At 43.0% G+C, this 53773-nt stretch carries 46 protein-coding genes, 1 tRNA gene and 2 pseudogenes; 17 read left to right on the top strand and 32 right to left on the bottom strand.

Annotated features, from left to right (window positions below; all coding sequences use genetic code 11):
- Positions 1-192 precede the first annotated feature (192 nt).
- Positions 193-645, bottom strand: a complete 453-nt coding sequence (locus tag V7K30_RS26520) for a globin domain-containing protein (RefSeq protein WP_335004422.1) — start codon at positions 643-645, stop codon at positions 193-195.
- A gap of 206 nt (positions 646-851) precedes the next feature.
- On the opposite strand from V7K30_RS26520, the gene V7K30_RS26515 reads away from it, so the two are divergent.
- The 3 genes from V7K30_RS26515 (at position 852) to miaB (ending at position 4534) form a co-directional block, all read left to right on the top strand.
- The gene (locus tag V7K30_RS26515; RefSeq protein WP_335004420.1) at positions 852-2351 is read left to right on the top strand and encodes a carotenoid oxygenase family protein; all 1500 of its coding nucleotides are present in this window, start codon (positions 852-854) and stop codon (positions 2349-2351) included.
- A gap of 119 nt (positions 2352-2470) precedes the next feature.
- The gene (locus tag V7K30_RS26510; protein ID WP_335004419.1) at positions 2471-3052 is read left to right on the top strand and encodes a Uma2 family endonuclease; all 582 of its coding nucleotides are present in this window, start codon (positions 2471-2473) and stop codon (positions 3050-3052) included.
- A gap of 117 nt (positions 3053-3169) precedes the next feature.
- Positions 3170-4534, top strand: coding sequence for a tRNA (N6-isopentenyl adenosine(37)-C2)-methylthiotransferase MiaB (miaB, locus tag V7K30_RS26505; protein WP_335004417.1), 1365 nt, complete (start codon positions 3170-3172; stop codon positions 4532-4534).
- 123 nt (positions 4535-4657) lie between these two features.
- Here the strand turns inward: miaB and V7K30_RS26500 are convergent, their stop codons facing one another.
- The 4 genes from V7K30_RS26500 to V7K30_RS26485 form a co-directional block, all read right to left on the bottom strand.
- Positions 4658-8434 (bottom strand): TonB-dependent receptor, encoded by a 3777-nt coding sequence (locus V7K30_RS26500; protein WP_335004415.1) that lies wholly within the window; start codon positions 8432-8434, stop codon positions 4658-4660.
- Positions 8431-9972, bottom strand: a complete 1542-nt coding sequence (locus V7K30_RS26495) for a hypothetical protein (protein ID WP_335004413.1) — start codon at positions 9970-9972, stop codon at positions 8431-8433. The genes V7K30_RS26500 and V7K30_RS26495 overlap by 4 nt, the downstream gene beginning before the upstream one ends.
- A 235-nt stretch (positions 9973-10207) precedes the next feature.
- Positions 10208-10771 carry a hypothetical protein gene (locus tag V7K30_RS26490; protein ID WP_335004411.1) on the bottom strand — a complete coding sequence of 188 codons (564 nt, stop codon included), beginning with the start codon at positions 10769-10771 and terminating at the stop codon, positions 10208-10210.
- A 162-nt stretch (positions 10772-10933) separates the two neighbouring features.
- Positions 10934-13474 carry a beta strand repeat-containing protein gene (locus V7K30_RS26485; RefSeq protein ID WP_335004409.1) on the bottom strand — a complete coding sequence of 847 codons (2541 nt, stop codon included), beginning with the start codon at positions 13472-13474 and terminating at the stop codon, positions 10934-10936.
- Positions 13475-14303: 829 nt separating this feature from the next.
- Between V7K30_RS26485 and thrC (V7K30_RS26480) the strand changes: the two genes are divergently transcribed.
- Positions 14304-15608 carry a threonine synthase gene (gene thrC, locus V7K30_RS26480; protein WP_335004407.1) on the top strand — a complete coding sequence of 435 codons (1305 nt, stop codon included), beginning with the start codon at positions 14304-14306 and terminating at the stop codon, positions 15606-15608.
- An 89-nt stretch (positions 15609-15697) separates the two neighbouring features.
- Positions 15698-15973, top strand: coding sequence for a ubiquitin-like small modifier protein 1 (locus tag V7K30_RS26475; protein ID WP_335004405.1), 276 nt, complete (start codon positions 15698-15700; stop codon positions 15971-15973).
- Positions 15974-16219: 246 nt separating this feature from the next.
- Here the strand turns inward: V7K30_RS26475 and V7K30_RS26470 are convergent, their stop codons facing one another.
- The 5 genes from V7K30_RS26470 to thrC (V7K30_RS26450) form a co-directional block, all read right to left on the bottom strand.
- Positions 16220-16573, bottom strand: coding sequence for a hypothetical protein (locus tag V7K30_RS26470; RefSeq protein ID WP_335004431.1), 354 nt, complete (start codon positions 16571-16573; stop codon positions 16220-16222).
- 38 nt (positions 16574-16611) lie between these two features.
- Complete coding sequence (locus tag V7K30_RS26465) at positions 16612-16860, bottom strand: hypothetical protein (RefSeq protein WP_335004403.1); 249 nt, start codon at positions 16858-16860, stop codon at positions 16612-16614.
- A 181-nt stretch (positions 16861-17041) separates the two neighbouring features.
- Positions 17042-17112: transfer RNA gene (locus tag V7K30_RS26460), tRNA-Cys, on the bottom strand.
- Positions 17113-17317: 205 nt separating this feature from the next.
- Positions 17318-17908: a chromophore lyase CpcT/CpeT gene (locus V7K30_RS26455; RefSeq protein ID WP_335004401.1), complete on the bottom strand. Its 591-nt coding sequence runs from the start codon at positions 17906-17908 to the stop codon at positions 17318-17320.
- A 119-nt stretch (positions 17909-18027) separates the two neighbouring features.
- The gene (gene thrC / locus V7K30_RS26450) at positions 18028-19119 is read right to left on the bottom strand and encodes a threonine synthase (RefSeq protein WP_335004400.1); all 1092 of its coding nucleotides are present in this window, start codon (positions 19117-19119) and stop codon (positions 18028-18030) included.
- A gap of 916 nt (positions 19120-20035) precedes the next feature.
- Between thrC (V7K30_RS26450) and V7K30_RS26445 the strand changes: the two genes are divergently transcribed.
- Positions 20036-20227: a hypothetical protein gene (locus tag V7K30_RS26445; protein ID WP_335004398.1), complete on the top strand. Its 192-nt coding sequence runs from the start codon at positions 20036-20038 to the stop codon at positions 20225-20227.
- A gap of 79 nt (positions 20228-20306) precedes the next feature.
- Here V7K30_RS26445 and V7K30_RS26440 read toward each other — a convergent pair whose 3' ends face one another.
- The gene (locus V7K30_RS26440; RefSeq protein ID WP_335004396.1) at positions 20307-22682 is read right to left on the bottom strand and encodes a hypothetical protein; all 2376 of its coding nucleotides are present in this window, start codon (positions 22680-22682) and stop codon (positions 20307-20309) included.
- Positions 22683-22952: 270 nt separating this feature from the next.
- Between V7K30_RS26440 and V7K30_RS26435 the strand changes: the two genes are divergently transcribed.
- The 3 genes and pseudogenes from V7K30_RS26435 to V7K30_RS26425 all read left to right on the top strand — a co-directional run.
- Positions 22953-24641, top strand: a complete 1689-nt coding sequence (locus tag V7K30_RS26435) for an iron uptake porin (protein WP_335004429.1) — start codon at positions 22953-22955, stop codon at positions 24639-24641.
- A gap of 72 nt (positions 24642-24713) precedes the next feature.
- Positions 24714-24980, top strand: a complete 267-nt coding sequence (locus tag V7K30_RS26430) for a hypothetical protein (RefSeq protein ID WP_335004394.1) — start codon at positions 24714-24716, stop codon at positions 24978-24980.
- 58 nt (positions 24981-25038) lie between these two features.
- Positions 25039-25158, top strand: a pseudogene (locus tag V7K30_RS26425) (IS701 family transposase); the annotation flags it as partial.
- A gap of 378 nt (positions 25159-25536) precedes the next feature.
- Here V7K30_RS26425 and V7K30_RS26420 read toward each other — a convergent pair.
- Together V7K30_RS26420 and V7K30_RS26415 are read right to left on the bottom strand one after the other, a co-directional pair.
- Positions 25537-25662 (bottom strand): hypothetical protein, encoded by a 126-nt coding sequence (locus V7K30_RS26420; RefSeq protein ID WP_335004392.1) that lies wholly within the window; start codon positions 25660-25662, stop codon positions 25537-25539.
- Positions 25663-25761: 99 nt separating this feature from the next.
- Positions 25762-26127 carry a hypothetical protein gene (locus tag V7K30_RS26415; RefSeq protein WP_335004390.1) on the bottom strand — a complete coding sequence of 122 codons (366 nt, stop codon included), beginning with the start codon at positions 26125-26127 and terminating at the stop codon, positions 25762-25764.
- Between the two features lie 545 nt (positions 26128-26672).
- Between V7K30_RS26415 and V7K30_RS26410 the strand changes: the two genes are divergently transcribed.
- The 7 genes from V7K30_RS26410 (at position 26673) to V7K30_RS26380 (ending at position 34983) form a co-directional block, all read left to right on the top strand.
- Positions 26673-27806 carry a substrate-binding domain-containing protein gene (locus V7K30_RS26410; RefSeq protein WP_335004388.1) on the top strand — a complete coding sequence of 378 codons (1134 nt, stop codon included), beginning with the start codon at positions 26673-26675 and terminating at the stop codon, positions 27804-27806.
- A gap of 623 nt (positions 27807-28429) precedes the next feature.
- Positions 28430-29398, top strand: a complete 969-nt coding sequence (gene nifH, locus V7K30_RS26405) for a nitrogenase iron protein (protein ID WP_335004386.1) — start codon at positions 28430-28432, stop codon at positions 29396-29398.
- Between the two features lie 383 nt (positions 29399-29781).
- Positions 29782-31185: a nitrogenase iron-molybdenum cofactor biosynthesis protein NifE gene (gene nifE / locus V7K30_RS26400; protein WP_335004384.1), complete on the top strand. Its 1404-nt coding sequence runs from the start codon at positions 29782-29784 to the stop codon at positions 31183-31185.
- Positions 31185-32495 carry a nitrogenase iron-molybdenum cofactor biosynthesis protein NifN gene (gene nifN, locus V7K30_RS26395; RefSeq protein WP_335004382.1) on the top strand — a complete coding sequence of 437 codons (1311 nt, stop codon included), beginning with the start codon at positions 31185-31187 and terminating at the stop codon, positions 32493-32495. Before nifE ends, nifN begins: the two co-directional genes overlap by 1 nt.
- A gap of 192 nt (positions 32496-32687) precedes the next feature.
- Entirely contained in the window at positions 32688-33602 is a 915-nt protein-coding gene (locus V7K30_RS26390) for a type I restriction endonuclease (protein WP_335004380.1), read from the top strand.
- A 560-nt stretch (positions 33603-34162) separates the two neighbouring features.
- Positions 34163-34372: a TOBE domain-containing protein gene (locus V7K30_RS26385; protein WP_335004378.1), complete on the top strand. Its 210-nt coding sequence runs from the start codon at positions 34163-34165 to the stop codon at positions 34370-34372.
- A gap of 440 nt (positions 34373-34812) precedes the next feature.
- Positions 34813-34983, top strand: coding sequence for a hypothetical protein (locus V7K30_RS26380; protein ID WP_335004432.1), 171 nt, complete (start codon positions 34813-34815; stop codon positions 34981-34983).
- Positions 34984-35153: 170 nt separating this feature from the next.
- Here the strand turns inward: V7K30_RS26380 and V7K30_RS26375 are convergent, their stop codons facing one another.
- Both V7K30_RS26375 and V7K30_RS26370 read right to left on the bottom strand, forming a co-directional pair.
- Positions 35154-36236, bottom strand: coding sequence for an energy-coupling factor ABC transporter ATP-binding protein (locus V7K30_RS26375; protein WP_335004376.1), 1083 nt, complete (start codon positions 36234-36236; stop codon positions 35154-35156).
- Positions 36233-36931 (bottom strand): ABC transporter permease, encoded by a 699-nt coding sequence (locus V7K30_RS26370; protein WP_335004375.1) that lies wholly within the window; start codon positions 36929-36931, stop codon positions 36233-36235. Before V7K30_RS26370 ends, V7K30_RS26375 begins: the two co-directional genes overlap by 4 nt.
- On the opposite strand from V7K30_RS26370, the gene V7K30_RS26365 reads away from it, so the two are divergent.
- Positions 36918-37094, top strand: a complete 177-nt coding sequence (locus V7K30_RS26365) for a hypothetical protein (protein WP_335004373.1) — start codon at positions 36918-36920, stop codon at positions 37092-37094. The two genes, V7K30_RS26370 and V7K30_RS26365, sit on opposite strands and share 14 nt — an antisense overlap.
- On the opposite strand, the gene V7K30_RS26360 is transcribed toward V7K30_RS26365, so the two are convergent.
- The 17 genes and pseudogenes from V7K30_RS26360 to nifH (V7K30_RS26280) form a co-directional block, all read right to left on the bottom strand.
- Positions 37091-37969: a substrate-binding domain-containing protein gene (locus tag V7K30_RS26360; protein ID WP_335004371.1), complete on the bottom strand. Its 879-nt coding sequence runs from the start codon at positions 37967-37969 to the stop codon at positions 37091-37093. The genes V7K30_RS26365 and V7K30_RS26360 overlap by 4 nt on opposite strands.
- Before the next feature lie 48 nt (positions 37970-38017).
- Positions 38018-38164, bottom strand: a complete 147-nt coding sequence (locus tag V7K30_RS26355) for a hypothetical protein (RefSeq protein WP_335004369.1) — start codon at positions 38162-38164, stop codon at positions 38018-38020.
- A gap of 828 nt (positions 38165-38992) precedes the next feature.
- Positions 38993-39595 carry a cytochrome c oxidase subunit 3 gene (locus V7K30_RS26350; protein ID WP_335004367.1) on the bottom strand — a complete coding sequence of 201 codons (603 nt, stop codon included), beginning with the start codon at positions 39593-39595 and terminating at the stop codon, positions 38993-38995.
- Positions 39596-39701: 106 nt separating this feature from the next.
- A complete protein-coding gene (ctaD, locus tag V7K30_RS26345; RefSeq protein WP_335004365.1) occupies positions 39702-41390 on the bottom strand; it encodes a cytochrome c oxidase subunit I in 1689 nt (562 codons plus the stop codon).
- A gap of 14 nt (positions 41391-41404) precedes the next feature.
- Positions 41405-42313 (bottom strand): cytochrome c oxidase subunit II, encoded by a 909-nt coding sequence (locus tag V7K30_RS26340; protein ID WP_335004363.1) that lies wholly within the window; start codon positions 42311-42313, stop codon positions 41405-41407.
- A 46-nt stretch (positions 42314-42359) separates the two neighbouring features.
- Positions 42360-42977 (bottom strand): DUF2231 domain-containing protein, encoded by a 618-nt coding sequence (locus tag V7K30_RS26335; protein WP_335004361.1) that lies wholly within the window; start codon positions 42975-42977, stop codon positions 42360-42362.
- Positions 42974-43474, bottom strand: a complete 501-nt coding sequence (locus tag V7K30_RS26330; protein WP_335004427.1) for a DUF2231 domain-containing protein — start codon at positions 43472-43474, stop codon at positions 42974-42976. Before V7K30_RS26330 ends, V7K30_RS26335 begins: the two co-directional genes overlap by 4 nt.
- 615 nt (positions 43475-44089) lie before the next feature.
- Complete coding sequence (locus tag V7K30_RS26325) at positions 44090-44590, bottom strand: phosphate-starvation-inducible PsiE family protein (RefSeq protein ID WP_335004426.1); 501 nt, start codon at positions 44588-44590, stop codon at positions 44090-44092.
- Between the two features lie 160 nt (positions 44591-44750).
- Positions 44751-44981 carry a hypothetical protein gene (locus V7K30_RS26320; protein WP_334941305.1) on the bottom strand — a complete coding sequence of 77 codons (231 nt, stop codon included), beginning with the start codon at positions 44979-44981 and terminating at the stop codon, positions 44751-44753.
- A gap of 433 nt (positions 44982-45414) precedes the next feature.
- Complete coding sequence (locus V7K30_RS26315; protein ID WP_335004359.1) at positions 45415-46236, bottom strand: NADPH-dependent oxidoreductase; 822 nt, start codon at positions 46234-46236, stop codon at positions 45415-45417.
- A 368-nt stretch (positions 46237-46604) separates the two neighbouring features.
- Positions 46605-47285, bottom strand: coding sequence for a 2OG-Fe(II) oxygenase (locus V7K30_RS26310; RefSeq protein ID WP_335004358.1), 681 nt, complete (start codon positions 47283-47285; stop codon positions 46605-46607).
- 115 nt (positions 47286-47400) lie between these two features.
- Positions 47401-47559, bottom strand: a complete 159-nt coding sequence (locus tag V7K30_RS26305) for a hypothetical protein (protein WP_335004356.1) — start codon at positions 47557-47559, stop codon at positions 47401-47403.
- A gap of 234 nt (positions 47560-47793) precedes the next feature.
- Positions 47794-47922, bottom strand: a pseudogene (locus V7K30_RS26300) (CopG family transcriptional regulator); the annotation flags it as partial.
- A 215-nt stretch (positions 47923-48137) separates the two neighbouring features.
- Complete coding sequence (nifV, locus tag V7K30_RS26295) at positions 48138-49256, bottom strand: homocitrate synthase (protein ID WP_335004424.1); 1119 nt, start codon at positions 49254-49256, stop codon at positions 48138-48140.
- A gap of 192 nt (positions 49257-49448) precedes the next feature.
- Positions 49449-50813 (bottom strand): substrate-binding domain-containing protein, encoded by a 1365-nt coding sequence (locus V7K30_RS26290; RefSeq protein WP_335004354.1) that lies wholly within the window; start codon positions 50811-50813, stop codon positions 49449-49451.
- Between the two features lie 334 nt (positions 50814-51147).
- Complete coding sequence (locus V7K30_RS26285) at positions 51148-51534, bottom strand: hypothetical protein (RefSeq protein WP_335004352.1); 387 nt, start codon at positions 51532-51534, stop codon at positions 51148-51150.
- 152 nt (positions 51535-51686) lie between these two features.
- Positions 51687-52514, bottom strand: a complete 828-nt coding sequence (gene nifH, locus V7K30_RS26280) for a nitrogenase iron protein (RefSeq protein WP_335004350.1) — start codon at positions 52512-52514, stop codon at positions 51687-51689.
- Positions 52515-53773 lie beyond the last annotated feature (1259 nt).

The following is a 53773-nucleotide window of genomic DNA, read 5'->3' as shown; positions in this document are numbered from 1 at the left end:
AATAACAAATGGGTTCTCCGAAATAACAAATGGGTTCTCCGAAATAACAAATGGGTTCTCCGAAATAACAAATGGGTTCTCCGAAATAACAAATGTGTAGGTGTAGCCAGCCGTAGGTAAAAAATAGGTAAACCTAGCAACCAAAATCTACTAACGTCTTTAATCTTGGACAGAAGCCACTCCATTTACAAACTAGAGCATTTTTGTTTGCAAGTCATCTATATATATGTCATGTTCTCTGTGAATGAACACTTCAGACAATGCCTGATAAGCTTCTGTCCAAGCTGCGATAACTTCTTCTGTAGCTGCTTCCCCCAAGACATCTTTCATTGCTTGCAGTAAACTTTCTCCTACAATAGGATATTGCTCTGGTGTAACATGAGTCTGCACATGGCGATGGGCAATCTTTTCCACCATCGATTTTAAAGCTGGTAAATTATCAATTTGGGCAGCATAGCTATAAACTGCTGTAGCCAACCTCGCAGGCTGCGAACCATTTGCTTGAGCAGACATGTCAAATTGTTCTTTGATTTCTGGATGATTTTGAAACATAATTTCATACATCCGAGTTGTGATTTGCTGACCGTTCTTTTTCAAGACAGGTGTTGTAGATTTGACGATATCTATTGTTTGTTGGCTAACCATAGTTTCTTGAACCACTTGGAATGTTGATTGACTTCACTCTAGTGGTTATTTTTATTAATGACTATGAGCTAGCTCAGTTAACGAGTAATATCATGTCAAAGCCTTTATACATCCACAGCTAGAGGCATTGTTAAAAAATTGCAACAAAGATAAAAATGTAAGAATGCAAGTGTGTACATCGATAATTTATCAAGCAATAATTTTGTATGCATACCATTAACAAAAAGTCAACAATAAAAGCCTGGGCAGGTGCGATACCTTCTCTTCGAGACGACGCTACGCAAACGGTGAGCTTTCCTACGGAACGCTGCGCGAACGCTAACGCAGAATCGGCAAAAGAATTTCCCTCTACCCAACTGCCAATTATCTCTGGCAAAATCCCAGATGGCTTGCGTGGCACTCTTTACCGCAATGGCCCCGCACGGCTAGAACGCGGTGGCATTCACATGGGACACTGGTTTGATGGAGATGGGGCAATTCTGGCTGTAAATTTTACTGATGCAGTTGCAACCGGGGTTTATCGCTACGTGCAAACCTCTGGCTATCAAGAAGAAACCGCAGCAGGTAAACTAGTCTACGGCAATTATGGCATGACTGCACCAGGGCCAATTTGGAATCAATGGCAAAAGCCGATCAAGAATGCTGCCAATACCTCAGTGCTAGCACTTCCAGATAAACTTTTGGCACTGTGGGAAGGTGGTAAACCCCACGCCCTCGATTTACAAACTTTAGAAACTTGGGGCGAAGATGATTTAGGGGGGTTAACAAAAGGATTAAGCTATTCCGCACATTGTAAGCGTGACGAGCAAACAGGGGAGATTTTTAACTTTGGCATCAGCCCTGGACTAAATGCGACGCTTAATATTTACAAAAGCGATTCGACTGGGCGGATTATCCAACAAGCCGTATATCCGCTAGATGGTGTACCATTGGTGCATGATTTTGTTTTAGCAGGACAGTATATTGTATTTTTCCTTCCGCCAGTGCGGTTGAAAGTCTTACCCGTGCTAATAGGGACAAACAACTATAGTGATTCGCTAGAGTGGCAACCTAGATTAGGAACTCAGATTTTAGTTATTGACCGAGAAACCCTATCTGTGGTCAGTCGTGGAGAAACCGAACCTTGGTATCAATGGCATTTTGCTAACGGTTATGTAGATGCTAGCGGTTCAGTGATTGTGGATATCGCCCGTTATGAAGATTTTCAAACTAACCAATATCTCAAGGAAGTAGCAACAGGCCAGACTCACACCCCAGCTCTAAGTACACTAACGCGAGTTCATCTGCATCCCCAAACTGGTAAAGTTACGTCAATTCAGCAACTATTAAACCGACATTGTGAATTTCCGAATGTACCACAGCAAAATGTGGGGCAAGCTTCTCGGTACACATATATGTCAACATTCCGTTCAGGAACAGATATTAGCCAAGAATTATTAAATGCGATCGCACGCTTCGACTACAAGACCGAAACCCTCACTGAAGCAGACTTAGGAGAAAACCGTTATCCTTCAGAACCCATCCCCGCCCAAAACAGCCAAAACCCTGAACAAAGTTGGGTGTTAACCGTTGTCTACGATGGTAATTCTCATAGTAGCGAAGTTTGGGTATTTGATAGCGATCGCCTGGATGCCGAACCCGTTTGCAAACTTGCATTACCCACCGTCATTCCCCACAGCTTCCACGGCACTTGGAACCCAGCCTAATAACCCCTTTGCGTTCCCTCTGCGTTTCCCTTAGCGTTCCTTTGCGTTAAGAAAACATATTGACCAGACGCCATTAATCGCATCTGGTCAATGCAAAATCAAAAATCCCCAAGATTCCTATGCAATTACAAGAACAACGCGACTATTCTCCCACAGAATATCTAGAACTAGAAGTGATTTCCGAGTATCGTCATGAATATATAGATGGTCAAATTATACCCCTGACAGGTGGAACACCAAATCACAATCAAATAGCTGGTAATCTAAGTGCAGCCCTCAATTTTGCTTTGAAGCGACAACCTTATCGAGTATTCATCGCCGATCAACGTCTATGGATTCCCAAAAAGCGAATTCATACATATCCTGATGTAATGGTTGTTGCAGGTTCATTAGAATTTTCTGAGGGACGTACAGATACAATTACTAATCCCTTAGTAATTTGTGAAGTGCTATCCAAATCTACCAGAAGCTATGACAGAGATGAAAAATTTGCGGCTTATCGCACCATCCCCAGTTTTCAGGAATATGTTCTGATTGATCAGTACAAAAATCATGTAGAACAATATTCTAAAACTGATGAGAAAAAATGGATTTTCTCAGAGTATGAAGAAGATAATAGTATCCTCATACTATCCTCTCTTCAATTTCAAATCCCTCTATCAGATATTTATGATAAAGTTGACTTTGAGGCTAAAGAATAACCTCACTCTAATTAGTTAACTAAGCAACAACCTAAATATCAGCATTTATCACTGAGTTACGCGGGTTAGAATAAAAATAAACCTTACATACATTACGCTGATTAAGCAGAATTGCCCATGACCACTCCTAAACGCCACTACCACATTACTACCTTCGGTTGTCAGATGAATAAAGCTGACTCAGAGCGCATGGCTGGCGTTTTGGAAGACATGGGCTTTGAATGGTCAGAAGATCCGAATAATGCAGATGTGATTCTCTACAATACCTGCACAATTCGGGATAATGCTGAACAAAAGGTATATTCCTATCTTGGCAGACAAGCGAAGCGCAAGCATGAGCAGCCTGATTTAACCCTCATCGTTGCTGGTTGTGTCGCCCAGCAAGAAGGTGAAGCGCTCTTGCGGCGAGTCCCAGAATTAGACTTGGTAATGGGGCCACAACACGCCAACCGTCTCAAAGATTTGCTGGAGTCAGTATTTGAGGGCAACCAGGTTGTAGCAACCGAGTCAATTCATATTATTGAAGATATCACCCAGCCGCGACGGGATAGTAAAGTCACAGCTTGGGTAAATGTAATTTACGGCTGTAACGAACGCTGCACCTATTGCGTGGTTCCCAATGTGCGCGGTGTCGAACAATCTCGTACACCGTCAGCTATCCGGGCTGAAATGGCAGAATTAGGACGGCAAGGTTACAAGGAAATTACTCTACTCGGTCAAAATATTGACGCTTATGGTAGAGATTTGCCTGGAACAACACCAGAAGGTCGGCATCTGCACAACTTCACAGATTTACTTTATTATGTGCATGATGTGCCGGGGATTGAAAGGTTAAGATTTGCTACTAGCCATCCCCGTTATTTTACAGAGAGATTAATTAAGGCTTGTGCTGAGTTGCCCAAAGTCTGCAAACACTTCCATATTCCCTTTCAATCTGGGGATAATGAACTTTTAAAAGCGATGGCGCGGGGTTATACCCATGAAAAATATCGCCGGATTATCGATACCATTCGGCGGTATATGCCAGATGCTTCGATTAGTGCTGATGCGATTGTCGGTTTTCCTGGGGAGACAGAAGCACAGTTTGAAAATACCCTGAAACTAGTGGAAGATATTGGCTTTGATATGTTGAATACAGCAGCATATTCACCGCGTCCAGGAACACCGGCCGCTTTGTGGGATAATCAACTGAGTGAAGAAATTAAAAGCGATCGCCTCCAACGCCTCAATCATTTAGGAAACTTGAAAGTAGCAGAGCGATCGCAACGTTACTTTGGACGCATTGAATCCGTTTTAGTAGAAGACCAAAACCCCAAAGATCAAACCCAGGTGATGGGACGTACTGGCGGTAATCGTCTGACATTCTTCAGTGGCGACATCAAAGAATTGAAAGGGCAGTTAGTAAAGGTAAAAATTACCGAAGTTCGCCCTTTTAGTTTGACGGGTGAACCAGTTGAAGTCAAACAAGCCTTGTCTGTCTAATAAAATGTTTTAAAAATATTGGATCAGTATAATTTGCTATTGCACAAGCTATCATTCACCTCCGTAGACTCATTAACCTGCGGAGGCAGGTTTTGTCTGTATAGCTGCGACTTCTAGTCGCTTCTAGTTATTTCTAATGCTTAGATTTCGTAATTTCTCTACCAGGGTTTTTTGCATCGTAGATTCTGGTTGCTGACGGGCCACAGGCTTTTGTTGTCCAAAGCCATCAAACAATTCGTCAAGCTTGACCGTTAAACCCAAATATGGCCCACCTGCGGAACGTGTCCCAGAAAAATCCCGGTCATCGACTTTACCAAAAGCATATCCAGCGGAAAGGCGCAGATTCGGAGTGAGGTAGTAGCCTGTTTCTACCACAAAGCCTGTTTCGCTGTAGCTAGACTGACTAATTACCCGAACCTCACCAACTAAATCCCAGCTATATCCCAAACGATAGGTAGCGCGTAATTGGGCCAGATTAACCATACTTGTACCAACTAAATCGTTGGCTAAATAAGAAGTACTGTTACGCAAAGCATACTTACCGTAAAATTCCCATTGCCAGTTAGGGGCGTAGATAGCTTCTAAAGCAAAGGTATGGTCTTGGGAACCCGTACCACTCCCTAACAGGATGGTGTCAGGAATAATCGCCGGATTTTCGCGATATTCATAACGCAATAAAGCATTAAATTTATCGCTATTGGGGTCGCGGTAGGCTAAACCTAGCTTCATGTTGACAGTATCTCCCAATCCTGAAAGGCTTTGATTGGAAGAGTTTGCCTGTTGATAGCGTACCAAAGCTGTGAGAGCCGGAGAAATTTTACCTGCGGCACCTGCGGTAATTACTGTATTAGTACCACCAGAAGAGGAGCGATGTTCATAACGAGCGCTGGCTTGAAACTGCGGATTATCAGAGTATTCCAGTCCAACACTATAACTATCGCCACCATCAAACCCAATCGCAGATGCTGCTTGACCATAGGCGTAGGGTTGAGCATATTGTTGACCCGCCGCAGTATGTCCGAAGAAGTTGCCAAATACGTGTTCGTAAGCTAAGTTCAGCCGCAATCCTGAAGCAATAGTCCAGCGGTTATTCAGACCAATTGCTCCTTGAGTAGTCATTTCGTTAGCACCACCCAAAATTGAGTAACGACCAGTCAAGGTGGTATCACTACCGAGTTTGTGTTCACCATTGACACTTAAGCTGGTGATGGAATTACCCGAAAATTGACCGCCAGTGTAAAACTGTTGGGCCAGACTGACGCTGACACCAGGAATTACTGCCCAATTCAAACCTAAGATAGTCCGGTCTGGGTAAACAGTATCTTTTTGGGAAGATAAGCTCATTTCATTTTGGGCTTGGAAAGTCAGGTTTTTAGCTAGGGGAATAGAAAAACGCGATCGCAGTTGGTCGGAATTACTACTCAAGGCGCTGTCGGGGATGCTGTCTTCTCGATGACGATGAATCCAATCCACATCAACGGTAGCGCTACCCAAGCGTTGTTGAATCCCAGCCGAAATCGTCGTCAGAGAATTATTAACTTGGCTCCCAGGTATGGCCTCAGAACGGGGTGCAAACAGTTCTTCAAAGGTATCTAGTGGTTGGGGAGCAATCCCAAAATTGTCTTCGTGGTCATATTGCGCTCTGACGTTGGTACTTGAGGTGAGTTTAGCTGTAACCTGCGCTCCATAACGGGTTTGTCCTGGGACAAAGCTAATAGTGGCATTATTGGCAAAACCCGTATCGGCAAAGCGATAATAAGCACGACCTTGAATCCCATTGGCAATTTCTCCCTCAGCTTCCAAGCGGTAGGCTTCACCACTCACCTTTCCCACAACATCAGAATCATTAGTGGAATGGGCATATTCTGCGATTAACTTCCCCTTGTCACCCAAAGCAATCAGCGCATCTGCGCCGTAGAGTTGAAAGTCACGCACCCCATGATTTTCTTGAACGTAAGTTGCTCCTATCCAACTTTCTTGATTGAGTTTGCGGGAAAGATTATATTGCAAACGACCAGCATAGATATTGCTGTCAGAGTTTTGGTCGTCGTATTGGTAAGTAACAACAATCCGGCGTACCAACACTTGTCCGGTTTGATCAATATCGGTGCGAAGAATTGGTTCGCGGAATAATAATGTACCGCGATCGTAGTCGATTTCGTAGTCTGGGCCTCGGTTAAGGGACTTGCGTTCTAGTACAGTCCCAGGACGATTGAGTTCTTCTAACTCAATAAAGACATTTTCGCTACCTGCTTGTAGTAGTCTGCGAGAGAGGAAGTAATAACCACTAGTACCATCGGGAGCAATGGTATCTCGTTGAAATCCTTCTAAGTTGTTGCCATAAAAACCTGTAATTTGTAAGTTTCCTAAGTTGTAGTTAGCTTTAAAGCCGTGGAGTTGACGGGTGATAGAAGTAAATTGCTGCGATCGCCGCGCAAATTCTTCTGTGTTGTAGTCACCCCACATGGCATAATCAGGATCAGATCCGGGGATACGAGTTGAACGCTCAAAACGCAGAAAGAAGCTGTCAATAGAAGGAGCAAGAACATCAACTTGGGAGCTATCGCCGTAGACAGGATAGTTTTGCTCGCTAGATTGGTAAGTTCTAAATAGGCGATTATCGCAGTCGCAATCTTCATTGAGGCTACGAGAACTGTTGTATGCACCTGTAAACAACCATTCCCCGATCGCACCAGTTGCAAATATCGCTGAATGGAAATCTAATTGTGAACTGTTGTCTTTGTCAGGAGGGAGGAAATCACGGAAACTGCCGTAATAATTTGTACCTCTAGCGCCCAAACGTAAATCTATTACCCCAGTTACCAAACTCGGACGCAGTGCAGTTTCAAATTGCAGTTGGGTAAAGGCTTCTAAATCATTAGCGATCGCGCGAATTCTTACTGTTTGCGCCTTCAGCTGCGATCGCAAAATCGCTGTAAATTGCCCCGCTTTCGCCTCCACTTGAAATCCGGGTTCATCGGGTTTGAAGTCTTTCCCAACCAACTCGCCAGCAGTGGGTATGAGGGTGATAACAGCATCACGGTTAGAGCGATTGCCACTTGCATCGATGAGTTGACCCCGGATTGTCGCTGTAGAACGTCCATCTGCCGGGATACGGGACTCAACTGTTTCTAAGGTTAGTCGCTGTGGCGCTCCCCGGACTGCGACTTGCACCGTTACAGGGGGTTCTGTACCTCCAACTACTTGTGCAGAGATGGCGTTATTACCTTCTTTTAACGAGACACCATACCATGTCTGCGTTACTAATTTAGTATTGGCATCGCTTTGAGTTCGTCCCACCAAGGAAGAGTCTACCAACGCGCCATTTACCCGCAATTCCACCTGGCTTCCAACAGGAAATTGCACAATCACCGTGGTAGCTTGTACATCTACAACGCTGTCAGCCGTCGGAGTCAGGATTTTAATTGCTGTAGAAATGGGGGGAGAAAGTGGAGGAGGGGGAATTTTCTCTTTGTCCTGTATTCCTGCTATTTTGCGTAAGCCTCTAAGTAAACCTACAGAAGCTGCTGGTTTAAATGGTTGTATTTCCGTTTCACTTGGCTGGACATTTGGAATTGAAGTATCAGTAGTTGGTGCTGGAGAAGTCGAGGGAAATTCGAGAGGTGGAAACTGCTGCGAGGAACTTCCCAGGAGATGGGGAGAATTTGAATTTATACTGTTTTCAACCACTTTCTTTTGATCCGTTTGAGCTTCGACACCCTTGTTTGCTTGCAAAGGAGAGTTGGAAGCTAGAAGTTCCCTGTGGGAGGGGAAAAGGAGGTTTTCACTCGTGATTTCTGCTTTGACTATGGCAGGATACAAAACAAGGCTGAGAGCTACTGGCATCGCCCCCATCAACCTCAAGTTAAAATTCGTTGCACGGTGCAATCTGGGTTTCATTTCTTGACTGGCTCCTGGAAGGCGGCGGTAACTGCGAAGTTCATCCGTACTAAGCCACCAGGCTCCAAATGCACCAAGCGAGATTGGCTATTGCGTTCGCGGAATTTTTGGTTGTGAGCTAAGGTGTAACCGGGGACACTACTGAGGTCTAGTACACCTGTGTGGTATCCAGGTAAAGCATTGGCTAAGGAGAACAAACCATTAGGATCTGTTGTGATGCGGTTTCCGTCCTCCAGAAAAATCACCGCATTTGCTACCCCAGGCTCACCAGACTGCTGTTCACCATCAAAGTTTTTATCAACAAATACGCGACCGATAATCGTGCCACAGTCAGAAACGATTCCTGCACGAATTTTCAATTGGTGCGTTGCAGGGCCATCCTTGGTGCTAAAACGGTTATCATCTCGTTGAGCATTAACGATCGCACTGTTACGACCGTTACCACGCAGAGCATCGGCTGTTAGTTGAGCAGCGTAGGCAATATTCAGGACTTTCTCTGTGGGAATCGTTACGTCTGTTCGGAATGTCACTGTGTTACCATTACGTTCCGAGGTGAGAGTGACTGCTTTTCCATCCAACTCTCCTCGCACAGATTTAGGCAAGAAGTTGAATCCTAAAGGTAGGTTGTCGGTGACAAATATATTATTCAAACCAGCATCAGCGAGATTTTTCACCGAGAGGCGGTAGATTACCGTATCTCCAGGTTCAGCAGCAGCGCGATCGCCTGTTTTGATAATCTGCAACTGATTGGCTTGACACATATTTGTGGTGAATTCAAAGGCTAATAAGTCCAGTCCCACAACATCTGCATTCGGAACCAAGACAACTGTTTGCTCTACCCTGGTTTCGCCTGTGAGATTAATTGGTTGACCATCTAGAGAAGTAGCGACATATCGCACGACACCATTACCTTGTGTACCAGTGCCAGCAAGGATTTCAATCTTGATGCGTCGCTGTTTGTAGATAGAAGTCGGTGGTGGATTAACTACAAAAATATAGGTTTTACCTGGAGCAGTTTGACCCTTATTCGGATCGAATAGAAAATTGTAGACACCCGCAGGGTTATTCGTAATGAAGTAGGGGTTACTATTTTCGGTATTTGGCGATTTACCACCAGGAACATTGTTATTAGGAATATCCGGTAACTCTGTTCGAGTCAAAGAAACTAAGCTGCCTAATTCTGTCCCCGTTGGATCGCTAGGGTTAACTTCGTATACGCCAACTGAAAAACCTGTATAGTCAGGTAAAACTGTGCCAGCACAACCTAAGATCCGCCCTAATGGATCAACTAATGGGTTAGGAGTAACATTGATCTGACTAGAACTTCCTTGATATTGATAATTACTAGCAGAGTCTGTATAAGTATAAGTAGCTTGATTTATTAATGGCAAAGACGCAGCCAGATTGTTAGTCTGTTGCGCGATCGCTGGTATAGGTATAGTAGTATGCAAAACACCTGCCAGGAGAACAGTAGCTGTTAACCGTCGCCACCAGCTACTGCTAGAAGTAATTTGCTTTTGGTTTTGAGGACGGCTCACGTAACATATCTCCTCTGGAATGTCAAGCTTGTTGTTAATAAAAGCACTTAATTTATTTGTGGAAATCCAGAATTTTTAAATGGTGTAAATCTCGTTTCCAGGTGGAACCTGGAAATGCTGTTCATTGCGGCATAGCCGCAAATTTCGGAGGCCGCAATCCCCAGTCCCCAATCCCCAATCCCCAGTCCCCAATCCCCAATCCCCAATCCCCAATCCCCAATCCCCAATCCCCCAATCAACGCACTTGGGTTTGATAAGTCGCCTTGACTGTTGTCTTCGCTGCAAGTGACGGAATCTGCAAACGGATATTGGTGTAAGCAGTGGCAGGTGCTGGTTTTGTTTCTACTTTGCCGCCAGGAAGAGTAACTTTAACAGTAGGATTTTCGACAAAGCTGCGCCCGCCATCAATGCTATAAAGAAGTTTGGCATTGTTTGCGACATTGGCAGATTTCAGCACGTACACCATTCCTTTGGGAATAGGTTGATTAAGAGTCAAATTATTCACTGGGCGATCGCTCTTATTTTCGCCACTCAAGGTATATCGCAACACATCTCCTGGTCGCACCACAACTTGACCTTTCAAAGGTTCCCATTTCTGGCTTTGCTTACCCTGCTGATCCTGAGCTACCACTTGCTTTTCTGCTTCTAAGCGCAATTGTATTTGCCCTTGAGTTTTGACATTTTGGGCGATGGCGCTTTCTGAATGCCATACATTTGCAACTCCCGGAATTTGACCGACAAATGGAACTGTAGCAATAAGAGCGAATGCTCCTAAACCTGCAAGAGAAACACGCTTCATACAAATAACCTCAAAAAACTTTCAGAATGCTGATTGTTGACTTATCTTTCCCTGCTTTTGCCAAGAAATAGTCACTCTCTTATTTGCTTGCTGTTCAGGGGGTGGGGGTGAGGTAAACTAATTGCAGCGATCGCCCAATCCCCAATCCCCATTCCCAACAAATTAGTTCACCTTGCGTTGGAAGGTAAATGTTCTTTGAATACCCGGTGCGATCGCGCCAGTTACACTATCTACATACTTAGTAATATCAGTGTTTACCGTAGTTCCAGTTTGGTCGATGCCAGAGGTGTTGGCTGGATTACCATTAAAGAATTGGATGGTTGCAGTCCCCGAATCCTTAGCTGAACCAACAATGTTGCTAGTATCAATTTGACCCCTGGCATCATTGTCTAATGCCCAGTTGTTGGGGCTTTGCGTACCATCTTCAATAATCACAACTTTGTTAGCATTCAAAATCACATTACCGGTTCCAGCTTGAGGATCAGAAATATTTGTGTACTGAATTTGGTACTCAATAATGTTTCCTGGTGCAGGCTTCTTCGGATCTATACTGAATGTGCCATCATTCCCCTGGACTACTGGCCCAGTTCCTTGTAAGACTCGCGACACTTTCAGCAGTTTCAAAAAGCCAGTGTACACGCGATCGATAGTGATATTGGATGAATCAAAGGTATTATCATTCCCACTATCCTTGATTCCATCACCGTTAGTATCCGTCGTGTAGTTGTCAATAGAAGCAATGATGGGTACTGGGAAACCTCTGTTAATATCAGTGGATAACTGCGTGCCTGGAGGTAAATCAACTTCCACACCATAGTTGATAGTTGCACCAGGAGCAACGTTGGGGATTGTAATTACTGTACCAGGTGTGGTAAACGCTCCATTATTGTAGGTATAAACAGTAGACAGACTATTATAGGTAATAGTCACCTTCGTACCATTCGGTAAATTTCCTGGAACTGCTGGTGGCGTTGGCTCTATTTTTAAAACGCCTGGGTCAGTACCACCATTCTTAATCGTGTTAGTGAAGCCAACTGACTGTGGGTCAAGTGTAGTATTAGGTGCTGTACCAGCAGGAACGAGAGAAGATTTGTTGGTGAAGTCATCATTGGTTAGACCCGATGGCCCAGTAGCATCTGGGGCATTCTGCGGCCCGTTGAGTACCGATGAAGCAACAGGTGCTTGCACTGTGAAGACGTTCGCCTCACCGCCAGGACCACTACCAGTGTTGTTGTTACCCGTGTCAGTTCCAGTTTCCGGAGATGCTGGAGTATTAATATAGCCATCATCAACGCTGGTAGCTGGTAGAGTATCGGGAACACCATCACCATTGCTATCTGTACCCGGAGGAGGTGTCATATTGCCTGGAGGCCCGTCGTAGTTGCTGGGATTTTGGTCGCCAGATTCGTCGTATACTGGAAAATTGCTGGTAGGCGTTTGACCAAACAATTGAGCGATATTAGCGACGATTAAGGGTGAAATTGCAGTTGATTTAACGGCTAGCTGAATCGAGAAGCCATTCACCGTTGTACCAGGAGCGATGGAAGTAATCGTCGCTGGATTATTGATAAAACCAACGCGAGTGACTGAGGCCAGAGAGGGTGGTGCTGTTGTAGTCCAACTAGCTGTATTAGCATCAGTTGTAACTGGGTCAGTGGTATAGACAGTTTGCCAACCAGGAGGTGCAGTTGGTGCTACTGCCAAATCTGTACCCGCAGGAATCGCATCAGAAACCAAAATATAGTTGCCAGTAACAGTATTAACTTTGATGCTTGTACCCGTCAAAGCTGCTGGTGTAATTCCCTGCCCTGTGGGATCATTGGACTCAACTCGCAAACTCAAATCATAAGTCAGCTTGTCATCTGTAATTGCAGTGGTGCCAGCATTGTTATAGCCACTGCGAACCTTGAGAATGGTGGCTAAAGCGTAGGTCTTCAGCGTTACACCAACTTTAATTTGCTCGGTGGCGCTAGCTTCCCGTGTACCATTAACTGGTGTACCAGATACCTCACCAGTAACACTATTATCGGGGTTATCTACGCTGAACACGTCACCACCATCAGGATTCCGCAGTTGGTTTTGAGCATCACCAGGAGTGTTACCAAGGGTAACGGTAATTATGTCATTAGTTTGGGCACCAGCTTGTACAGTGACTGGCACACGCACCAAGACAGTACCATTAACCGGAACTGAGGGTGTATCTACGCCGCCTTGTGGGACGTTTATCCAAGTTTGACCGCCGTCGGTGCTATATTGCAGGCTATTAGGTGTACCACCATTTGGTAATGTGCCAGAAACTGTACCCGGCCCAGTTGTTGTTGCTTGGTTGGGAATGTGGAATTTAGTGGGGTCATTACCTACGTTGGTCAAGGTGTAGGTGTAGATTAGTAAGTCGCCAACCTGAACTGTTGTATTAGTAGGGCTAGTGGTGTTATCCGTTACACCAGATGCTGTGACGGTGATCCCAGCAACCTCTGCTACAGTGACAACGACAGTGTTAGAAGTGGCGTTGATTGTTGTCCCCGGACTGTTGGGATCTTCGTAGGTCGCTGTCGCGGTGTTACTAATAGATGTACCCGCAGTAGTTCCGTCAGCTAATACAGGTGTGACAAATTGGAAAAGGCTACCAGTTAATAATGCTGTTGCTACTAGACATTGGTAAGGCTTACGCTGCTTGTTGACAGATTTATTTCGATTTACCATAGGAGTAGTTTGTTTATTTGCTGAACTTGTATCTCGGATTTTGAGACACGATAAAGTTCGGCAATTCCTTTAAGAATTACCGATTATAGCTGCCCAAAACTTCAACATATCGGGAAGTACATATTTAAGGAGTTAAATTATTGACACTCCTTAAAAACTATATTGAGCCAATAAGCAGAAATAACTTGCCTACTTGTTTTACGCTTACTCTTGAGACTCAAGGCTGGCAATCGCAAATATGTGTAATTTATTACTGTATTCTGTTAAATTGTCGATGTAAATAGAAATGTAGCTTTTAAAGCAAAAAAAATCTTCCGTATAAATAAGTAACTTCTCTAACGATGATTGAGTGCGTCAAAGCTGAAAAATTAACTTTATTTTGGCAACACACATAGCAATTTTAGTGATTTAATCAAACGCTCAAAACACTAAAACTTATACCTGAAGATACTTTTGAGTCTTAGCTGTCAGAAATGCATACTACCCTGTGAAGTCATTAAAATAAAAAAATAGAAGGTTAACTAAGTGATCTAGATCACTTAAATAGGATAGTGATTTAAATAAATGCAAATTAATCATAACTATAATGCAATTTAATCATATTGTTTCCCCGTGTTAAAACTGATAAGTTGGAACTATTTAATTATTTAATACACAATAAATATACGTGCAAATACTAAATACAGAGATTACTGATATCAAAGTTTTACAAAAATCATTCCTTTCATTACCAAACATACCCGATAATTTTTGTCGGGTATGTTTGACTGGGATTTTTGCTCGTGTTAGTATCAGGCGACAGTGACAGACAAACAGGGAAAGCTAGTTTATGACTCAGGCAATCACAACCCAAACCAAAGCCAGCACTGCTTACTTTCAAGCCTTGAAATGTAAGGAATGTGGTGCAGAATATGAACTCAAAGCCAGTAATGTTTGTGAGTTATGCTTTGGGCCGCTAGAAGTCAAGTATGATTACAACGCCCTGCGTCTAACTGTCACTCGTGAAACAATTCAAGCCGGGCCCAATTCAATTTGGCGCTACCGGCCCTTTTTGCCTGTCGCAACTGACAATGTTATAGATGTGGGAACTGGTATGACTCCCTTGGTTCGTTCCCACCGTCTTGCCCGTCGCCTGGGTCTAAATAAGCTTTATATAAAAAATGATGCCGTTAATATGCCCACCCTGAGCTTTAAGGATCGGGTAGTGTCAGTTGCCCTCTCCAGAGCGCGGGAGTTGGGTTTCACTACTGTTTCTTGTGCTAGCACTGGTAACTTGGCAAATTCTACAGCTGCGATCGCAGCTCACGCCGGTTTAGACTGCTGTGTGTTCATCCCCGCAGATTTAGAAGCCGGTAAAATTATCGGTAGCCTGATTTACAGTCCTACCCTAATGGCCGTCAAAGGCAACTACGATCAAGTAAATCGTCTCTGCTCGGAAGTTGCTAATACACACGGGTGGGGTTTTGTCAATATTAATCTCCGCCCTTACTACTCTGAAGGTTCTAAGACGCTAGGCTTTGAAGTTGCTGAACAACTAGGCTGGGAACTACCGGATCATGTTGTTGCTCCTTTAGCTTCTGGTTCACTATTTACCAAAATTTATAAAGGGTTCCAAGAATTTGTAGAAGTTGGTTTGGTAGAAAACAAGAACGTCCGTTTCAGTGGCGCTCAAGCTGAAGGTTGTTCACCCATTGCCCAAGCCTTCAAAGAAGGACGCGACTTTATTAAGCCAGTTAAACCGAATACAATTGCTAAATCGCTGGCGATCGGCAATCCAGCAGACGGCATTTATGCTGTGGAGTTAGCTCAGAAGACTGGTGGTAACATTGAATCAGTCAATGATGCAGAAATTATTGATGGCATCAAGCTGCTGGCAGAAACCGAAGGCATCTTCACAGAAACGGCTGGTGGTACAACCGTTGCCGTGCTGAAAAAATTGGTAGAAGCTGGCAAAATTGATCCAGATGAAACTACCGTGATTTACATCACCGGCAATGGTCTGAAAACCCAAGAAGCAATCCAAGGCTACGTTGGCGAACCCTTGACTATTGATGCCAAACTCGATAGTTTTGAACGGGCCCTAGAGCGATCGCGGACTCTGGATCGCTTGGAATGGCAACAAGTCCTCGTTTAATTAGGAGTTATGAGTTATGAGTTTTTTTTATTCATAACTCTTTACTCTTAACTTTATTGCTAACTCTTCACTCTTCACTTTGTACTTGTATGGCTGTAAAAGTTTTAGTTCCTACTACTCTTCAGAGTTTTACTAATAATCAAGCTACTCTAGAATCTAGCGGTAGCACCATTGCTGAATTGTTGGACTCCTTAGAAAAAAGCTTTCCTGGTATTAAATCCCGGTTGTGCGATGAACAAGGCAAGCTTCGTCGGTTTGTAAATTTTTACGTCGATAGCGAAGATATCCGCCATTTAGATGGTATTAACACAACTCTTAAGGATGGCGATGAAGTAAGTATTGTCCCCGCTGTCGCAGGTGGTTAATACAGAGAACACCAAATAAAGTAGAAGTCTGACTAGACAAATCTTTGAGAGATTGCCTCGTTCCCAGTCTCAGACTGTGAATGCCTATTAGTGGGCTGCCGCCTCCCTTACTTGCGGCAGAAACGATGCAGCCAGCATTTCCAGGTTATATCTGGAAACGAGACTTTCTCCCGTATTTTGGCTGAAATTAACACTAATAAGCAATGCCGCACAACTTATGTTGTGGGGCTGATTTTGCTTTGCTAACTATGCAGCAATTATCTGAGCAAGTCTTTGTTGCCAAGACTCATTGTTATCAATAGTTAAGATAATCCGCTTGTAGGATTCATCTCGCAATTGAATGGTTAAATAATTTGTCTCTCGATTCACATACCAAAACTCTTTACCTCGGTTAGTGTAATAAGTTCCAGCCTTAATCACTCCAGGAATAAAACTACCAGGGGCACGCAATTCTTGCCAATTACTTTGGGGTTCGGCTGTCGTAACTTGTTCAATATGGGCTAGTGATATTTGCCAAAGTTTATTACAGCGAACAGCTAGCAGTTGCTCTTTAAAGGTAAATTCTATCTGCAATTTATCATCAACTATACTTAGGTTCATATTGAACTTCGTCACCAGTAATTTTTCTCTAGTATTACTCACAAAAGTCCGATGATAATTAGTATTTGCTGGGGATTGGCAATCAGATAATCTCTAATTGCGATCGCATTGTTGCCCAAAGAAACGAACTGAGAATAATCTTTATCTTTCCCAGTGATGTGTAGTTTAGGTGGCAGGGTTCCCCTTAGCCACAAACGGCTGCCTCGCCTGTAAATCTTGACTCGACTGCCTTTTTTCGTCAGCCGCTCATTTGCCTGCTGAATCTTCCTGTCTATTGGATCGTCCATGCCAAAAACGTAGCAAGTTTTGTGACCACATTTGACATGATACGGCTAAAAATGGCAATGAATGGCAAGGGTGGTGATAGTCAGTAAACGCAGAATGATTACCCCAGTTTTACCCCAGAAACAATTAAGGACGGGGTGTAAACCCGTCCCTGCAAAGCTTATTGAGCTTGTATTTCTTTGAAGGCGGCACCCGGATTTGAACCGGGGGTGGAGGTTTTGCAGACCTCTGCCTTACCACTTGGCTATGCCGCCACTCCGAGTTCCCTGAACTACTTTAATGTTCCCTAAGGTATGCTTAGTAGCCATTCCGTAGCCATAGGGCGCTAGTTAACCCATGATAGCATAGGATTCTGAGGTAGAGATAGTGGGTTAACTGGATGTTTCTGGTAGTCTTTAGGCGATCGCTAGTGAATTCTGAGTTCTGAGTTATGAGTTTTCACTCCTCACTCCTCACTTGTTACACCTTCACTTCATCGGCAAAACTGCTCCATCGGACAAAGTGAAATGGCCCCGCGATAGAACCCCAGAGACGTTCATCGGTGTCTAAATCCCTTCCCCGGTCGAGGCTGAAAAATTCTTTAGAGTCAATCTCAAATTCGTTATCCAGATAAGTATTTTTACCGTCACGAACCACAATGCAGCCTTTACCAGGTTCAACCCTGCCTTTGAAGCTATTACCTGTCCACTCTACAACCATGTTGCAACCTGACATTTTTTCCAATTGGTCAACAGATAAAACTTTTAAACGTTCGGGGTCACGAGATGCACCGTAAAATTTTTGTTCTTCTTTAACCGTGTAGTGTTCAATAACAATGTGGTTTTCTGCCTGAATCAACTTCATTACCCGCATCCGGTAGGGTTGATTGAGCATAAAATCATAAGCTTGTTCGAGAAACAAACTTACCCCTGAGAAAAATTCCAAGGGAAGGGGACGGATGCACACGCGAATGTGGGCATAAAATGGCGGATTTTCAAAAGCTTGTTCTTGATTACTAAAGTCAGCTGCCATCCACCGGGCTAAGGTGGCAATATCAGTAGAATGAGTCACGTCGCTTCGCTCCGAATTCAAAATTCAAAATTCAAAATCTCCATAAATAAATCCATAAATAAATTTAGTCGCTCTCTATGCTTTTGGGTTTCAGCCATTATCAAGATGATCAACCAGTTTTAAAATCCCATCGCCTCGGCTACTGCGCCCAATTCTGCTGCAATACCCTGTTTAAATTGACTGTGATTGTGTTTAATAGCTGTATCTGGGTCTTTTAAACCATTGCCTGTGAGGACACAAACCACTGTCGCCCCTGTCGGAATTTGGTCTTTCACCTGCAACAAACCGGCTACAGAAGCGGCGCTAGCAGGTTCGCAGAAGATACCTTCTGATGCTGCCAAAAGTCGATAAGCGTCGAGAATTTCGGCATCGGTAACGGCGTGGAAATTTCCCTGACTTGCGGTTTGCGCTGCGATCGCTAATTCCCAACTAGCAGGGTTGCCAATGCGAATTGCTGTCGCTAGGGTTTCGGGATGCGCCACTCGTTGACCGTGTACTAAGGGGGCTGCACCTGCGGCTTGAAATCCCATCATTCGCGGTAAGCGATCGCACTTCCCATCTTGATGATATTGACAAAATCCCATCCAATATGCTGTAATATTTCCCGCATTGCCCACGGGGATACACAGCCAGTCTGGAGCATCACCCAGCGCATCAACGATTTCAAAGGCTCCTGTTTTCTGCCCTTCTAGACGGTAGGGATTGACCGAATTTACCAAAGTGACCGGATAGCTTTCGGCCATCTCGCGGACAATTTCTAGCGCTTGGTCAAAATTACCTTTAATTGCCAATACTTCTGCACCGTAAAGTAATGCTTGGGCTAATTTACCCAGCGCCACATAACCGTCGGGAATCAGTACAAAGGCATTCATTCCCCCACGTCTTGCATAAGCGGCGGCGGCGGCTGAAGTGTTGCCCGTGCTAGCACAAATTACTGCTTTTGCCCCTGCTTCCTTGGCCTTGGAAATTGCCATAGTCATCCCCCGGTCTTTGAAGCTGCCGGTGGGATTCAGACCGTCGTATTTTACAAAAACCCGCACTTGTCTGCCAATGCGTTCTGCGATCGCTGGCACTGGTATTAGGGGTGTGTTTCCCTCGAACAGAGTCACAATCGGTGTTTTTTCGCTGACAGGCAAGTATTCGCGATAGGCTTCTATCAGTCCGGGCCAGGGTTGGCGATGAGATTTAGCAACAGACAGGCTCAAAGTCACGGGATTTTAGATTTCTTAATGTAAGGATCAGATATTTAGCGAGTGTGGCATAGGGAAGCGCAGAATGGGGAAGAGGAAGAAAGTGAATTTTTCGTCGCCAGTTCCCAGTTAAGAGTCCCCTAATTCCAAAAGAATATTATGTAAGAATATTATTTTTCGTGGTGCAGTCCTTTGACTTGCTATTTTTATTTTATTTTGAATGTCAGTTTATCATAGACCGCCACGGCGACCTTCGGTTTAACAAATTAACCTGGGGCTGCTGACGGGGTGAAAAATAATCGGCAAATGTATGGGACTTACCTTATGACTCACTGAAACTCTTATTCCTACCTTGTGGAAAGCCATTTCTGTGCGAGAGGCTGCGCTAACGTGCCTATGTGTATTTTGCCATGCTATTCGCTCCAACTGGCAAGAAAAATACATAACAGGCTGCCTTTTTTTTGCGGTAGTCTTCTGCTTCCCTTCTGTACGAGAAGCTTGTCTGCGACACCAAGGCCTAGCTTACTTCTCCGTAGGAGTACGCCAAAGGAACGCTGCGCCTAGCTGGCTTTTGAGAAGGGGTATGGCAAGTGCTTCGCCCTACGTCTTTTCAGAATTTGGCGTAATTCTTAATTTTGATATTGTCTACATGTGATTTCTGGCGTAAATTCCCCAAAAACGGCGATAATAATTCATAGAACCATAATTGACAGGCTATCAATTAAGTATTGCTAAGTACCGTCGAGTGGATGGAAGCTTTGCATACTTGGGGCGATGTTTTGTTTGGAACACAGCCATTATGATCACCGTCTCTTATGATTGAACCTAAAATCCATTAGAGTAATTGATTGAAAATATACAAGATTATGATAAAGCTTAAAAGAGCATTATTATAATATTTCTAATGGTGTGAGTTAAGTTGTGGATTTAATTAGCGATGCCTACTTGTTTATCTAGTGTTTCCGATCGCGAGTCCCAGACTAGCTGGGTCAGTAAGTTAACCAAGTCTTATTATCAAGACGATCAGCAAGCTAAATTTATGCATTTACAAGCCGAGGTAGACTCCCTGTTGCAGCAGTTGGAAAACCTGAAGCACCAACGTCTAGCCGACACCAACCAAAAAGAATAAGTCAGTCGAGTAGAAAAACGATCGCTTTTCCCCTATCTAGTCTAAATTTCAGTAAGGGTAGATTTGAGTAACAGGCGTGCTATTCAAAGCGCTGATTTTTCTCTGACCAGCGCCTCAAACTGTAGTTGTGAGCATTTTCTACTAATAAAGCTAAGGATTGCACGCCTGAAAGCTTGGCGATCGCAGATAGTTTTTGTAGGTAATTTCGTGTAAAATCAGTGTAAATGACTTTATTACTGTCAGACAAAATTATAGTCCGATCGCGGTGTTGCTCTGTATTTTCCCCCTGAATTTTAGGTGTAGGTTGATTCAAGGATGCTATTGCTGCTGCTGAAATAGTCAGTATTATTTCTGGTCGAGCATTATTTGTTAAATCAATCACTTGAACGGGCCAATCACCCAACTTTTCCTGCATCTGCTCAAAGCTAGGAATAGCACCAGCCGGAACTTCACCAGATTGCTGTAAAGATTGCCACACACTCGATAACATTACATTGACCCCTTGGGGATTTTGTTGATGCAGTTCTTGTAGAGTAATCGGAGATGGTTGTACCCATTCCAGTGCTGCATTTGTCAAGGCTAAAGGTTTAGGTTGGAGAACATCGTTTTGATTCTCTGGGATTTTTGGGCCAGCAGCTAATAGGCGTAAAACTTTACCCTGTAGTTGTACCGCTTTGATAGCGGCTATAGTAATTTTTTGTTCTCCATTTGGCAACCAGACCACAATCTGGATTTCCGGGTCAGAACTGATTCCCAAAGTTTTCCAGAAAAATTTGGCGGTGTCAGTTTTGGGTGGGTTCAAATTCTCAAAAGGGGAATTTAGCCAGCGTTTCCCATCATTAAATGCACTCACCTCCACCTGATACCAAACTTGGTTATCTACGAGTTTCAAGTCTGCTGGGGAATTTGGTTGCAGCCATTCGGTGCTGGTAACTTGAGTGATTGGTTGCACTGTACCAACAATCTGACTAGGGTGAGGAGAGGATATTTGCGACTTTGTACCCTCACCATTGAGTCTTGCTAACAGACCTTGAATATAGGCAAGATTATCTTTTGTAATTTTTGGTTGCGCCTTTAACCAGGAATTAGCATGTTCTTCTCCTCGCTGAACTGCTAAAATCAAAGCGAACCAAGCTTGCACCTCTGTTCTATTTGGGTTCACCCGCAACGCCGCTGCTGTGCGATTCCACAATCGGTTTTCATCAGCTTTAAGTAGGGTAGCAATTTCTTGGGCATTATGTGGCGACGCTTCAAACACCTGTAAAGCTTTCTCCCAGCGACCATCAATCAAATCTGCCAGCACTTGTTGACTAGGACTTGCCCAATTTTTCTCGGCTTGGGTTTTAGTAAGTTGGGAATGCAAGCGAATCAAATCCATTTGCGCTTGCGCCGCCTCTGGCAAAACTCCTTTGTGCTGTTTCTTGATAAATTTCAACCATTCAAAGGCTGGTGTCCACAGTCCACTACGGGCAATTGACAGGGCATTTTGGTATGCAGAATCCTTGAGGGCTGGTGATTTGAGGGTAATCGCCTCCAATTGAATTGGTTTGAGGAATAACTTCAGAGGCTTGACTTGGTAAACCTCTAAGTGCGGTTCTAAATCTACTGTTTGATCAACAACTAACTCTTTTGTACTATTACCAGTTACCTGCTGCCATTTGGGCAATTGTCCGTTAGGACTAGTCCAAGACAACATTTGTAGTAAATTGGTGCGTTCTGGATTGTAGTATACGACGTGACCATAGGCGATGGCTGCGCCAACGTCTGCGACGAACGCACTAGTTCCTTGTTGGCGTTGACCCCGCAAATTAAACCAAACTCCTGGTGATGGTGTCCCGCCTTCAAAGCGTTGCACTTCAGTTAAAGGTAGGGGAATGTTAATATCCTGGGGTTCTTCAAGCAAGGGAGAAGTCACAAAGGATGCTTCTGGCCCAGTTATAGGCAATTGAGTCGCTAGATAGTAGTAATTTTCTGACTGAGATTTAAACTCTAACTCTTCTGAGCGCTCGTAAACCCTGAGTTCAACAAGTTCTTTACAATCAGATTGACAATTAGCACGCTGTTGAAAAACTGGCAGTAAAAATGAGTTTTCCGCATCCTGATTTAAAGGCAGAGTTTCCCCAAATATTTGGTTTTTTTTACTCAAATCAAGTTGAATTTGTTTGAGAGTTTGGGGGCGTTCGTGCTTACCAAGGGGAATTTGTGCCCATGCAGGTAAAATTTTATTTAGCCAGCTTACCTGATCTGGATTGAAGATGAAGAGAACGCTAATCCAGGCAAAAGCCATAATTAGACTAGCACTAGTCAACAGAATTGCGATCGCTAGCATTGACGACAACCAACTTCCCCGTTTTAGCTTTTTCTGGGGTTTTTTAGCGACACGTTTCATCGCACCAGCATGAGGTTGATTTCGTTTAGAGGTTTTTGGTGTCAGCTTGCGTGAACGATTTGCCATAGATTGGGGATTAGAGATTGAGGATTGGGGATTGAGAAAACTCTTTCCTAGTTCCCAGTACCTAGTCCCCAGTCCCCAATACCCAATACCCTGTTATACTCGCCCTTTCAGAAAGTTGCCCAGAAGCATTAAGTTTAATTTCGGACAAAATCCGTAAATGTCCCCATGTGAACGTTAGACGATCGCGAATACACTCTTCACTTAAGTATGTGAGCAGAGTGTAAAAAGTTGAAAGGTAGACTTATTAGCCGCAGTCATCACAAAACCTGGATGCTCGCATGGTTACTAATTGCGGGAGTAAATGGAGTTGCACAAAAAGCACTAGCACAGGAGTACATAAATACAGGAACTACTCAGGAGACAGGAGTCAGGAGTGATGAATTAGGAGTTAAGAGCGATAATATTATTCCTTCATCTCCCCCCCTCTCCCCAGAAAATCCGATGGCGCAAGTTACATCGGTTTCTCAACTCAAGGACGTACAACCCAACGATTGGGCATTCCAAGCATTACAGTCTTTGGTAGAACGCTATGGTTGTATAGCCGGCTATCCAGATAGCAGCTATCGCGGTAATCGCGCCTTAACTCGGTATGAATTTGCCGCCGGTGTGAATGCTTGTTTAAATAGAGTCAACGAATTAATCACTACAGCCACCAGTGATTTAGTCACCCGCGAAGATTTAGCAATATTACAAAAATTGCAGTCAGAATTTGCCCCTGAATTAGCGACTTTGCGGGGTCGTGTCGATAGTTTAGAAGCTAAAACCACCGAAATCAAAGCCAACCAATTCTCAACAACAACCAAACTCAGCGGATTACTGATAGTTGGCATTCAAGGACGGACTAAGAATCGTGGTGATGTTAATCCTAGAGATGGACAAAAAGATACAGATGATGCAGGGACAAACATTGATGTTATATCCCTGGCGCAACTATATTTAACTAGTCAAATCACTCCCCGTAGTTACTTGTTTACGGGTCTTATAGATGGTAAAGGTACTACTGCGCCTAGATTTACCAATAGTGTTTCCCGAAATGATGTTTTACTTGGCTACGAATTTCCTACAGATAGCTTGATTGTAAGTGACCTCAATTTTCATTGGCTGGTGACAGATAAATTAGCTGTAATGGTGGGAACAGAAGGCGTAAGTATGCCTGCTGCTTTCCGAGGCCCCAATCGGGTAGAAAGTGCTGCAACAGGGCCCCTGTCTTATTTTGCCCAAAGAAACCCAATTTTAAATATGGGATACGGTCACGGCGGTATAGCTATTGATTGGCAATTTGCTAAACGCGCTAGTTTGCAGGCAATTTATACTAGTTATCAACCAGGAAATCCCGGTAAAGGTAGCGGTTTATTTGATGGAACCACCACTACAGCTGTGCAATTGCTGCTGACACCAACCGATACTCTAGATTTAAGTTTGTATTACGTTAACAATTACTCTGCGGATGGTTGTTTACTAACCTTTGTTGGCGATGAATGCTTAACTACAGTTAATACCACTACCGGAAAATCAGCACCGCTGCAAACCAACGCCGTGGGTGCGACTGTAACTTGGCAAATTTCTCCCCGCATTAGCGCAGGTGCGTGGGGTGGTTATACTAAATCTTATATTCCTGGGCAATCGGGAAATGTAGAGACAACCAATTATATGGTGTTTCTAAATTTTCCTGATTTATTTGCTAAAGGAAATTTGGGGGGAATTTATGTCGGTCAACCTCCTAAAATCACCAGTAGCGACTTACCTGTAGGGAATAATGTCCCTGATTTTGTCAATACAGGTTTAGGACGTGCAGGTGGACAACCAGGGACAACGACTCAAATTGAAGCATTTTATCGTTTCCAGCTATCAGATAACATCAGCATTACACCAGGAATAATTCATCTTATTCAGCCTGGTAACACACCAGATAGTGACTCAGTTACCATCGGCATTCTGCGGAGTACTTTTACTTTTTAATTCTGCTTGCAGACAAATATTATAGAACTTAAGTATTGACAGGCGCTTATACCCAATTGGGCGCAAAAAACAATGAAAATTTATTTTCTAATACCCCATACTCAATCCCCCATGACGCCAGTTGCTTCTCCCTACAGCCCTTGGGGCATCCTACGGCGGGCGCTAGCTTCTCCCAAGGGGAGAAGGGGAGACACTGCGCGAACAACTCTGGGAAGCCTCAGGACTTACGCAACTGGCACAGCGCGATCGCATTTATATAGTATTTATGTACTATATAAAAAGTGGCGTACCCAAAGAAAATTGCTGAAATTAGTAACAGTAATCGGCTGTGTTAATTAAGTATTCTTCAAATGATGAGAAAATTAGTTGAGGGTGCAGAAAATAAATCCTGTAATTTATGAGATTTACTAAACTTAATTATTGCCAGTACTTATTAAGTAGTCAAATTAATTATACTCTGACAAATTTGGCGGAGCATTTAGAGCAGATCAGTCATGATAAAATCAACCGTTATTTAATTTACTCTTCAACAAGCATTTCTTGAATGAGTTAAAGAAAATACTTTATCCAGACGGTATACCTTGGTCAAGTGGAGAACTAACAGTAATTTTAGCTCTGTTGGTAAACTGTTTTAAGTTGTCGGCAAATTGGGGAGCAGTTTTCATGATCTGACGACAACTTTCCATACTATTACAAATCAGGATCAACGTCAAAACGCCACTATTGATTTGGAAATACCAATGACAACTCGATAGTAAGCTGATGTGCAGCTAAATTGTATAACACGAAAACGTAAAATTATTGTAGTGCGGGCATCTTGCCCGCGTCGCATATACAAATTAAATACGCAACAGCTTAAAATACGTGTCATGCGTAGACGCAGAGCGGCTTTTAGTCAGACATTGCCCGCCAAGAAAAAGCTTTTTTTAGTTGCTTCTTCAAGCTGTCTAAATAGTATTTCACTCAGCTTGATTGTTTGACGTGAAGGCAAATCATCTGGATGCAAGCATGGTTTATTCATAAGGTTTTGGCAAGCTTCAAAAGTAACGAAGCTGCGGTGAAGATTGGTACTTTTGATTTTTTGCAGATTGAATATTGCAGAAAAATCAGGTTTACTAGGTTATTGTTCTTGAGTGACAATCCACAACAAGTCTAACCACAACTGGGGATAAGCTTGCTTGATATTTGAGAGTGGATCGCGCATCAAGTTATTGGCATTCAAGCAAACAACTTCAACTAGCCCCAAGTATTCTGCTACTTCTTTGAGTAGGGTTTTTTGTTCTACTACAGCACTAATTAGTCTGTCAGGGCAATAAATACCAATGTATTTTACATGGCGGATGCATGTTTTTCTATTCACTCTTGTTAAGTGAGGATGAGGATTGATTATCTTCACATAACATTGGTTTAACAGTTTCCATGCCCTTGGGTGAGTGTGTTCAATAATTACGTTAAATTGCTGGGCTAAGTCTTCTTCGGTAATCATTACTCTCTCCATTACTTTGTTGCCATCTGTTGCATACTTTGGTAAAGACCTAATTGATTGTGCAAAAAATTAAAATAGCAATCCTTTGCTGATGCTATGTGCATATTCACTTTAGTCAAATAGGTAATTTTTCGTCAGGGCAAAATTTACCCAAAAAAGCGAAATTTGTTGGTATGTTTTCTACTCTTTGTATTACTCGTCTATCAAGCATCAAAGCTGAAACTAATCTCTAAAACTGTATTGAATACTACTGTTTACCAATTTAATTGGTAAAATTTTCCTGAGAGACAAATGCTCTCTTTATTGGAATTTGGGGCTTTTGCTCCATAATAGCAGCTAAAAAACAACCACCCGCAAAAATAATTTGCGCTTGGCAAGCAAATTGGCAATTGGATGTGATAGTCTTTTTATATGGGGAATCAAGACAGCGAAAGCACATTCATGTCGTCAAAGAGAAATAATATAAACTCAAAGACCACACTTTCGCCTTGGCAGATGCAATGTTTAAATCCGCTACGGCTTTTTGAAACTAAGAGACAAAGCCAATGAAGCAGGATAGTGACCTCCGTAATAACTTGAAGTCGATTAGAACTCGCTTAGGCATGAGTCAACAAGATTTGGCTAATATCGCTAGTGTGACTCGTCAGACTATTAGTGGTGTAGAGTCGGGACAATATGCTCCCTCAGTGGCTATAACACTTCGTTTGGCGAAGGCGCTTGGCTGTCAAGTTGAGGATCTATTCTGGTTAGAGCGGGATTTACCTGAAGTTGAAGCCGTTCTTGCCAAACCTGTTCCTAATGGTCAGCAACTACGAGTTAGCATGGCTCGTGTGGGAGGACAATGGATAGCTTATCCCTTGATTGGTAAGGATGCTTTTCGCCAAGATATGATTCCGGCTGATGGTGAAGGCATTAGCCAAACAGGTACAAATAAAGTTCGAGTCAGGCTACTAGACGATAATCTCGACACACTTCACAACACGGTTGTAATAGCTGGCTGTGCCCCTGTGATTTCACTATGGGCAAGAGCTACAGAACGCTGGCATCCACAACTGCGAGTCCAATATAACTTCGCCAATAGCATGGCTGCATTGCACAGTCTATGCAGAGGTGAGGCGCATATTGCTGGGATGCATTTGTACGATCCTGAGACTGGTGAGTATAATACTCCCTTTGTTCGAGATGTTCTGGCTGGGAGGGAAGCAGTTCTGATTACCCTTGGTGTCTGGGAGGAGGGACTTTTATTAAAGTCAGGGAACCCAATGGGAATTAGAACAGTTACTGATTTAATCGCAGGGAGAGCGACTATTGTCAACCGCGAAATAGGTTCTGGTAGTCGGATGCTTTTGGAACAAACACTCCAAAAAGAGCAGATACCATTCGATGCTGTTCAGGGCTTTGATAATATACTCAAAAGTCACCAAGATGTTGCCCAAGCTGTAGTCAGAGGAGTTGCCGATGCTGGCATGAGTACGGCATCTGTAGCTACTGCCTTTGGGCTGGGATTTATCCCTTTACATCAGTCACGATATGATTTGGTGATTCTCAAGGAATATCTCGAAGTTGCACCTGTACAGCAGTTGCTCAGTACTTTGGGACATCGGATGGTTCACTCACAATTTGAAATTCTCGGCGGTTACGATATCAGCAAAATCGGAGAAGTTGTAGCGACTGTTTAGAGTGGATTGCAATGCTTGGTTGGTTGTGTGGTTAAAGGAATAACTCTACGTAAATTTAAATTCCTGCTGCAACCACTCTTTAGGTATCAGCAACCTTCAGCGGATTACAACAACTGATAATGCTGAATTCGTAATACTCGCTAAAGGCAAGAAACAAGTTACGTAATGACGCTCTCTACGAGACGCTGCGCGTAGCTTGCTTCTTTGCAGGAGTACGCGGACTCGCTACCGCTACGCTAACGTAATTCGTAATTAAGAAATTCGGATTTAATCTGGGTTTCCAGTTTGTCATCTGTAGCTTTCTTTTTTGCTATTGGTATTACTACTGCCAGAGAAATCATTTGAGTGAGCGTCTAGTAATACTTGCAATATTCTTTGAGTGATGTCTTATTGCTCTAGCTATTAGTCAGAAAAAACAATGATTAATGGCCAACGAAAACTGACCAAAACTTGAATATGTTCTGGATTCGGACTCTTTTTGCTGTAGAGCGAGCACCTCCAACGACGTTCTACAGATGGTCACTGCTGCAACTTGACAGCGCGAGTACCTCCGGTAGGCACTTTGTGCCAACGCCTCATAAACCGACAGACCCACCAAACAAACAATTACAGGATTAATCATCATGTCCGACGAAAAAATTAGACAGATTGCTTTTTACGGTAAAGGTGGTATTGGTAAATCTACCACTTCTCAAAACACCCTTGCTGCAATGGCAGAAGTGGGTAAACGCATCTTGATTGTCGGATGTGACCCCAAAGCTGACTCCACTCGTTTGATTCTGCACTGTAAAGCTCAAACCACCGTGTTACACCTTGCTGCTGAACGGGGCGCTGTAGAAGATATCGAACTTGAAGAAGTAGTTATCAATGGTTTCCGAGATATCAAATGCGTGGAATCTGGTGGCCCTGAACCTGGTGTAGGTTGTGCCGGTCGCGGTATCATCACCGCCATTAACTTCTTGGAAGAAAACGGCGCTTACTCAAACGTAGATTTCGTATCTTACGACGTGTTGGGCGACGTTGTGTGTGGTGGTTTTGCTATGCCAATTCGTGAAGGTAAAGCCCAAGAAATCTACATCGTTACCTCCGGTGAAATGATGGCGATGTTTGCTGCTAATAACATCTCTCGCGGTGTTCTCAAGTACGCCCATACTGGCGGCGTGCGCTTAGGTGGTCTAATTTGTAATAGTCGTAATACTGATAGAGAAGACGAACTGATTAGCACATTGGCGGCCAGATTGAGTACTCAGATGATTCACTTTGTTCCCCGCGACAACATCGTGCAACACGCAGAATTGCGCCGGATGACTGTCAACGAGTACGCACCCGATAGCAATCAAGCTAATCAATACCGGACATTAGCGGACAAGATTATCAACAATACAAATCTTGCCGTTCCCACACCTATTGAGATGGACGAGCTAGAAGATTTGTTGATTGAATTTGGTATTCTCGAAAGCGAAGAAAATGCTGCAAAACTGATAGGTGCCGCCACCGCTCAAGCAGATGGTGAGAAGAAGCTAGAAGATGCTGAAGGCGAAGCACTAGAAGCCCTGAAAAAAGGAAATGTAGAAATAGTTTCCGGTAGCTAGAAAAAGTAAGGTTCTTGTTCAGAATCAGGTGCTAAAGACAAAGCAAATATTAGGTGGGCGATTCTCGCCCACTCTCTCACCAATCATTTAAAATGGAGGTAATAGAATAGCTAATCTTAACTTCTGCGTGTTTTATCTTCACAGCCACGACACTAATACACTAACACTTACAGGGCAAAATTAATACTTTAATACCCTAGTTCGTGTTTTTGTTTTCTCCTTCTCTAACCTAGTTGATGTTGATGTTTTAGGGGATGGAAAATTCTCTTTCTCATTCCTTTTTATTTCATGCTTTAGATACACAGTAAATAAATAAAAATCCTATAAAAGCCTTTGGGAATTCAGTTAACACCTAACAACTTCTACCTATTGTCACCAAACAAATGAATCCCACCCCAGGAAAAATCAACGATTCATTCAGTGAGTCAAATTCCGAAGATGCTCGTCAGCAGCAGATGCAAAAGAAAAAAAAGTCTTCCACACAATTACCCCAACCTGGCACTACTCAAGGGAGTTGCGCTTTTGATAGTGCAATGATTACTCTAGTACCAATCACTGATGCTGCTCATGTAGTTCACGGGCCAAGTGGCTGTGCTGCTAGTATTTGGGGAAGTTACAGCAGTCTCTCCTCTGGTTCGATGCTGTACAAGATACGCTTTAGCAGTGATATCGATGAGAACGATATCATCTTCGGTGGAGCCAAAAAGCTGTACAAAGGCATTTTAGAATTACAAAGACGCTACAAACCTGCGGCGGTATTTGTTTACTCCACTTGCATCACCGCCCTAATTGGGGATGATATAGAGGGAGTTTGCAAAGATGCCACTGAGAAAACAGGAATACCCACTATCCCTGTACATTGCCCTGGATTCATTGGAAACCAAAATTTGGGCAACCGTGTCGCTGGTGAAGCAATGCTTTTATATGTTATTGGAACAGCTGAACCAGATACTAGTACACCCTATGACATCAACTTGATTGGTGAATATAACATCGCAGGTGCAATATGGAACGTTCTACCATTATTGGAGAAATTAGGTATCAGAGTTTTGGCAAAAATTACAGGCGATGCTGTCTACAAAGAAGTTTGCTATGCCCATCGTGCCAAGCTTAACGTGATCCTCTTCTCCAGAGCACTAATCAACATGGCAAAAAGCATGGAGAAACAATATGGCATCCCCTATATTGAAGAGTCTATTTATGGCATAGAGCAAATCAATCAGTGCTTAAGGAACATTGCCGCAAAGTTGGGTCATTCTGATTTGCAAGAACGTACAGAAAAACTAATTGCAGAAGAAACTGCTGCTTTAGAAGAGAAACTTGCTATTTATATCACCCAATTGCAAGGTAAGCGCATTATCCTTTCTATTGGAAGTTTCAAGAGTTGGTTGATTATCTTTGCGGCTAAGAAATTGGGGATGGAAGTTGTTGCTATTCTTACTAAGAATCATACTGAGGAGGATAGAATTAGAGTCAAAAGTTTACTGGGTCAAGATGGCATAATTCTTGAACAAAATAGTCCTCAAGAAATCCTACAGATAATTAACGAAAATCAAGCTGATATGTTAATTGCTGATAAACGCTATCAAGACTCCTCTCTCACAGCTAGGATTCCATTTATAGACATTAATCAAGAACGCAACCATCCCTATGCAGGCTATATGGGAATTTTAGAGGTGGCACGAGAACTGGATGCCGCTTTTTACAACCCTGTATGGGAGCAAGTATGCCAGCCAGCCCCGTGGGAAGTAGGGGAAACAGAAAATTTTCCAGAGGAGGACATTTGATGGCGATTATTAGCGTTACGAGTACATCAGTTGCAGTTAACCCCCTCAAGCAAAGCCAAACTGTGGGTGCAGTTTTAGCCTTTTTGGGGTTGAAGGGAATGATGCCTTTATTACACGGTTCTCAAGGCTGTACTGCTTTGACTAAGGCTGTATTAGTACAGCATTTGCGTCAGACGATTCCCCTTTCCAGTACAGCGATGACAGAAGTTGCAACCATTTTGGGTGGTGAGGAAAGGGTTGAACAAGCAATCTTGACTTTGGTGCAGAGATCCAAACCAGAAATTATCGGTCTTTGTAGCACTGGACTCGTGGAAACCAGAGGAGATGACATGGGGCGCTTTGTCAAGGAGATTCGCTACCGTCACCCAGAACTAGATTATTTACCAATTGTGCTTGTCTCTACACCAGATTTCAAAGGTACATTACAGGATGGCTTTGCTGGTACAGTTGAGAGTATAGTTAGGGAAATCCCCCAAAAAAGCTCCAAGCAAGACGCTTGTCCCACACAAATCACTATTTTGGCGAGTTCTGCCTTTACACCAGGGGACGTGCAGGAAATCAAAGAGATTGTCACTTCCTTTGGACTCGTACCTATTGTTGTACCTGACCTTTCTGGCTCACTAGATGGTTATATAGAAAATTCCTCTAGTGCCATCACAGCTAACGGCACTACTTTGGCACAGTTGCGCTCAATTGGCAGTTCTGTATTCACTTTGGCACTAGGTGAGAGTATGCGGGCTGGGGCGCAAATTTTGGATAAGAGATTCAATATACCTTACGAGGTATTTGGTGAACTGACGGGACTAACAGCAGTAGATAAATTCCTGCAAGCATTGGCAGATATCAGTGGTGTCAGCGTACCAAATAAATACCGCCGTCAACGCCGTCAGCTACAACATGTGATGTTGGAAAATCACTTTTACTTTGGTTGCAAGCGAGTTTCTTTGGCGCTGGAACCCGATTTACTTTGGTCAACAGTTTCTTTTTTGCGATCGCTAGGAGTTCAGATTCACGCAGCGGTGACAACAACACGCTTTCCTCTGCTAGAAAAACTTCCGATTAAGAGCATCACCATCGGTGATTTGGAAGACTTTGAGCAACTGGGGGTTGGATCTGATTTGCTGATTACCAACTCTCATGGAGTTGCGATCGCTCAACGCTTACAAATTCCTCTCTATCGGCAAGGGATTCCCATTTTTGACCGCTTAGATCACGGTCAGTTTACCAAGGTTGGCTACCGAGGTACTATGCAACTTTTATTTGATATTGGCAACCTGTTTTTAGAGCAGGAAACAAAGATTAAGCATTAAACAGAGCTAATTCATAACTATTCATCACAATATTACCAATAATATTGGTAATATGTAGCGCAAGATACAATCTTGCCGATCAACTTTAGCTTTGATAGTTAGTATCAAGCCGTATATTCCATCTGTGAATATACCAACCAATGCCAGTAACTAGGCACTAGCTTCTGCATTGACTCAAATTAAGTCTTTTTCATGAATCCAGCACAGCTTAAAAAAACAACTGCCAAAGCGAGTCGTGTTACAAGAAAGCTTTGCCGCCGTTTTGACCTTACACAATCTGTCGTTACACCATCTTTGCTCACTTGGTTCGAGGTTATTGGCTACACAGTTTTGTTAGAACCAGACATTGCTTTAGGTAAGCACCAGATAGGGCGGAGTAGTTATAGTGATGTGGTTTTGTATCAGCGCCTTCATAGTGCTTTGCAGAAAATTAACCCCACAAAATCTGATGAGGCGATCGCCGCAGCTATTTATCAGGTTACTTGTACAGAGAGTTCCGACTTGCTGGAAAATAACCACCGCTTTCACAAATTATTGACCAATGGTGTGGAAGTTGAATACCTGTATAACGAAGAAATAGTTCATGACAAAGTGTGGCTCATTGATACGTCTAATCTACTGAATAATGATTGGCTAGCTATTCATCCCTTGACTATAGTTGAGGGGAATCATGCTCATTGTCCTGATGTAGTTGTCTTTATCAACGGTTTCCCCTTGGTAGTTATTGTCTCGATTCAGCCAAGTGATGAACAGGTCACTTTCAAAGAAGGTTATCAGCGAATTCAGACCTACTGTCAACAAATACCGAAGCTGTTTTCCTATAATACATTTCTAGTTATTACTTATGGAAATCGGGCCCGAATCGGTACATTAACCTCGGACTGGCAGGAGTTTTTACCCTGGCGCACGATTGATGGCGAAGACTTTCCTGCCAAGAGCGCAACTGAACTAGAGGTGCTGATTCAAGGCATTTTTGATAAACGGCGTTTTTTCGAGTTGGTCAAGCACTTCGTGGTGTTTGAGTCAAACGAAATCATTATCACTAAAAAGCTGCTTCGCCGACCTTTTTGTACAATCCCAAATTCCAACAAAATGTTTAACTATTAAAGAGTAGCAGAATATAGAAATTAGCGCTGTTAATACATTAAGTTGTTCATAATCTTCATGTCCTTGCCAAAATTTTTACTAATCCTACGGAGCTTACCTCTGCTTCTTTCTGATTACTGAATCGGTGTTCTAGAACAATCGGGAGATAAGCTAGTTGAGAAAGGAGCTGGTAGTGCCCTTTGTCGAATGAACTTCTGGTAGCACGTTGGGTTCTGGCTACCCGCAATAGAATTAGTATCAATCTGTTCAAAGGCTCACAGTGCAGTTTTTGGGAAGGAGACGACTGTAGCTGCGATCGCTGCACTATACCAGGTAAAAACGATTGGACTAGTATAACTAAGGGGAGGGGTGGATGGTTTAGAAGCGCGTAGTACTTTGATTACCAAATAAGTTGGTTGTAAAAAATGTAAATACCAAATTAATTAGTGAATTATTCGCAGATATTTTCTATATTAATCAATAGTAAAAATTCATGTATTTTCTATCTGTAGCTATACATATTAATTTAATTACTTGTTATAATTTATATAGTAAACAAAAAAATCAGTAAGAATCATAAAATGCAAGTTAGCGCTCGTAATGCTCTCAAAGGAACTGTAAAAAACGTCGTAGTTGGCTCTGTAAATACTGAAGTCACGGTAGAAATAGCACCAGGAGTAGAGGTGACTGCAATTATTACCAAAGCATCGGCAGAAACTCTGAAACTTGCTGAAGGTAAACAAGTCTACGCTATAGTCAAATCATCAGATGTCATCATTGCCATAGACTAAAGTGATTGTTGGCATTCTATTAAGGGAGTGTCAGTTTAATTGCCCCTCCCTTAATATTCTACTGTTAAATAAAAATTATTTAAATTGCTTTTGAATCTTCAATCCTGTGAATATTTATGAGGTTGTCGTCTCAAAGGTACATACCAAGGTGTACCCATTACTGGATATAGCACAATTCTACACGCTAATCCAAACACATTTTGCATGAATGGTGCAAGATGTGTTGCTCCTTTTGCGATCGCTAAAAATTTAGTCAGTTTCTCCAATATTGGGATGCTACAGTCAAAAAACACACATCATTGAATAATGCCTTTAGAGAGAGCGATCGCCTAGCACAAAACAGATTTATTCAAGGTAAAACTATTTTAAAATCGCCAGGGGATTTCTACAGCAACCCCTCCGGTGTACACATCAATAAACTATGTTTGCGCTAGCGCACCGTGACAATAACCCTTTTTCGCTTATACAGAAGTAAACCAACACTTACAGCTGCTAATGTGCCAAGTATTGAATCTGATTCGGGAACTGCTACGATTTTACCCGAACCGCTAATTGTGTTGGTAAAAACACCTGGTAGAAATAATAATTGGGCAGAACAAGGTAATAGGTGAATTACAGAAAACAATCTTAGAACTACAGCAAGAAGTAGAACGTTTAAAAGTCAGCAGAGATTTAGATAGCAAAACTTCATCGAAACCACCAATTACTAGCTTTGCACCGCAATAGCTGCATCCGCGCTCAGATAACGAGCCGCTATTTCTAGTCTAAAACCCTCTATTTTTTAAACAAAATGTGCATCTTTAGGATTGAATGCCAGCTTAATTCTTTCATGGGGATATAAACTGCCGAATATATGATTTCGAGGTATTCTGGCGATTAAAGTTTGTTCTCCCACCTTAACCCAAATACTACAAATCCCAATACCATTTAAAACCCGTTCTACTAGCCCTTCAATAATTACCGACCCAGGTTCATGCTGCATTAAAGAACTTGAATCGTAAACATTGAAAGTATCGCCAGATAAACAACATACAGTAATCGGCTTTGTGATTTCCCCAGGATATAAAAACTCTATCCCGTTTGCAAGTTTGATAAAACTTCCACGGCTACTCCGTTCTACCCAACACGGAATAATATTATCTATCCCTACCAGTCTGGCAAGCTGCTCGTTAGCTGGTCGGCGGATGATGGTTTCCAAGTTATCATCCTGGATAATACAACCGTCAAATAAAGCGATCGCTCTCTGGGCAAAATGTAGTATATCTGTAAAATTATGACTGACTAATATGACTGCTGAACCCCTAGCTTGGGCCCATTGTCTAATTTTTTCGATCATCTGCGGACGTATCCCCACATCTAAAGAAGCAGAAGGCTCATCCAAAAGCAGCAATTCGGAATCAGCAACTAAACCGCAGGCAATACAAACCCGCTTTGCTTCACCACCAGACAGTGAACGAGCTGAACGTTTTGCCAAGTGTTCGCAGCCAAAAGTTGCAAGTGCAGTATGTACCCTTTGCGGAATCTTGTGCGTTGGTGTTCCGCGAAACTTTAATACCTTGGCAACATTATTAAAAACAGTATCATCAAGTAGTAATGTTTCTTGAAATACCAAAGCCGAACGACGACGCAACAATGTTTTATTGGCATTGGGGACATCCTGGCCAAATAATTGCATCTCACCACGGTAAGGTTGCAAGAGATTGATTGTTCTTAACAAAGTGCTTTTACCAGCGCCATTGGGGCCAAGTACAGCGACCAGTTCTCCTGGACGGACTGCAAAATTTTCAATTGACAGGATATTTTTATGTGTTTTGCTGTCTACACTAACCTGTCGCATATTTAGGACATACTCGTTAGTACTCATAGAATTTTCCGGTCATGCTGTAGGATAGTCAGCAACACGATAACGGTGTATGTGATGATTAAGAGAATGTATGCGATCGCCATCGCAACATCGTAATTTCCTTTTCCTACCTCCGTGACGATCGCTGTTGTCAAAACTCTTGTCTGCCCCTTGATATTCCCACCCACCATCATCGATGCACCAACTTCCGAGATGACGCGACCAAAACCGGCGATGACAGCAGCCATTAACCCTAAACGTGCTTCCTTGATCAGCAACAAATTTGCTTGCCACTGTGTCGCCCCCATTGACAACAGTCGCCAGCGTAGTTTCGGATTAATACTCATAATTGCTGTAAAACTGAAGCCAGCTACAATTGGAAAAGCAATGATTGCTTGGGCGGCGATCATAGCTGTGGGTGTATAAATCAAATTAAGGTTTCCCAATGGGCCAGACCGCCACAAAAATACACTGACCACTAAGCCGATGACGACGGGTGGCAATCCCATACCAAAGTTAATCAAACTATTTAGAGTCTGCTTGCCGGCGAAATCTACTAGTGCCAACCACATTCCTAATGGTAGTCCCAGCAAAACGCTAATGGCTGTAGCTGTTCCAGATACAAACAATGTCATTGTCATCACCTGGAATACGTCACTATCGCCATTAGTTAATAGCTCAAAAGCTTTCAAAGCCCCTTCGATGATTGTATTCACAATTTATTGCCCTGACAATCTGATTGCTGCTGTCAAAGCCCAGATATCTATACTCACAGAAGTAGCAGAATATGCGGGATTAGTTGAGGTTGTCTGCCTAAATATTACATATCTGCTGCGAGATATGATGTCGAAGGTAAGGCAGATACTCAAGTTTGTTTAAAAGCCGTAATCTTTCTCCGTTTTACCCGCATCAACATAAAATAGCGGTTGTTTGAACTCTTTTTTCCCGTGGGCTGCAATTAGTCTCTGTCCTTCAGGAGATAAAACATAATTAATAAAAGCTTTAGCTCCTGCACTATTCACCCTGGAGAATTTCTGAGGATTCACCTGCATGACATGGTAAAGATTTAACAGTTTCTTGTCTCCTTCCAGCAGTATTGGCAAAGACAGGTTTTTCTTCTGAAATATATATGTTGCTCGATCCACTAAGGTATATCCCAGTTTTTGATTAGCAACTTGCAAAGTTTCCGCCATCCCTGAACCTGTTTGCTGATACCAACTGCCAGAGGGTGTGACATTTGCCTGTTTCCATAAATCTTTCTCTAGCTTATTAGTACCTGAGTCATCACCCCGCGATATAAACAATGCTTGATTTTTAGCAATCAGGGAGAATGCTTCTACAGCATTCTTTTTCCCTCGAATCTTTGCCTTGTCAGCATCTGGGCCGACAATCACAAAGTCATTGTGCATTACCAAGTGGCGATTAATCACCGCACCACCTGCCAAAACTTTGCGTTCGGCTTTAGGTGAATTGACGAATAGCGCGTCAACCTCACCTTTTTCAGCCAGAGCCAAAGCTTGTCCGGTGCCGACTGCAACCTTTTTCAGCGTATATCCTGTTTTCTTTTCAATCGCCGGAACTAAATCATCTAGCAGCCCACTGTCCTCAATGCTAGTTGTCATCGCCACAATCACATTTTTATTAGTTGGGGACTGTGCAATAGCTGGTTTTTGCTTGCTCAGGATATCACTAGCTTCAGCACTCAGAATCGCCAAAAAACACGCCAAACATGCAATGAAAATTCTCCGAATCATAGAACCTCTAGGAATATATGATTTACGCATTGACAGAGTAATAAGTTGTTACACAAAAGCACATTGAGACAGCACAAGAGCAATCGCAATTTTTTCCTCAACGTTAAAAGCTATACTTGGGGCTTGTTCGCCATATTGTAAGGTCGCGTCGTTAATCTGAATGGCATAGTTGTTTATAGTGAAATGATGATTCATGACTCTAAATATTTGTTACAACTTCCCCAGTCTTGCTGATGTCATAACCGCCGAGAATTTGTAATTGCGATCGCCATTGGCGGCTCCCTTCAGAGCATCGCATCATAATCGATTTCACGTTTATTACAAATATTCATATCCGGCTTCATAAGGCTATATCCCTATACTTGCCAGATTTTTATTTTTGCGATATGTCTAAGTAATTTCAGGCTTTTTGTTAGTTTATTACTGTTTTTTATCCCCTTGTAGCAAGGATACCATACACGCCGCCCAAATAATTGCCTAAAATAAAAAATCTTTTCCCTGTATTTTTTGAGAAAAAGTGTATTTATATATACATAACAATTTATGCTTTTGTAAAATTGATGAAAGATTTTAAGTACCCGTGCTACATATTAATCATCAGATTTTTATGGGCGATCGCAATGCAATTGATAGCCTTGAAATTAAGTGGCTGTAAGAATTCAGAATCCAGAATCCAGAACGAGTATCATCCCATGCGAGGAAAGCCATCAGCAATGATAATATTACACCAGTTCTGACCAAAGTTGTGAAAGACCAGCAAAAGACCATATCAGCTTTGCAAGAAGAGATTGAATTGCTCAAGAAGCAGATATAGAGCTATTTTGTGCATAAAAACCTCAGACCCCGAAGTGTCAACATAATTCGTAATTGATAATTCGTAATTCGTAATTGATACCCCATAGATAAATCTAGGGGCGCAGGACTTAGATGCTTACCTTGAATGTTTTTCTATAACTAAAGTTAGTTACTCTTAAATCTGAATTAATTACGAATTACGAATTACTAATTACGAATTATTTTTGGTCATTGCCAGATATAAATAAGGACAAACAAAACAATCCAGATGACATCGACAAAGTGCCAGAAAATAGAGGTGGCATTTACACCAAAATGACCTGTGTCGTAGTTACCAGGGATGAAAGAGCGACCCAAAACAATTATCTGCAACAAAATGCCAGTGAGAACGTGCAAACCGTGGAAGCCCGTTAACAAGTAGAATGTACCACCGAATGTCCCGGAGGTGAAGCCAAACTCTAGGTGGCTCCATTCAATCGCTTGTCCGACTAAAAAGTAACTTCCCATTGCGATCGTTGCCAAGAGATACAGGCGAAACCCTTTCAAGTCATGACGTTGAAGGGCTTTTTCTGCTAAGTAAATCACAAAGCTACTGGCAACTAGAATTACTGTGTTGATTGCCGGATCTTTGACTTCTAATCCTGAAACACCAGCTGGAAGCCAGTTAGAAGTCGTTGTTTTGTAGATGATATATCCGGCGAAAAAACTTAAAAAGATGACGCTTTCAGACATCAGGAACACAATGAAGCCAAACATCTTGTTGCCTTCTTCATCGTGGCTATGTTCCGCACCTGTGTGGTGCAACTCATTTGAATTGATATAACTATCCATTGGTGGAATTCTTTTTTACCTTGAGAGTTAAATTTGAAACGCACCAGGTAGCAGAAGGAAGCGCAGAGTTACGCACAGGGTTTCTGCGTCTTCCCCATACTCTGCGTTATTCTGCGCTTGTCAATGTTAAGTGACTGTTTTCGCGTAGGTTGGCTGTCAACGGTTCAGATTTGCCGTAGCCGTAGGGTTCAGAGATGATAATGGGAATTTCTTCAAAGTTTTCTACTGGGGGCGGTGAAGAAACTAACCACTCTAATCCAATTGCCCGCCAAGGATTGTCTGGTGCTTTCTCACCTTGCATCCAAGAAATCACCATGTTGAAAATGAAGGGCAAAGTTGATATTCCCAACAAAAATCCGCCGAGGCTAGCAATAATATTCCAGAATTGATACTCCGGTGCGTAGGAGGCAACTCGGCGTAACATCCCTTGTAATCCCAAAGGGTGCATGGGTAAAAAGTTGATGTTAGTGCCGATGAAAGCTAACCAGAAGTGGATTTTACCCCAGCTTTCGGAGTACATCCGCCCAGTCATTTTGGGGAACCAGTGATAGATGGCAGCAAATAAGCCCATCGTCACGGTGCCGTAAAGGACATAGTGGAAGTGACCCACCACAAAGTAGGTATTGTTAACATGGACATCCACAGGCACGGAGGAAAGCATGATACCTGTGATTCCCGCGAACACAAACATGACTAATCCACCCAAAGCAAATAGCATCGGTGTATTTAGCCGCAGCTTGCCTCCCCAAATAGTTGCCACCCAAGCAAACACCTTAATCCCCGTCGGTACAGATACACACATCGTTGTCAGCATGAAAATCAACCGCATCCAGCCTGGTGTACCACTGACGTACATATGGTGTACCCAAACAATACCACTGACGATCGCAATTAAGATGGATGAAACGGCGACTACTTTATAGCCAAACAGGGGTTTACGCGAATAAACTGGGAAAATTTCCGAGAAAATTCCGAAAATCGGCAAAATAATCACGTAAACGGCAGGGTGGGAGTAAAACCAGAAGTAATGCTGGAACATAACTGGATTACCACCTTTGGCGGGGTCGAAAAAGGCAGTACCAACCGTGAGGTCAAGTAGCAGCATAACTGCCCCTGCCGTCAATGCAGGTAGTCCGAAAAGTTGGATGATTTGGGCACTAAATACTGCCCAAACAAACAACGGCATTCTGAAGAATCCCATGCCTGGGGCCCGCATCTTGACGATAGTGGTGACAAAATTCACTGCGCCCATAATTGAGGAGACACCGGAAATTGCCACCGCCAACAGCCAGACAACTTGCCCATTAATCAAGTTACCTGTGGGATTTTGGAGACTGACTGGTGGATAAGACCACCAACCCGCTTGGGCTGGGCCACCAGGAACCAAAAAGCTACCCATCAAAAGAATTCCGACTACTGGCACCATCCAAAAGGCAACGGCGTTGAGGCGGGGAAATGCCATATCTCGCGCCCCAATCATTAAAGGCACGAGATAGTTAGCAAAACCAACTAAGGAAGGAAATGTCCACAAGAACAGCATTATAGTGCCGTGCATAGTGAACATACCGTTGTAGACGGTGCGATCGACTAAATCTGATTCGGGTGTTAGCAGTTCTCCCCGAATCACCATTGCGAAAATACCGCCGATGAGAAGGAAGAAGAATGAGGTAACGAGATACTGGATACCAATAACTTTGTGGTCGGTGCTAAAGCTGAAGTATTCCTTCCAGTTACCTGGAGATTCGTGGTTAGGCTTCTCACTAGGGAAAATGCCTTCGATTGGAATATTTGTCATCGATTTGTTTCCTTTCAACCGGGATAATTGACCAAAGGAGGTGCCGCAGGTGCAACTGTTACCCAACCAGTTTTGATTGATTTACTGGCTGCTTGGGCATACTCAGAATTTGCTTGATTATTGGCGGGAGATGGTTTTTGGGTTGCAGCTTTGGCTAACCACTGGTGGTAATCCTCTGGTGATTCGACGACTACATTCGCCTGCATAGTGGCAAAGTATGTGCCGCTATATTGGGAATCGGTAAGCCGATATTTACCCGCACGGATGGGGGTAAATTCAAAGTCGATGGTGTGGTTGGGAATAATATCTTGCTTGAGGCGGAATGCCGGAATGTAGAAGCCGTGGAGAACGTCTTGTGATTGCAGTGCCAAACGCACGCGGCGATCGCTAGGCAAATGCAACTCGCTACTGGTAATATCTTTCTCAGGATAGTGGAACACCCAAGCCCATTGTTTAGCTAGAACATCAATCTTTTCAACAGGTTCAGCTAAGTTCTCTTGTGGTGCTGCGAATGCCGATTCCATCCCCATCGGGTTATGCAAATGGACAAGTTCCGTCGGCCCTTGAATTCCCATTTGTTCATAGACTTGGTAGCTATAACCTGCAATCCAAAACACCAAGAGAATTGGGATGGCTGTCCAGACAACTTCCAGTGCCACATTACCATCAATTGGGGGGCCGTCAGTGAAGTCATCTTTGACTGCCCGATGGAAGATCACAGAATACATCAGAGTACTTGTTACTCCCAAGAAGATAAAGGCACCGAGGGTTACTAAGAAGCTAATCAAATCATCAATTAGTTGGGATTCGGCTGCTGCTTGGGGGGGAAGCCACGAGTAAGCCTGTTTACCAATCCAGAGACTCATAGCAGTCACTGCGATCGCGCCTGTAAGCGGCGTTAAAATATTTAAAATCTTCTTCATGGTCTTTGGTTATTGGGCATTGGGCATCGGGCAAATGACTAATGACTTATTTGAGTGTTGTATTGAGGTCTTGACCCGATCGCAGCAAATTATCTGCTGTATTGTGTACGCCAAATTCGGCGGCTAGTTGCGCTCCTAGTGTGCCGTGGATGAACATAATGAACATGATTCCTATGCCTGCGAACAGATAGATCCACTGCACTTCTCTATCTGTCTGTTTATATGCTTGTTTGTCCCAGATGTAGCGCTGCCATCCTCTCCAAATGGTCATGCTAAGAATCAACGCTAATAAAAAGACACCACCTACACCATGCCAAATCATGGTTTGCATTGCCTGTAATCCCCAGGCACTCTTGACATCAGTAGGTGGTGCTGCTAAAAGCATTTCGTAAAAACCTGCTGCCACCGTGAAAAAAGTGATGATGCTGGAAGCGACCATGTTGTACCAGCCAACATCAAAGAAGTTGGCACGTTTGACAGTAATCGCAAAATATTTGAAGACCCATATTTCTAAGGGAAACAGCACACCAACGATATCGAAGGTAATCCCAATGATGAACAAACCTATTGTCAGATGGACTAAGTTGGGATGAATAGGAATGTTGTAAGGTAGTCCGTTAGTACCTAGTTGTCTACTTAATTGGTCAATTAGTTCCGAGTTCATGGCAAAATAGCATTTTTTACTGCTTCAACAACTGGCACTGTGTGCAGTCCATATACCCAAACAAGTTCATCTCCGAGATATACTTGCAAGCCAACTATTAGAGTTAAAAACAGCCCCGCTACCATGTAAGGAATCGGTAATTTTTCAGGGTTGCGTGTACGAATTACATATCGCCAAGCTGTAATCGCCGTGATGATTCCTGCAAGCGACCAACCAATCAGTGTATGCAAATTCAGCACTGCTTTAACAGCATCGTAAGGTCTTGCCAAGCCAGCTTCAAACTGACCAAAGATGACGGCAACAAAGATGGCGATCGTGGCAACACACATATTCCACCAACTGACCTCAAAAAGACGAGCTTTACCAGTGAAATAACCAACTACATCGCAAGCAAAGGCAAACAACACCATTGCAATTACGAAGTGGACAACGATGGGATGGATTGTATCTGGGTAGGGTAAATTATGGTCGTTCAAAGATGTAAAATACTCAAACATTCTGTTCTCATCCATCTATTAGTTAGAAGTTAATATTTAGTAGCAATAAACTCACTCCTAACTTTTATATAGTTACAACGCTTTGACTTCTATAACGACTCAGATTGTACTGAAAATCTAATCGAAATAGCAGCAGTAATTCTCATTATGAGAATTATTTCTACAAGCAGCTTCATTTTGATAGGTAGAAGCCTTGGAATCTGATGCACCTCAGCAAATAAGCTTTGGACATTATTACGCCCAATGTCGCAGTGCCATTGAAGGTTGATAGGCAAGAAACAGGGGCTTGAGTGAAAAATACCAAAAAGGCGCTTAACGCTGCGTAGCTCATGTGAAAGCGTTTATTCTTAGCTGAACGCTTATTGGAGATGTTTAACTGAATAAACCTCACTTTTACGGTTAGGTTATGAGCTAGCGACATACAAAAACCATATCTTTAAGAAAAATTTGGCATAGCTCAAGCTCATAATTAAAATTGCTGGACTTTAAATATGCCTTATTTTTTGAAGATTTTTGTGATTTTTATTTTTCATCTCCATATATAAAGAATATCATATATCTGGCAAATTTAATTGCGATCGCTAACTAATTTTCAAACAGTATTTCTGATTAAAATTAATCAGAAACTAGAGGATTATCAGCCACTAATTGCGTTTTTTGTTTTGTTTCAGTGTGAGGAATTCTCCCCTGCTCAAAAAAGTGAGATACCCAAGGTAAAGCCACAAGAATTCCCGCTAATACTATTAAAAATACTGCGATTCCAAAAATTTGGTCACGGGGAATTTCAAGAACACCGCGTAAAATTACTTCTCTTAAAGCAGAAACCATAGTAATCTCTACTGCTGCTGCCACGGATGTCCGTTGTTGTTGTATATGATCAATTAACAGGCGGAATAACTCTACCAAAATCAAAATGAACAGGATATCAGATGTTACTTGCCGTAAATCCAAGGGATGTAAAAAGGAGAAGAACATATCTCCCAGTCGGATGAGCATCACACAGAATAAACCAAGGCAGAGAGAAATAATAATAAAGTCTTGAAAAAACTCCAGGTTACGTACAATTGTATTTCTTTCTAACCAGTTATTTAAATTTAAACTTAGCCCTTTTAGCATGGTATTTCCTAACGGTCTAGATTCATCTATTTCCATAACTTAAATAGTGCTGAGTATCTAGCGTCGATTACTCAGCACGGGCTAAACGCCCCGCTACCGCTAACGGAACTGTATTCAATCCCCATTATTTAGCTATGGGGTTCCACTCAGCCCTATTAAACTATTTTGAACCGTTAGCGTCTTGACCTACGGGTTCTGCGGTTTTCATCTTGGATGCTGCGGTTGTTAAGCTATTCGTAGCCTTGATGATCTCTTGTAAGGTTTCGTTAATCAGTTTTTCATCAGGGGGAGCTTCTAATAAGTAAGTTTCTATGAAAATCTCCACTCGATTCATAATTATTTTGCTTTGAGAGCGTAGTCTGTTGAGGTCTTTAGTAGACAAATTATTCATTGTTTGGAGCTCCTTTTTGTTTCGCGGGTTAATTCTATATTTTTGGTCAGCAATTCTCATTACAAGAGCGATTCTTACAGTTCAGCCCTTTTTTGAAAGATGAAGCTTGCTGGAATACCCATTAAATCGTTCGCATGTTGACTGCTTAAATGCCTTCAGATTCCCCAAATTCTTACAAAGGTTTCAAGCAGTAGAATTGCTATATCTGGCAAGTTAGCTGGTCAATTTTAGGACTTACGCACTGAAATTATCTTTTGAGACTGGGATGCACCCTTTGAGTCTTTAGTGAAGCGGTAACAAGTCTTTAAGCGTCAGAAGCTATGGTGCAGACTATCAGAGTTCTCTTTAGTCCCTACTGCGCGTAGCTTGCTCTCTACTAGGGGTACGGTGAATGCTTTGTCCTGTCTCTATGTTTTCTGGCTGTTCACTCCTTTTATAGCAACTTAAAACCGAAGTTGTTAAGAGTTTCACGCAAGTACTTGCACCCTTTTAAATAGTCTAACGTGGCAATCCGCTCGGCGGAGTGTTCCGACCAATCAACAGCGACATTCATCTTTTGTTGAGTGTAGAATTCTTTCATGATATCGTTGTAATGAGCGATCGCTTCATCTTGCTCTGCTAATTTATAGGTTTCCCGGTGGAATACAGCTGACTGGGGCAACCGTGGCTTAATAGCAGGTTGGCTCTCAGGATTTGGATAACCCACACACAACCCAAACACAGGGAACACAAAAGGTGGCAAATTTAGTAATGTGGCTACCTCTTGCGTGCTTTTGCGGATTGCGCCCATATATACCGTTCCCAACCCAATAGATTCAGCGGCTACAACAGCATTTTGGGCTGCTACCGAAGCATCGACTATTGCTTTAACTAACAGTTCTACATAATCCAGAGCTACATGAGGTAGTCCGCGACTGTCAGCAATATGAGCAAGACGACCTAAATCTGCTAACCAAACCAAAAATACAGGAGCCTGGTTAATCCATGCTTGGTTATTAGCCAGCTTGCATAATTCTGCTTTGCGCTCTTGATCTTCAACCGCTACCACACTCCAAGTTTGCATATTAGCTGAACTAGCAGCAGATTGAGCCGCAGCAACTATCCACTCTAGGGTTCCTGGTGGTAAGGGGTCAGATAGATAAGACCGAATTGAACGGTGAGATACCAGTGTTTCTAAAGAGTCGTTCCAGTCAATTTCGTAATTGAAGGGAACTTCACCGTAGCGCGATCGCAATAGTTCTGTAGGATTGGTCATAGTCAGCTTTTTAACGATTTCAAAGGGATTACCAACAACGACAAATAAGGAAGAACCAGAAAATCAGGAGGCTGATTTTCTAACAAAAGTAGAGAGAAAATCCTTGACCGTGCCAATTTTAGATTTTAGATAGAACTTACGCAAAATTGTCTCAAAAGCCTGATTTGTCGTAACGGTAATTCATGAATTACCGCTACTTCAGAACCGTCCCACTACGCTAACGTGGTCGGCGTTAATCCAAAATCCAAAATCCAAAATTGATTGACTAAGCTGTTGCGCCTTTAATTTGCACTAATATTTTTTCAAGATGATTGTGGGGTGGGCATCCTGCCCGCCCTGATAATGCAAGTTGTATACGTAACAGCTTACTACGCAGCTAGCTGGGTTTTTCCGAAATCTGAAGTTAGGCGACTATTCCGAAAAAAAGCAACTCGTAAAGCTAGCCGATATTCAGATGCAGGGCAAGTAAGCGGAGTTACCATATGCCAAGAGTTGTCAGAACGCGCGATCGCAACTGAGGAATCGCTCAGAGGTAGAATATCTTCAAAGGCAGATTCCGGCTGCGAGTCTTTGAGAATTCGCAAACAGCCTCCCCAGTCTACAGACCATTGTTGATTGAAAAATAGTAGATGAGTTAAAACTTTGTTCGGCTCATCTGTATGAGGGTGATGCAATTGTCCTAATTGATATCGGCGAAATCCAATATCCATTACACAGTCCTTTAGTTCCAACCCAGACATTTCGGCTAAAGCTGCGCGGTAAGAATCTGTCCACAGTCCTTCTATCAACTGTTGCCAGACTTTACTGAGGTGTCTTAAGTCATAAGTAAGTCTGCCTTGTGCCATCCGCTCTCGCCAACGATTATCGCTAGATTTGAGCATCAAGGAAATATCCTCGCTAGTAGCTAGCATCTTTCCCCAGAAGTACCCGTATCCCTCTCCCTCCGACAAACGAAACTCTTCGTGGGGAAAACTCGCAGTTAGTTCTAAGCTTGCCTCGCTTGAGAGCAAGTTTTTTATCAAAGCCCAGTTATATGGGACTTTTTGCATTGCTGTAGCACGAATAGACTGAAAATTAAGCATGGTAGAAAAAAATGCTTTACTAAAATTAACCAATCCTGACTACCCTGGACATCAAGTGGCATTGGAGTATCAACAATCTGATTTACTTCTGCTCAAGCGGCAGAAGTTTCATCACCGGAACAGTTAGAAAATCGTTCAAACCAATTTCGTAATTGAAAGGAATTTGACCGTGGCGCGATCGCTCTGTCCGCACTTCTCTACGAGACGCTGCGCGTAGCTTGCTTCCCGAAGGGTACGGCAAAGCTCAGTGACCACCGCAGGCATCGCAATAGTTTTCTAGGATTTGTCATAGTCAACTTCTGAACTTGAACGCTTTTTTACGATTTCAAAGGGATTATTAACCCCATTGCAAATTTATTTGGTTACAAAACAACTGACTTTACCGATAGCAATTCTTCATTACTGCTCAAAGTAGATCAAGATCAACCTCCCCAGAATCAAACTGTTTCCCCTGCTGTTTGAGTAATTTTGGCTGGAGACTACGCAACAAGGAGCGCAACACATCAGTTTTAGTGCGTTGAAAATTTTGACAGTACTGCTCTAGAAGTTGCCGTTCTTCTGGAGACAATTGAAAAGTGATCCATCCTTGCTCTTTTCTCGGCATAGTCATACCAACATAATTGGTAATATTCTAGCAGTTGATAAAATAATTGCGATCAATAACCTGAGATGGAATTGTTATGTCTTCTTAACCAACTTCACTTTTGATTTAAGTCTTCTCTGGTCAAATTGACCCAAAGCAAACAATCTGACGTATTTACCTTTTAATAAGTAAAAGCACAAAACCTATAACATTCAAAGGTTGTAGGTGTTGTGCGTTCACCCTTGAGGAACCAAACTCAGGAGTTCTTCAACCGTGAGACTGCGCTTAACTTTTACTGACTTATGCTTTACAGCATCTAGCACTGATTGAATTTCTGGCTGAGTGAGGGTGATTCCATGTTCTTGCAGCACACTGAATATCAGATGCCGACCGGAATGTTTGCCTACAACAAGGCGACGTTCCCACCCAACATCTTCCGGCGCAAACGGTTCATAAGTACCCGGATTTTGCAACACACCGTGAGCATGAATGCCCGATTCGTGTGCGAAGGTATTTTCACCCACGATCGCTTTCCAGGGAGGAACTGGCCAGTTGGCAGCTTTAGCAACTAAGCGTGACAGTTCCAACAGCCGTTTTGTATCAATGCCCGTTGGGACACCGTAGATGTGTTTCAGTGCCATCACGATTTCTTCCAGCGCTGCATTCCCTGCCCGTTCACCGATCCCGTTTACCGTGGTGTTAACCGATAGCGCCCCTGCTTCCAGACCAGCTAGCGAGTTCGCCATTGCCAGTCCAAAGTCATTGTGCGTGTGCATTTCTATGGGAATGAATAGATGATGCACAAGAGAGCGAACTTTGCTGTAAGTAGTCAGAGGATCGAGAATTCCTACAGTGTCACAGAAGCGAAACCGGAAAGCTCCCAACTCTTGAGCATAAAACGCCACATCTAGCAAAAAAGATTCATCGGCTCTAGAAGAATCTTCTCCACCAACAGATACAGATAAACCGCGATCGCAAGCGAAATTTATTGCGTCCCGCAAACGATCTAGCATTTTCTGCTGCTTACCCCCAAACTTGGCGGCAATCTGAATTTCCGAGACGGGAACGGAAATATGCACCCGTTCTAAACCACAATCTATCGATGCCTGAATATCAGACAAATTAGCACGGTTCCAGCCTAGTAATTTGGCGTTTAATCCCAGATTGGCAATGGTTTTGATTGACTCTGCTTCTTCTTGCCCCATTGCCGGAACGCCGATTTCCAATTCTGGAACACCAATGGCATCAAGAAAAGTGGCGATCGCAATTTTTTCTTCAACGTTAAAAGCTACACCTGCCGCTTGTTCACCATCTCTTAAGGTTGTATCGTTAATTTGAATGGGATTTTTGTTCATCGATAAGTGATGATTCATGATCGGCTAATTTGTTGGGTGATTTTGATTTGCTTGAGTAATTCGTAATTGAAGGATAGAGCAACTAACTGGAGTTTTGGAAAGTAAAACACATATTTCTTAGTGGTGGGTTAATAATCACGAATTACATTAGCGTAGCGGGACGAAGTACAGCCCATTACGAATTACGAATTATTAAATATTTGCTACAACTTCCCCAATATTGCTAATATCATAGCCACCAAGAATCTCTAATTGCGATTGGACTAGCCGATGTCCCAAGATACTGAGAAACTGCTTTACTGCTTCTTCTTCCAAGTATTCTTTAATAATCACCAAGTCATATCGCGCCCGATGAAGGGGGATAAATCCCAACCCAAAAACAGCAGCTATAGATGCCGTACTAATACCTGCATCAGCGATTCCTGAGACTACAGATAAGGCAACATCTTGATGGCTGTGAACGATACAGTCAGATCCTTTAACTTTGTGCAATGGCACTCCTTCTTCAAGGAGTTTCCGTTCTAAAAGCATCCGACTGCCAGAACCCACTTCATGGGTGACAATAGTTGCTCCAAATTCTACTAAGTCGGAAACTGTTTTAACTCCCATTGGGTTTCCTGGTGGGACTAACAAACCTTCTTCCCAAACTCCAAGGGTAATCAAAACGGCACTCTTACCTGTTAAGGCTTCCCGCACAAAGGGGATGTTATGTTCCCCAGTGTCAGCATCGTATAAGTGCATCCCTGCAATGTGAACTTCACCTTGGCACAGACTACGCAATGCAGCCGTGCTGTGGGCGAAACGATAATGAATTCGCAGTTTTGGATGCCAACGTTCAGTTGCTCTTGCCAAGAGGGAAAGCACAGGTGTACAACCAGCAATCACAACTGTATTGTGCAGTTTGTCTATATCATCCAGAAGCCTAACCTGGACTTTATTTGTACCGATCTGGTTCTGTGCTTCACCCGGCGGGAGAAGCTCCTGTGTCGCTACCTCTGACGCTAATGGCAATTTGCTTATGCTGGGGAACCCTTTCACTCTTACGGATGACAATCCTACGGACGCTCGTTCGCCCTTGGCTTCTCCCAAGGGGAGAAGACTCACTACCGCTTCTCTACAAGACGCTCCGCGGACGCTAACGCTACCGCTTGCGCTAACCTCAGTCCCTACAATGGGGTAGCTCACCGCAACTGTCTCACCATCAGCTGGAATCATTTCGATCCGAAAAGCATCGTTCCCAACGAGGGGATAAGCTATCCATTGATCCCCAACCCGCGCTAGACTAACTCGCAATTGCTGTTCCTTAGGGGCTGATCCGGTAAGAATTGCCTCAACTTCTGGTAAATCTTGCTCAAACCAGAATAAGTCCTCGACTTGGCAACCAAGCGCCTTGGCTAAACGCAGTGACATAGCAACAGAAGGAGCATATTGTCCAGATTCCACACCACCAATACTCTGACGAGTTACACCAGCTATATTAGCTAATTCTTGCTGACTCATGCCCAAGCGAGTTCTAATTGACTTTAGGTTGTTGCAAAGATTCACATCCAGTTTCATGAGGCTGTATCTCTCCGTTAGAAAAAGCCGCAGCGGACAAACTTAAATCTGTTAGGGCAATAGCAAGGTTTTCTAGTGTTTGGCGTTTTTTTTGTCAGACATATTGATGTTTTGACAATTTCGCTTATTTGCTGCAAGCATAGCATACATCTTGCTAAAATACTTGCATCTTTGGATACTATTTTAGCATTGGCGCAGTTTAACCTAGCGATCGCCTTTTGATCATTTGCTAGCCAAGTCGGTCATCACCAAGAGAAAATGCTCAAATCCCAAGGCATCAATAATTTACAAACTCTCAGCTTTCGTGTATTATCTTGCTAAAATAACGTAACCTTTAGTCCGAGTGCGGCAAGTCTTGATCTAAATACCAATTGCCTTTTCTAGTGGGCACCGCCACCCACTGGAGTTCCAACCAGAGGATGGGGTTTTTTTCCTTCAACTTGGAGGCGCGATCGCGGATAATGCGTGTAGCGTTTATGCAAACAGCGTCCAATATCCCCAAATCTTGGGCAATGCCTCGGAAAATGTCTTGGTAGGCATTGACTGAGGCAGACAGCATATTAGGATAATAGACAACAAAATGTTGTATAAGTTTTGGGGGGTAGCCCCAGTAAGAGTTTACAAGTTCGACGTGACAGTACTGGAGCAACTCACTGAGTTTGGGACAGCGCCCCTGAGCTATGGTGATAAATTTTTGGACTAAAACCTCTTCGGTCAACATAATAAGTTCTACTCCTTCAATGAGGTAGACAAATTTTCCCGGATTTCTTAGATGGTGGTAAGAAACTTACGCAGTTTTTTCTGCTTTTTCGAGTCAGAGGTTGCCAATTGCTCCAGACATCTTGTATTAGGGATGATCCCTACCGCATCGTCCTAGTCGAACAACCCAAACTTTACCAGCAGTTCCTCAAGCTGATCGTTAGACATAGATTTCGGAGCCACAAAATCTGTATTCTGGTCAATTGCCGTTGCCAGGTTGCGATAGTGCTGCGCCTGTTCAGACTCAGGAGCATACTCAATCACCGTCTTGCGGTGGAACTCTGCTTGCTGCACCATATTGTCTCTGGGTATAGAGTAGATCATTTGAGTCCCCAGTTTCTCTGCCAGAGCTTTGATCAAATCATCTTCCTCATCGACTTTGCGAGAGTTGCAAATCAATCCTCCCAGACGTATACCGCCTATGGGCGCATACTTTTGAATACTTCGGCAGATGTTGTTGACGGTATAGATTGCCATAATTTCCCCAGAAGTGATAATGTAAACTTCTTGAGCTTTACGTTCACGAATGGGCATGACAAATCCACCGCATACCACGTCACCCAGACCATCATAAAATGTATAATCAAGTCTAACTGCATCATCATAAGCACCTAATTGTTCCAGCAACCCAATTGATGTCAGAATGCCTCTACCTGCACATCCCACACCAGGTTCTGGCCCACCCGATTCCACACACAGCGTCTTCCCCCATCCTTCCTGGCGAAAGTCTTCTAAATTCACGTCATCATCTTCTTCTTTACGCAACGTGTCGAGTACAATCTTCTGGTGGAATCCCCCCAAAAGGAGCCGGGTTGAGTCTGCTTTCGAGTCACACCCTACAACCATCACCTTACGACCTATATCAGTCAGTCCAGCCACTACGTTTTGAGTTGTTGTGGATTTGCCAACTCCCCCTCTTCCATAAATAGCAATCTTCCGCATAAAAACCTCAGTAATGGCGCAGACTTATTGATTCGGCTCCAAGATTATGGTGTAATCAAGCAGAGTATTGAATCAAATTGGAGTTGTAGTTTTTGAAAGAGTTCACTGTCGAGATTGTGACAGGATCAACGTAGTCAGAGTGTGGACATCATCTGTCTATCTAGCACTATAAATATTGCAGTTAACTGCTAGAAATTAAACAGCTTCTTACAGATATGGCAGTAAATATTAACGTAAATTCGATGAACCTCTTCCTCTCAGCCTCCCTTTCCGAAACGGAAAGGGAGGAGCAACGAAAAATTAAGCTTTTTGCTCCCCTCTGTGCGTCGGAGAGGGGCTGGGGGAGAGGTCAAATAAGACTTGTCGAACTCACGTTAAATATTAGTGGGATGCGAGATACAACAAGGGTGATAAAATTAGTTGCAATCCTGTCACCAATAATTCAAAACACTTCCACAGCTACGACAGGTAAATGAGACATTTCTGCTTGATCACAGCAAGACAAGCATTATTTTTGCTGCAAGGAAGATACATAAAAAAATCAGTCCAGCCTACGCTATGGCAACGGCTTCGCCAAACGAAAAACCGATTTTTGGGCGGTTTTGCTCCATTTCGATTAACGTTATGCCGTCACCAATAACTGATGAGGCTGGTCTGATACTCACTTCAAAGGAATCTAAGGAGTTTTTATTCTGGTATTAGATTCCCTATAAATCAAGAGTATCATACATCTGGCCAAATTACTTGCGCTGATCAATTAATTTACAAACAGTATTCGTGGTTACAATTAGTCATCAGCTAGAAAGCCTCAAAGCAAACAATTGCGCTTTTCCTATTGTTTTGATTTGAGCAATTATCGCCGATTTTTCCTTTGTGAGACATCCCGAATTAGGACAGCAATTAAATCATTTCTCTCTTCAGATATAGTTAGAATAGTCTGTCTATTGGAATCATTGAAAGTCTTATATATCTAGCAGTAATGATTCGTTTTAATCTAGACAGTTCTGTCTATTTATAACTGGTTTATCTCGATTCATCCAATATTTATTTACGGGTTTGTTACCAGCTTGACTATTATTAATTAAAAAGGTTGATAGGATTTTGAAATCAAGGAACTCCAAGAAGTTTCTGACAAAAATAAAGATGTAGAAGAATCATTCTTCTTATCAGCTATTGCACAAGGAGCAATCAGCCATGCCAATGAAGTTGTTTAAGTGCGACGAATCCATTCCCGAACGGGAGAAGCACATATATATTAA

The organism is Nostoc sp., assembly GCF_036917655.1.
Classification (GTDB): Bacteria; Cyanobacteriota; Cyanobacteriia; order Cyanobacteriales; family Nostocaceae; genus Nostoc.
This window is presented reverse-complemented; position numbering and strand designations above follow the sequence as displayed.

What these genes read in the sequence shown, in the direction of transcription:
- nifN (WP_335004382.1), top strand. Translation starts at nt 31,185, where the DNA reads ATGGCGATTATTAGCGTTACGAGTACATCAGTTGCAGTTAACCCCCTC.
- miaB (WP_335004417.1), top strand. Translation starts at nt 3,170, where the DNA reads ATGACCACTCCTAAACGCCACTACCACATTACTACCTTCGGTTGTCAG.
- V7K30_RS26385 (WP_335004378.1), top strand. Translation starts at nt 34,163, where the DNA reads ATGCAAGTTAGCGCTCGTAATGCTCTCAAAGGAACTGTAAAAAACGTC.
- V7K30_RS26445 (WP_335004398.1), top strand. Translation starts at nt 20,036, where the DNA reads ATGCCTACTTGTTTATCTAGTGTTTCCGATCGCGAGTCCCAGACTAGC.
- nifV (WP_335004424.1), bottom strand. Translation starts at nt 49,256, where the DNA reads ATGAACAAAAATCCCATTCAAATTAACGATACAACCTTAAGAGATGGT.
- V7K30_RS26365 (WP_335004373.1), top strand. Translation starts at nt 36,918, where the DNA reads ATGATTGTATTCACAATTTATTGCCCTGACAATCTGATTGCTGCTGTC.
- V7K30_RS26330 (WP_335004427.1), bottom strand. Translation starts at nt 43,474, where the DNA reads ATGTTTGAGTATTTTACATCTTTGAACGACCATAATTTACCCTACCCA.
- V7K30_RS26465 (WP_335004403.1), bottom strand. Translation starts at nt 16,860, where the DNA reads ATGGACGATCCAATAGACAGGAAGATTCAGCAGGCAAATGAGCGGCTG.
- V7K30_RS26440 (WP_335004396.1), bottom strand. Translation starts at nt 22,682, where the DNA reads ATGGCAAATCGTTCACGCAAGCTGACACCAAAAACCTCTAAACGAAAT.
- V7K30_RS26350 (WP_335004367.1), bottom strand. Translation starts at nt 39,595, where the DNA reads ATGGATAGTTATATCAATTCAAATGAGTTGCACCACACAGGTGCGGAA.
- V7K30_RS26430 (WP_335004394.1), top strand. Translation starts at nt 24,714, where the DNA reads ATGAAAATTTATTTTCTAATACCCCATACTCAATCCCCCATGACGCCA.
- V7K30_RS26435 (WP_335004429.1), top strand. Translation starts at nt 22,953, where the DNA reads ATGCTCGCATGGTTACTAATTGCGGGAGTAAATGGAGTTGCACAAAAA.
- V7K30_RS26340 (WP_335004363.1), bottom strand. Translation starts at nt 42,313, where the DNA reads ATGAAGAAGATTTTAAATATTTTAACGCCGCTTACAGGCGCGATCGCA.
- V7K30_RS26415 (WP_335004390.1), bottom strand. Translation starts at nt 26,127, where the DNA reads ATGATTACCGAAGAAGACTTAGCCCAGCAATTTAACGTAATTATTGAA.
- V7K30_RS26360 (WP_335004371.1), bottom strand. Translation starts at nt 37,969, where the DNA reads ATGATTCGGAGAATTTTCATTGCATGTTTGGCGTGTTTTTTGGCGATT.
- V7K30_RS26510 (WP_335004419.1), top strand. Translation starts at nt 2,471, where the DNA reads ATGCAATTACAAGAACAACGCGACTATTCTCCCACAGAATATCTAGAA.
- V7K30_RS26485 (WP_335004409.1), bottom strand. Translation starts at nt 13,474, where the DNA reads ATGGTAAATCGAAATAAATCTGTCAACAAGCAGCGTAAGCCTTACCAA.
- V7K30_RS26500 (WP_335004415.1), bottom strand. Translation starts at nt 8,434, where the DNA reads ATGAAACCCAGATTGCACCGTGCAACGAATTTTAACTTGAGGTTGATG.
- V7K30_RS26420 (WP_335004392.1), bottom strand. Translation starts at nt 25,662, where the DNA reads ATGAATAAACCATGCTTGCATCCAGATGATTTGCCTTCACGTCAAACA.
- V7K30_RS26315 (WP_335004359.1), bottom strand. Translation starts at nt 46,236, where the DNA reads ATGACCAATCCTACAGAACTATTGCGATCGCGCTACGGTGAAGTTCCC.
- V7K30_RS26390 (WP_335004380.1), top strand. Translation starts at nt 32,688, where the DNA reads ATGAATCCAGCACAGCTTAAAAAAACAACTGCCAAAGCGAGTCGTGTT.
- V7K30_RS26375 (WP_335004376.1), bottom strand. Translation starts at nt 36,236, where the DNA reads ATGAGTACTAACGAGTATGTCCTAAATATGCGACAGGTTAGTGTAGAC.
- V7K30_RS26490 (WP_335004411.1), bottom strand. Translation starts at nt 10,771, where the DNA reads ATGAAGCGTGTTTCTCTTGCAGGTTTAGGAGCATTCGCTCTTATTGCT.
- nifE (WP_335004384.1), top strand. Translation starts at nt 29,782, where the DNA reads ATGAATCCCACCCCAGGAAAAATCAACGATTCATTCAGTGAGTCAAAT.
- nifH (WP_335004386.1), top strand. Translation starts at nt 28,430, where the DNA reads ATGTCCGACGAAAAAATTAGACAGATTGCTTTTTACGGTAAAGGTGGT.
- nifH (WP_335004350.1), bottom strand. Translation starts at nt 52,514, where the DNA reads ATGCGGAAGATTGCTATTTATGGAAGAGGGGGAGTTGGCAAATCCACA.
- V7K30_RS26290 (WP_335004354.1), bottom strand. Translation starts at nt 50,813, where the DNA reads ATGAAACTGGATGTGAATCTTTGCAACAACCTAAAGTCAATTAGAACT.
- V7K30_RS26475 (WP_335004405.1), top strand. Translation starts at nt 15,698, where the DNA reads ATGGCTGTAAAAGTTTTAGTTCCTACTACTCTTCAGAGTTTTACTAAT.
- ctaD (WP_335004365.1), bottom strand. Translation starts at nt 41,390, where the DNA reads ATGACAAATATTCCAATCGAAGGCATTTTCCCTAGTGAGAAGCCTAAC.
- V7K30_RS26520 (WP_335004422.1), bottom strand. Translation starts at nt 645, where the DNA reads ATGGTTAGCCAACAAACAATAGATATCGTCAAATCTACAACACCTGTC.
- V7K30_RS26470 (WP_335004431.1), bottom strand. Translation starts at nt 16,573, where the DNA reads ATGAACCTAAGTATAGTTGATGATAAATTGCAGATAGAATTTACCTTT.
- V7K30_RS26515 (WP_335004420.1), top strand. Translation starts at nt 852, where the DNA reads ATGCATACCATTAACAAAAAGTCAACAATAAAAGCCTGGGCAGGTGCG.
- thrC (WP_335004407.1), top strand. Translation starts at nt 14,304, where the DNA reads ATGACTCAGGCAATCACAACCCAAACCAAAGCCAGCACTGCTTACTTT.
- V7K30_RS26355 (WP_335004369.1), bottom strand. Translation starts at nt 38,164, where the DNA reads ATGAATCATCATTTCACTATAAACAACTATGCCATTCAGATTAACGAC.
- V7K30_RS26410 (WP_335004388.1), top strand. Translation starts at nt 26,673, where the DNA reads ATGAAGCAGGATAGTGACCTCCGTAATAACTTGAAGTCGATTAGAACT.
- V7K30_RS26325 (WP_335004426.1), bottom strand. Translation starts at nt 44,590, where the DNA reads ATGCTAAAAGGGCTAAGTTTAAATTTAAATAACTGGTTAGAAAGAAAT.
- V7K30_RS26320 (WP_334941305.1), bottom strand. Translation starts at nt 44,981, where the DNA reads ATGAATAATTTGTCTACTAAAGACCTCAACAGACTACGCTCTCAAAGC.
- V7K30_RS26310 (WP_335004358.1), bottom strand. Translation starts at nt 47,285, where the DNA reads ATGCAAAAAGTCCCATATAACTGGGCTTTGATAAAAAACTTGCTCTCA.
- V7K30_RS26335 (WP_335004361.1), bottom strand. Translation starts at nt 42,977, where the DNA reads ATGAACTCGGAACTAATTGACCAATTAAGTAGACAACTAGGTACTAAC.
- V7K30_RS26285 (WP_335004352.1), bottom strand. Translation starts at nt 51,534, where the DNA reads ATGTTGACCGAAGAGGTTTTAGTCCAAAAATTTATCACCATAGCTCAG.